Source organism: Paenibacillus sp. USDA918EY, from assembly GCF_009870825.1.
Classification (GTDB): domain Bacteria; phylum Bacillota; class Bacilli; order Paenibacillales; family Paenibacillaceae; genus Paenibacillus_AQ; species Paenibacillus_AQ albilobatus.
Genome location: NZ_WTWY01000004.1, coordinates 227,952 through 283,839 on the forward strand (window position 1 = coordinate 227,952; position 55,888 = coordinate 283,839).

At 52.9% G+C, this 55,888-nt stretch carries 67 protein-coding genes and 1 other annotated feature (2 of these 68 only partly in view); of the genes, 64 read left to right on the top strand and 3 right to left on the bottom strand.

All coding sequences use genetic code 11. From position 1 onward, the window contains the following. The 3 genes from ccsA to GQY55_RS11100 all read left to right on the top strand — a co-directional run. Positions 1–914, top strand: the 3' portion of a protein-coding gene (ccsA, locus tag GQY55_RS11090; protein WP_160041204.1) for a cytochrome c biogenesis protein CcsA. Its footprint begins 349 nt before the window's first position; the window shows 914 of its 1,263 coding nt (coding positions 350–1,263); its start codon lies off the left edge, out of view; the stop codon is at positions 912–914. 234 nt (positions 915–1,148) lie between these two features. Then, positions 1,149–1,865: a response regulator transcription factor gene (locus tag GQY55_RS11095; RefSeq protein ID WP_160041206.1), complete on the top strand. Its 717-nt coding sequence runs from the start codon at positions 1,149–1,151 to the stop codon at positions 1,863–1,865. Between the two features lies 1 nt (position 1,866). Continuing rightward, positions 1,867–3,309, top strand: coding sequence for a HAMP domain-containing sensor histidine kinase (locus tag GQY55_RS11100; RefSeq protein WP_160041208.1), 1,443 nt, complete (start codon positions 1,867–1,869; stop codon positions 3,307–3,309). 180 nt (positions 3,310–3,489) lie between these two features. Here the strand turns inward: GQY55_RS11100 and serA are convergent, their stop codons facing one another. Then, positions 3,490–5,082, bottom strand: a complete 1,593-nt coding sequence (serA, locus tag GQY55_RS11105; protein ID WP_160041210.1) for a phosphoglycerate dehydrogenase — start codon at positions 5,080–5,082, stop codon at positions 3,490–3,492. A 281-nt stretch (positions 5,083–5,363) separates the two neighbouring features. After that, positions 5,364–5,596 (bottom strand) — a binding site (T-box leader). A 254-nt stretch (positions 5,597–5,850) separates the two neighbouring features. Here serA and GQY55_RS11110 point away from each other — a divergent pair. Genes GQY55_RS11110 through GQY55_RS11120 form a run of 3 tightly spaced genes read left to right on the top strand, consistent with a single transcriptional unit; the run spans position 5,851 to position 7,738 of the window. Continuing rightward, positions 5,851–6,444, top strand: a complete 594-nt coding sequence (locus GQY55_RS11110) for a CPBP family intramembrane glutamic endopeptidase (protein ID WP_160041212.1) — start codon at positions 5,851–5,853, stop codon at positions 6,442–6,444. Then, positions 6,441–6,896: a hypothetical protein gene (locus GQY55_RS11115; RefSeq protein WP_160041214.1), complete on the top strand. Its 456-nt coding sequence runs from the start codon at positions 6,441–6,443 to the stop codon at positions 6,894–6,896. The genes GQY55_RS11110 and GQY55_RS11115 overlap by 4 nt, the downstream gene beginning before the upstream one ends. Beyond that, complete coding sequence (locus tag GQY55_RS11120; protein WP_212957778.1) at positions 6,893–7,738, top strand: metallophosphoesterase; 846 nt, start codon at positions 6,893–6,895, stop codon at positions 7,736–7,738. Before GQY55_RS11115 ends, GQY55_RS11120 begins: the two co-directional genes overlap by 4 nt. A 45-nt stretch (positions 7,739–7,783) precedes the next feature. On the opposite strand, the gene GQY55_RS11125 is transcribed toward GQY55_RS11120, so the two are convergent. Then, a complete protein-coding gene (locus GQY55_RS11125) occupies positions 7,784–8,719 on the bottom strand; it encodes a polysaccharide deacetylase family protein (protein WP_160041218.1) in 936 nt (311 codons plus the stop codon). A gap of 93 nt (positions 8,720–8,812) precedes the next feature. On the opposite strand from GQY55_RS11125, the gene GQY55_RS11130 reads away from it, so the two are divergent. The 25 genes from GQY55_RS11130 to GQY55_RS11240 all read left to right on the top strand — a co-directional run bounded on the left by GQY55_RS11130 (position 8,813) and on the right by GQY55_RS11240 (position 28,884). Continuing rightward, positions 8,813–9,106: a hypothetical protein gene (locus GQY55_RS11130; protein WP_160041220.1), complete on the top strand. Its 294-nt coding sequence runs from the start codon at positions 8,813–8,815 to the stop codon at positions 9,104–9,106. A gap of 188 nt (positions 9,107–9,294) precedes the next feature. After that, a complete protein-coding gene (locus GQY55_RS11135) occupies positions 9,295–9,909 on the top strand; it encodes a genetic competence negative regulator (RefSeq protein WP_160041222.1) in 615 nt (204 codons plus the stop codon). Positions 9,910–10,002: 93 nt separating this feature from the next. Beyond that, complete coding sequence (prsW, locus tag GQY55_RS11140; protein ID WP_160041224.1) at positions 10,003–10,698, top strand: glutamic-type intramembrane protease PrsW; 696 nt, start codon at positions 10,003–10,005, stop codon at positions 10,696–10,698. 72 nt (positions 10,699–10,770) lie between these two features. Beyond that, positions 10,771–10,920: a hypothetical protein gene (locus GQY55_RS31000; RefSeq protein ID WP_201452136.1), complete on the top strand. Its 150-nt coding sequence runs from the start codon at positions 10,771–10,773 to the stop codon at positions 10,918–10,920. Between the two features lie 165 nt (positions 10,921–11,085). Next, positions 11,086–12,450 carry a germination protein YpeB gene (gene ypeB / locus GQY55_RS11145; protein ID WP_160041226.1) on the top strand — a complete coding sequence of 455 codons (1,365 nt, stop codon included), beginning with the start codon at positions 11,086–11,088 and terminating at the stop codon, positions 12,448–12,450. Between the two features lie 138 nt (positions 12,451–12,588). Continuing rightward, positions 12,589–13,239 (top strand): flagellar brake protein, encoded by a 651-nt coding sequence (locus tag GQY55_RS11150; RefSeq protein WP_201452143.1) that lies wholly within the window; start codon positions 12,589–12,591, stop codon positions 13,237–13,239. Positions 13,240–13,324: 85 nt separating this feature from the next. Further along, a complete protein-coding gene (locus tag GQY55_RS11155; protein WP_160041228.1) occupies positions 13,325–13,546 on the top strand; it encodes a hypothetical protein in 222 nt (73 codons plus the stop codon). 204 nt (positions 13,547–13,750) lie between these two features. Then, positions 13,751–14,446 (top strand): (d)CMP kinase, encoded by a 696-nt coding sequence (gene cmk / locus GQY55_RS11160; RefSeq protein ID WP_160041230.1) that lies wholly within the window; start codon positions 13,751–13,753, stop codon positions 14,444–14,446. An 18-nt stretch (positions 14,447–14,464) separates the two neighbouring features. Continuing rightward, positions 14,465–15,055, top strand: coding sequence for a lysophospholipid acyltransferase family protein (locus GQY55_RS11165; RefSeq protein WP_160041232.1), 591 nt, complete (start codon positions 14,465–14,467; stop codon positions 15,053–15,055). 123 nt (positions 15,056–15,178) lie between these two features. Then, entirely contained in the window at positions 15,179–16,408 is a 1,230-nt protein-coding gene (gene rpsA / locus GQY55_RS11170) for a 30S ribosomal protein S1 (protein WP_160041234.1), read from the top strand. A 219-nt stretch (positions 16,409–16,627) separates the two neighbouring features. Then, the gene (gene der / locus GQY55_RS11175) at positions 16,628–17,950 is read left to right on the top strand and encodes a ribosome biogenesis GTPase Der (RefSeq protein ID WP_160041236.1); all 1,323 of its coding nucleotides are present in this window, start codon (positions 16,628–16,630) and stop codon (positions 17,948–17,950) included. 11 nt (positions 17,951–17,961) lie between these two features. Beyond that, positions 17,962–18,597 (top strand): glycerol-3-phosphate 1-O-acyltransferase PlsY, encoded by a 636-nt coding sequence (gene plsY / locus GQY55_RS11180; protein WP_160041238.1) that lies wholly within the window; start codon positions 17,962–17,964, stop codon positions 18,595–18,597. Beyond that, positions 18,587–19,627 (top strand): NAD(P)H-dependent glycerol-3-phosphate dehydrogenase, encoded by a 1,041-nt coding sequence (locus GQY55_RS11185; RefSeq protein ID WP_160041240.1) that lies wholly within the window; start codon positions 18,587–18,589, stop codon positions 19,625–19,627. The genes plsY and GQY55_RS11185 overlap by 11 nt, the downstream gene beginning before the upstream one ends. A gap of 65 nt (positions 19,628–19,692) precedes the next feature. Beyond that, positions 19,693–19,968, top strand: a complete 276-nt coding sequence (locus GQY55_RS11190) for a stage VI sporulation protein F (protein ID WP_036709992.1) — start codon at positions 19,693–19,695, stop codon at positions 19,966–19,968. Between the two features lie 166 nt (positions 19,969–20,134). Further along, the gene (locus GQY55_RS11195; protein ID WP_160041242.1) at positions 20,135–20,314 is read left to right on the top strand and encodes a DUF2768 family protein; all 180 of its coding nucleotides are present in this window, start codon (positions 20,135–20,137) and stop codon (positions 20,312–20,314) included. After that, positions 20,314–20,694, top strand: coding sequence for a 2Fe-2S iron-sulfur cluster-binding protein (locus tag GQY55_RS11200; RefSeq protein WP_306434045.1), 381 nt, complete (start codon positions 20,314–20,316; stop codon positions 20,692–20,694). The genes GQY55_RS11195 and GQY55_RS11200 overlap by 1 nt, the downstream gene beginning before the upstream one ends. Positions 20,695–20,721: 27 nt before the next feature. Next, on the top strand, positions 20,722–21,357 hold the full coding sequence (locus tag GQY55_RS11205) for a hypothetical protein (protein WP_160041244.1): 636 nt from the start codon (positions 20,722–20,724) through the stop codon (positions 21,355–21,357). Then, positions 21,347–21,703, top strand: coding sequence for a 2Fe-2S iron-sulfur cluster-binding protein (locus GQY55_RS11210; RefSeq protein WP_160041246.1), 357 nt, complete (start codon positions 21,347–21,349; stop codon positions 21,701–21,703). The genes GQY55_RS11205 and GQY55_RS11210 overlap by 11 nt, the downstream gene beginning before the upstream one ends. Before the next feature lie 45 nt (positions 21,704–21,748). After that, the gene (locus GQY55_RS11215) at positions 21,749–22,516 is read left to right on the top strand and encodes a hypothetical protein (RefSeq protein ID WP_236575545.1); all 768 of its coding nucleotides are present in this window, start codon (positions 21,749–21,751) and stop codon (positions 22,514–22,516) included. Positions 22,517–22,999: 483 nt separating this feature from the next. Further along, positions 23,000–24,478 (top strand): stage IV sporulation protein A, encoded by a 1,479-nt coding sequence (gene spoIVA / locus GQY55_RS11220; protein ID WP_160041250.1) that lies wholly within the window; start codon positions 23,000–23,002, stop codon positions 24,476–24,478. A 2-nt stretch (positions 24,479–24,480) separates the two neighbouring features. Continuing rightward, entirely contained in the window at positions 24,481–24,693 is a 213-nt protein-coding gene (locus GQY55_RS31315) for a hypothetical protein (protein ID WP_236575546.1), read from the top strand. Positions 24,694–24,789: 96 nt separating this feature from the next. Continuing rightward, on the top strand, positions 24,790–25,863 hold the full coding sequence (locus GQY55_RS11225) for a sugar ABC transporter substrate-binding protein (RefSeq protein WP_160041252.1): 1,074 nt from the start codon (positions 24,790–24,792) through the stop codon (positions 25,861–25,863). An 85-nt stretch (positions 25,864–25,948) separates the two neighbouring features. After that, entirely contained in the window at positions 25,949–27,466 is a 1,518-nt protein-coding gene (locus GQY55_RS11230; protein ID WP_160041254.1) for a sugar ABC transporter ATP-binding protein, read from the top strand. Further along, the gene (locus GQY55_RS11235; RefSeq protein WP_160041256.1) at positions 27,456–28,442 is read left to right on the top strand and encodes an ABC transporter permease; all 987 of its coding nucleotides are present in this window, start codon (positions 27,456–27,458) and stop codon (positions 28,440–28,442) included. Before GQY55_RS11230 ends, GQY55_RS11235 begins: the two co-directional genes overlap by 11 nt. Before the next feature lie 169 nt (positions 28,443–28,611). Continuing rightward, positions 28,612–28,884 carry an HU family DNA-binding protein gene (locus GQY55_RS11240; protein WP_160041258.1) on the top strand — a complete coding sequence of 91 codons (273 nt, stop codon included), beginning with the start codon at positions 28,612–28,614 and terminating at the stop codon, positions 28,882–28,884. A gap of 216 nt (positions 28,885–29,100) precedes the next feature. Here GQY55_RS11240 and GQY55_RS11245 read toward each other — a convergent pair whose 3' ends face one another. Next, a complete protein-coding gene (locus tag GQY55_RS11245) occupies positions 29,101–29,238 on the bottom strand; it encodes a hypothetical protein (protein ID WP_160041260.1) in 138 nt (45 codons plus the stop codon). Positions 29,239–29,348: 110 nt separating this feature from the next. Between GQY55_RS11245 and mtrB the strand changes: the two genes are divergently transcribed. The 33 genes from mtrB to GQY55_RS11410 form a co-directional block, all read left to right on the top strand. Then, entirely contained in the window at positions 29,349–29,573 is a 225-nt protein-coding gene (mtrB, locus tag GQY55_RS11250) for a trp RNA-binding attenuation protein MtrB (RefSeq protein WP_160041598.1), read from the top strand. Between the two features lie 102 nt (positions 29,574–29,675). Continuing rightward, positions 29,676–30,230, top strand: coding sequence for a hypothetical protein (locus GQY55_RS11255; RefSeq protein WP_160041262.1), 555 nt, complete (start codon positions 29,676–29,678; stop codon positions 30,228–30,230). 161 nt (positions 30,231–30,391) lie between these two features. Next, positions 30,392–31,258: a heptaprenyl diphosphate synthase component 1 gene (locus tag GQY55_RS11260; RefSeq protein ID WP_160041264.1), complete on the top strand. Its 867-nt coding sequence runs from the start codon at positions 30,392–30,394 to the stop codon at positions 31,256–31,258. 9 nt (positions 31,259–31,267) lie between these two features. Then, positions 31,268–32,014 carry a demethylmenaquinone methyltransferase gene (locus GQY55_RS11265; RefSeq protein WP_160041266.1) on the top strand — a complete coding sequence of 249 codons (747 nt, stop codon included), beginning with the start codon at positions 31,268–31,270 and terminating at the stop codon, positions 32,012–32,014. Continuing rightward, positions 32,007–32,879, top strand: coding sequence for a UbiA-like polyprenyltransferase (locus GQY55_RS11270; RefSeq protein WP_160041268.1), 873 nt, complete (start codon positions 32,007–32,009; stop codon positions 32,877–32,879). The genes GQY55_RS11265 and GQY55_RS11270 overlap by 8 nt, the downstream gene beginning before the upstream one ends. Next, complete coding sequence (locus tag GQY55_RS11275) at positions 32,879–33,517, top strand: UbiX family flavin prenyltransferase (protein ID WP_160041600.1); 639 nt, start codon at positions 32,879–32,881, stop codon at positions 33,515–33,517. The genes GQY55_RS11270 and GQY55_RS11275 overlap by 1 nt, the downstream gene beginning before the upstream one ends. Before the next feature lie 129 nt (positions 33,518–33,646). Beyond that, entirely contained in the window at positions 33,647–34,621 is a 975-nt protein-coding gene (locus GQY55_RS11280) for a polyprenyl synthetase family protein (RefSeq protein WP_160041270.1), read from the top strand. 120 nt (positions 34,622–34,741) lie between these two features. Next, positions 34,742–35,185 carry a nucleoside-diphosphate kinase gene (ndk, locus tag GQY55_RS11285; protein ID WP_160041272.1) on the top strand — a complete coding sequence of 148 codons (444 nt, stop codon included), beginning with the start codon at positions 34,742–34,744 and terminating at the stop codon, positions 35,183–35,185. Continuing rightward, a complete protein-coding gene (locus tag GQY55_RS11290; protein WP_373309185.1) occupies positions 35,176–36,012 on the top strand; it encodes a CheR family methyltransferase in 837 nt (278 codons plus the stop codon). Before ndk ends, GQY55_RS11290 begins: the two co-directional genes overlap by 10 nt. Positions 36,013–36,098: 86 nt before the next feature. Next, positions 36,099–36,281: a hypothetical protein gene (locus GQY55_RS11295; RefSeq protein WP_160041274.1), complete on the top strand. Its 183-nt coding sequence runs from the start codon at positions 36,099–36,101 to the stop codon at positions 36,279–36,281. 203 nt (positions 36,282–36,484) lie between these two features. Next, positions 36,485–36,811, top strand: coding sequence for an antibiotic biosynthesis monooxygenase family protein (locus GQY55_RS11300; RefSeq protein WP_160041276.1), 327 nt, complete (start codon positions 36,485–36,487; stop codon positions 36,809–36,811). A gap of 226 nt (positions 36,812–37,037) precedes the next feature. Continuing rightward, complete coding sequence (aroB, locus tag GQY55_RS11305; RefSeq protein WP_160041278.1) at positions 37,038–38,144, top strand: 3-dehydroquinate synthase; 1,107 nt, start codon at positions 37,038–37,040, stop codon at positions 38,142–38,144. Continuing rightward, complete coding sequence (gene aroH, locus GQY55_RS11310; protein ID WP_160041280.1) at positions 38,137–38,511, top strand: chorismate mutase; 375 nt, start codon at positions 38,137–38,139, stop codon at positions 38,509–38,511. The genes aroB and aroH overlap by 8 nt, the downstream gene beginning before the upstream one ends. 438 nt (positions 38,512–38,949) lie before the next feature. Continuing rightward, entirely contained in the window at positions 38,950–40,503 is a 1,554-nt protein-coding gene (trpE, locus tag GQY55_RS11315; RefSeq protein WP_160041282.1) for an anthranilate synthase component I, read from the top strand. 77 nt (positions 40,504–40,580) lie between these two features. After that, positions 40,581–41,621 (top strand): anthranilate phosphoribosyltransferase, encoded by a 1,041-nt coding sequence (trpD, locus tag GQY55_RS11320; RefSeq protein WP_160041284.1) that lies wholly within the window; start codon positions 40,581–40,583, stop codon positions 41,619–41,621. Further along, the gene (gene trpC / locus GQY55_RS11325; protein WP_160041286.1) at positions 41,611–42,435 is read left to right on the top strand and encodes an indole-3-glycerol phosphate synthase TrpC; all 825 of its coding nucleotides are present in this window, start codon (positions 41,611–41,613) and stop codon (positions 42,433–42,435) included. The genes trpD and trpC overlap by 11 nt, the downstream gene beginning before the upstream one ends. Continuing rightward, entirely contained in the window at positions 42,428–43,099 is a 672-nt protein-coding gene (locus GQY55_RS11330; RefSeq protein ID WP_160041288.1) for a phosphoribosylanthranilate isomerase, read from the top strand. The genes trpC and GQY55_RS11330 overlap by 8 nt, the downstream gene beginning before the upstream one ends. Beyond that, positions 43,096–44,292 (top strand): tryptophan synthase subunit beta, encoded by a 1,197-nt coding sequence (gene trpB / locus GQY55_RS11335; protein WP_160041290.1) that lies wholly within the window; start codon positions 43,096–43,098, stop codon positions 44,290–44,292. Before GQY55_RS11330 ends, trpB begins: the two co-directional genes overlap by 4 nt. Beyond that, complete coding sequence (gene trpA, locus GQY55_RS11340) at positions 44,289–45,095, top strand: tryptophan synthase subunit alpha (protein WP_160041292.1); 807 nt, start codon at positions 44,289–44,291, stop codon at positions 45,093–45,095. Before trpB ends, trpA begins: the two co-directional genes overlap by 4 nt. 25 nt (positions 45,096–45,120) lie before the next feature. Then, positions 45,121–46,221, top strand: coding sequence for a histidinol-phosphate transaminase (hisC, locus tag GQY55_RS11345; RefSeq protein WP_160041294.1), 1,101 nt, complete (start codon positions 45,121–45,123; stop codon positions 46,219–46,221). A gap of 25 nt (positions 46,222–46,246) precedes the next feature. Further along, positions 46,247–47,341 carry a prephenate dehydrogenase gene (locus GQY55_RS11350; RefSeq protein WP_160041296.1) on the top strand — a complete coding sequence of 365 codons (1,095 nt, stop codon included), beginning with the start codon at positions 46,247–46,249 and terminating at the stop codon, positions 47,339–47,341. 648 nt (positions 47,342–47,989) lie between these two features. Then, positions 47,990–48,583, top strand: a complete 594-nt coding sequence (locus tag GQY55_RS11355) for an RNA polymerase sigma factor (protein ID WP_160041298.1) — start codon at positions 47,990–47,992, stop codon at positions 48,581–48,583. Then, positions 48,580–49,176: an anti-sigma factor gene (locus tag GQY55_RS11360; RefSeq protein ID WP_160041300.1), complete on the top strand. Its 597-nt coding sequence runs from the start codon at positions 48,580–48,582 to the stop codon at positions 49,174–49,176. Before GQY55_RS11355 ends, GQY55_RS11360 begins: the two co-directional genes overlap by 4 nt. Positions 49,177–49,221: 45 nt before the next feature. Next, positions 49,222–49,809 (top strand): histidine phosphatase family protein, encoded by a 588-nt coding sequence (locus GQY55_RS11365; RefSeq protein ID WP_160041302.1) that lies wholly within the window; start codon positions 49,222–49,224, stop codon positions 49,807–49,809. 93 nt (positions 49,810–49,902) lie between these two features. Continuing rightward, complete coding sequence (locus tag GQY55_RS11370; RefSeq protein ID WP_160041304.1) at positions 49,903–51,036, top strand: hypothetical protein; 1,134 nt, start codon at positions 49,903–49,905, stop codon at positions 51,034–51,036. 43 nt (positions 51,037–51,079) lie between these two features. Beyond that, positions 51,080–51,586, top strand: a complete 507-nt coding sequence (locus GQY55_RS11375) for a gamma carbonic anhydrase family protein (RefSeq protein WP_160041306.1) — start codon at positions 51,080–51,082, stop codon at positions 51,584–51,586. A gap of 22 nt (positions 51,587–51,608) precedes the next feature. Further along, a complete protein-coding gene (locus tag GQY55_RS11380) occupies positions 51,609–51,788 on the top strand; it encodes an IDEAL domain-containing protein (protein ID WP_036710053.1) in 180 nt (59 codons plus the stop codon). 77 nt (positions 51,789–51,865) lie between these two features. Continuing rightward, on the top strand, positions 51,866–52,321 hold the full coding sequence (locus GQY55_RS11385) for a DUF2487 family protein (protein WP_236575547.1): 456 nt from the start codon (positions 51,866–51,868) through the stop codon (positions 52,319–52,321). Positions 52,322–52,505: 184 nt separating this feature from the next. Further along, entirely contained in the window at positions 52,506–53,048 is a 543-nt protein-coding gene (locus tag GQY55_RS11390; RefSeq protein WP_201452138.1) for a ubiquinol-cytochrome c reductase iron-sulfur subunit, read from the top strand. Positions 53,049–53,063: 15 nt separating this feature from the next. Continuing rightward, entirely contained in the window at positions 53,064–53,735 is a 672-nt protein-coding gene (gene qcrB, locus GQY55_RS11395; RefSeq protein ID WP_160041310.1) for a menaquinol-cytochrome c reductase cytochrome b subunit, read from the top strand. Positions 53,736–53,754: 19 nt separating this feature from the next. After that, positions 53,755–54,633 (top strand): menaquinol-cytochrome c reductase cytochrome b/c subunit, encoded by an 879-nt coding sequence (locus GQY55_RS31925; RefSeq protein WP_160041312.1) that lies wholly within the window; start codon positions 53,755–53,757, stop codon positions 54,631–54,633. 201 nt (positions 54,634–54,834) lie between these two features. After that, positions 54,835–55,467, top strand: a complete 633-nt coding sequence (locus GQY55_RS11405) for a DUF1405 domain-containing protein (protein ID WP_160041314.1) — start codon at positions 54,835–54,837, stop codon at positions 55,465–55,467. A gap of 53 nt (positions 55,468–55,520) precedes the next feature. Further along, positions 55,521–55,888, top strand: partial view of a sporulation protein YpjB gene (locus tag GQY55_RS11410; protein ID WP_160041316.1) — the beginning only. The gene runs 505 nt beyond the window's last position; the window shows 368 of its 873 coding nt (coding positions 1–368); the start codon lies at positions 55,521–55,523; the stop codon falls past the right edge of the window.

Consider the following 55,888-nt stretch of genomic DNA (forward strand, 5'->3'; position numbering starts at 1 on the left):
TCATCATAATGGCTTACGCGGCCGTCTTCCCGCAGGAAGTGCAGCCACTCATTCCGTCGCTGCAATCTTACTGGCTGAAAATTCACGTAACGCTGGCCGCGGCCGGCGAATCGTTTTTCGCCATCGGTTTTGCGGCGGGGTTCATGTATTTGATCCGTACCGTCGACTTCAAGGGCACGGAGAAAAAGGCCAAAAGGCAGCAGCGCTGGGTTGAGGTCGTTTTCTTTTCGGTAATTCTCGTTATTTCCTTTATTGCGACCGTGTTCATTTTCCGCTCGGCCGGCTATGAATCCGTGTTTACCCAAACGAAGGTAACCGGGCAGCCCGGGGCGGAGCAAACGGTCACGCAAACGGTGTCGTACAAGCTTCCGCCGATCGTGGGACCGTACCAAAGCAAAGTGGTCAGCTACGAACCGTTCCTCGGCATGAGCAAGCCGCTTTTTAACGCACCGTCGTGGATGAACGGGGTTAACGCCGGACGCAAATTCAATACGATCATTTGGACTTTCATCACGGGCATCATTTTGTACGCCGTATTGCGCCTGATCGCCCGCAAGCCTCTCGGCCGCGCCGCATCGCCGTTGATGGAAGGAATCGATCCCGACGATCTGGACGAAATCAGCTACCGGGCCATCGCCATCGGCTTCCCGATTTTTACGCTGGGGGCGCTCATTTTTGCGATGATCTGGGCCGAAATCGCCTGGGGCACGTTCTGGAGCTGGGACCCGAAAGAGGTATGGGCGCTGATCTGCTGGTTGTTCTACAGCGCATATTTGCACCTGAGATTGTCCCGCGGCTGGCAGGGCGGCAAGTCGGCATGGCTGTCGGTCATCGGCTTCCTAGTGGTCATGTTCACCCTGGTCGGCGTCAACCTCGTCATAGCGGGCTTGCACTCCTATGCGGGCGTTGATTGAGACGCTACATTAAAATACCGCAATTCAAGAAAATCCGTTTCCTCATTTGAAGTTGGATGTCGAAGCGGATTTTCGCTATAATTGTCTATACGAGGGTATGTATTTTCGCATAAATTGGGATGCTGCAAAATTCGATTTCAGCCGCTCTTGGATATGGTATATCCGTATATGGCTGCATTGGAAGCCGCGTTTTCGGATTTTTGCAAAATCCTTATCTTAAAGGGGTTGTTGTTGATGTCAGAGCATGGAAACCGGATATTGGTAGTGGACGATGAAGAGCGGATTCGCCGTCTGTTAAAGATGTATTTGGAGAAAGAAGGTTACGAGGTCGAGGAGGCTGAAGACGGGGAAACCGCGCTCCGGAAAGCCGCCAATCAGGATTACGGGCTGATTTTGCTCGATTTGATGCTTCCGGGGATGGACGGCATGGAGGTCTGCTCCCGCTTAAGACAGCTGAAATCGACGCCTGTTCTGATGCTGACGGCCAAAGGGGAAGAGATCAACCGCGTACAGGGTTTCGAGGTCGGCGCGGACGACTATGTGGTAAAACCGTTCAGCCCAAGAGAAGTGATCTATCGCGTTAAAGCGATTTTGAGACGCGCTTCGGCGACCGCTTATTTGTCCAAAGACAGCAATTCCAGCAACAACATCGTATTTCCGCACCTGGTTATCGAGCATGACGCGCATCGGGTGACGGCAAGCGGGCATGAGGTAAGCCTGACGCCGAAGGAATACGAGCTGCTCCATTATCTCGCAGTATCTCCCGATAAAGTGTTTTCGCGGGAAGAACTGCTGAAGGACGTGTGGAATTACGAGTTTTTCGGCGATTTGCGCACGGTGGACACGCATGTGAAACGGTTGAGAGAAAAGCTGAACAAGGTATCCCCGGAATCCGCCGCGATGATTACGACCGTATGGGGCGTCGGTTACAAGTTAGAGGTGCCGAAGTAACGTGAACTTCTGGACATCGCTGGTCGGAAAATTATGGGCGACGATCATTTGCCTCGTTGCCTGCATACTTATCATTTTAGCCTTGTTTCTGCTCCCGTACATCGATACGAATTTCTCAAACAATTCCGGAGATATCAAACGGCTGTTTACGTATACGGCGATCATCGGGTTTTCGATGACGACGTTTTTCGCTTTGTTTTTGCTTACGAAAATTACGCAGCCGATGCAAAAGCTGATCAGCGCGACGGAAGCGATCAGCAAGGGGGAATACAGCACCCGCCTCTCGATCGTGACCAGCGACGAAATCGGCAAGCTGGCCAACACGTTTAACCATATGGCTGCGGAGCTGGAAGACAACATCCGCAACCTGAACCAGGAAAAAGAACATTTGGCGAGCGTCCTGCGCAGCATGAGCGACGCCGTGATCACCATCGATACGTCGGGACGCATCATTTTGACGAATCCGCCGGCGCAAAAGCTCATCCCGAGATGGAGGGACATCGACTGGGACATGGAGCAGGCCGACGAACTCGGAGGCGATTCGGACGAAAAGGTGCCGAAGCCGCTGTTCGACCTGTTTGAGCGTATGCTGAAGGAAAGCGCGGATGTCAGCGCGGATTTGCACGTCAAGCAGGGAGTTTGGTCGGTGCATATGGCGCCGTTGTACGCGGACAACGACATCCGCGGGGCGGTGGCCGTTTTGCGGGACATTACGGAAAAGGTGAAACTTGAAAAAATGAGGCAGGATTTCGTCGCCAACGTATCCCATGAAATCCGGACGCCGCTTTCGATGATGCAGGGCTACAGCGAAGCGCTGCTCGACGGAATGGCTGCCTCGCCGGAGGAAAGCCAGGAGCTGATTCAGGTCATCCATGACGAATCGCTGCGGATGGGCCGGCTGGTGAAAGACCTGCTCGACCTGGCCAGAATGGAAGCGGGACATACCGACATTGAGCGCAGAAGAGTGGATGTCAACGAACTGCTGGAACGTGTCTACCGGAAGTTCTCCGTCCGGGCCAAAGAGAACGAAATCGAGTTGATTTACGATAGAAAAACGCCCGCTCTGGTGCTTGAAGCGGCCGATGAAGACAAACTCGAGCAGGTGCTCACGAATTTGCTCGACAATGCGTTCCGGCATACGCCGACGGGCAAACAGATCCGGATCGTTGCCGACAGGGCGGAAACGGGACCTGCATCCGAGCTGATCATCAAAATCGAAGATGAAGGGGCGGGAATACCGAGCGAGGATTTGCCTTACGTCTTCGAGCGTTTCTATAAGGCAGACAAAGCGAGGGTCCGGGGAACGTCCAACGGGACGGGGCTTGGCCTGGCGATCGTCAAAAGCATCGTGGACGCCCATGACGGAACGATCCGCGTTTCGAGCCAGGTCGGGGAAGGAACCGTATTCTCGATAAGGCTTCCTGTCGAAAACGAGACAGCTTGAGCAACAATGCAAGAAACACCTCAAACCGAGGTGTTTTTTGTTGAAGTTGCAAGATAAATCTTGTTCAACGTGGAACATAGGAAAAGCGCATGGCCTCATAGGCATGCGCTTTTGTTGCGTTTCGTGTTTGATTTTCATCATAGAAGTGCGAAAGTGCCCTGGCCGGGCATACTCCGGTCGTTACAGCGTAATTTCGATCGCGCTGTTTAAGCCCGGCAGTGTCGTCAGCTGCGTCAGCACGTCTTTTTGCACGGCTTTGTCGACGGTCAGAATCATGATCGCTTCGCCGCCGATAATTTTGCGGCCGACCTGCATCGATGCGATGTTGACGTCGTTTTGGCCGAGCAGGGTGCCGACGCTTCCGATCATGCCCGGTTTGTCGTGATGGGAGATGAGGATCTGATGGCCTTCAGGCGCCACGTCGACCGGGAATTTGTTGATTTGCACGATCCGTTCGCCATAACCGTTCAACAACGTGCCCGCCACCAGCGTTTCTTCGTCGTTTTGCGTCTTCAGCGTTACCGTAAGCAAGTTGGTGAACCCTTTGGATTTCGACGCTTGGGTGACGACGACGTTGATGTCGCGCGATTTGGCGAGATGCATGCCGTTGACGATATTGACGTTTTCGTCGCCGAGATGATGGGCAAGCACCCCTTTGACGATATAGCGGGTAAGCGGCAGCGTGTCGACGTCGGACAGGTCGCCGGCATAGTCAACATGAATTTCGTTTACGGCCTGGTTCGCCGATTGGGCCGCGAAGCTTCCGAGTTTTTCGCCGATCGCGAAATATGGCTGCAGGCGGCTCATGACGCTGGCGGCGACGGGCGGCATGTTGACCGCATTTTTAAACGGTTCGTTGCGAAGAATGTGGAGCACTTCTTCGGACACGTCGATCGCCACGTTTTCCTGAGCTTCCACGGTCGATGCTCCAAGATGAGGCGTCACGATGATTTTCGGATGGCTCAGGAACGGATGGTCCTTTTGCGGCGGTTCGCTTTCAAACACGTCGAACGCGGCGCCGGCGACGATGCCTTCGTCGATCGCTTCCACGAGGGCAAGCTCGTCGATGATGCCGCCGCGGGCGCAGTTGACGATGCGCATGCCTTTTTTCATCACTTCAAACTGCGGACGGGAAATCATGTGGCGGGTATCCGGCGTCAACGGCGTGTGTACCGTCATAAAATCCGCGTTGCGCACGATATCGTCGACGGATGCGAGCTTGACTTCCATTTTTTCCGCCCGCTCTTGGGTCAGGAACGGGTCAAACGCCAAAATGTTCATGCCGAACGCTTTGGCGCGTTTGGCGACTTCGCTGCCGATGCGGCCCATGCCGAGCACGCCCAGCGTTTTGTTGCGAAGCTCGACGCCCAGGAACGATTTGCGGTCCCAAACGCCGCCGATTGTTTTCGCGTAAGCTTGCGGAATGTGACGGGCAAGCGCCATCATCATCGCGAACGTGTGCTCGCAAGTGGTGATGGTGTTGCCGTCCGGTGCGTTGATGACGATGATGCCGCGTTTCGTCGCCGCTTCCAAATCGATGTTGTCTACCCCGACGCCGGCGCGGCCGACAACCTTCAGCTTGGAGCCCGCTTCCATAATTTTTTCCGTGACACGCGTTTGGCTGCGGACAAGCAGGGCGTCGTACTCTCCGATAATCGCTGCAAGCTCGTCTTCGCCAAGGCCCGTCTTTTTCTCTACTTGGACATCGGCCGCATCCATCAGCTGCTGAATGCCCAAATCGCTGATCGGATCCGATACTAACACTTTAAACATGGTTTCTTCCTCCTTTGATCTTTGCAAGCAAAAATAAAATATAAATGAAAGGGAGCATTCCGGGTTGAAATGCGATCCCGTAAAACCTGATGCATGTAAATCCAAGCTTGGCATCCGTAATCTAGTTCTTTGTCCATTGTTGTATTCCCAGGGCAACGCGGTACTGTGTAAAAGAACAGGTGTGCGGCGCGGCGCGAAATGAACCCGCATCGGAAGTTTGAAAACTACCGGATGCTGCCGGAAGCAACAAAAAAACTCTCAATCCGCACACTACTTGCGTAGCAAGGGACGAGAGTTGTTCGTGGTACCACCCTAATTCACCGCCGGTTTTGAAACGGCAGCCTCAGAGGCCATTCGTTGGCCGATTTGATAACGGAAATTACCCGGCCGCACCTACTGAAAAGTTCAATGCAGCTTCTCTGGAACGCTGAAGACGTCTTGCCCGCCACCGGTTTGCACCATCCACCGGCTCTCTGAAGGCTTTCAAGGGTCTTTTTTCCTTCATCGGTTTTGATTCGTTAATTTTTTTCATAATGTATCACAGCCCCGCAGCTGCTGTCAATAGGGATTCTTCGTGCTTCTTGAAACTTTCGCGCGAAATCTGATATGATTTTGATGGCGTTTCATGGCGTTTTTTCATAGATTATATCCATAGAACGGCAAAAACATCGCCTCATCATTTCCCGTTCAAGGAAAAATGCGATATGATAGAAAGAGTGAAGGGGACAAGCCTTTTCATCGCTAAAACAATAGACAGGCAGGCAAAACATGAAAAAATTCAAATTCCGTGCGCCTAAATTGAAACAGGCCACTCCCGATCAGCTGACCGACCGTCTGCTCCTGATCAACCTTTACCTCACCCAAGGGCTTACCTTCCTAACGGGAATCATATGGATATTATTTCAGAGGAGAAATCCGCTGGAATTATTTGTTCCGCATTCGGGCTCTTATTTCTGGGCGTGGGGCCTCGGTCTTGCGGCCGTCATGTTCCTGATCGATTTTGCCGTGTCCCGAATCACGCCGGAGGAAGTCATGGATGACGGCGGGATCAACAATTTGTTGTTCCGAAACCGCCCGGTGTGGCATATCGTATTCATAGCCGCCGTCGTGGCGGTATGCGAGGAACTGCTGTTCAGAGGGGCGATACAGCATTCGTTCGGCGCTTATTGGACCAGCATCCTGTTTGCGGTCATTCATGTCCGGTATTTGAGGCACTGGATTCCGACCGGCTGGGTGTTTTTGAGCAGCTACGGGCTTGGGTATATCTACATACAGTCCGGCACGCTGCTGGCCCCGATCGTATGCCATTTTGCCATCGACTGCATTTCCGGTTTGGTGATCCGATTTCGGAGGGAATCATGAGTACTGAATTAAGCAGAGTCAAAACGTATAATCATCGAAAAAAAAACGGCAAAAAAAAGCCCCCTGCGCCCGCTTCTGAAGAAAGCCGGCCCGTATCCGCCCAGCCGCGCAGGGGACGCGGGAAATCCGGATCGGCGACTTTAAGCAGGGTGAAAGCGAAAGACGAGCGAAACCATGCTCCCAAGCCGGAGGAGGAGACGCGGAGCGCTTCCTTCGAGCCTGCGGGAGCGTTCCGGTCCCGAACGGAAAAATATAAAACGGGACAGCATACGTCGAAGAGAACGGGCGAAGAAGAGGATTCGACCCCAAGCCGAACCGAAAGATACGCGTCGAGAAAAATTATGATCAGCAAATATTTTACGAACTCGTTATTTATCCTTTTTCTTGTACTTACGGCGTTTTTGGTCTATTGGGGAGTCAAGGGCGCGCCCCCGCTGGAGGAATTATGGTGACGGCGGCGCTTTTATGGTGCGCCGGCATCATTGCGGCATGCTGCGCACTGGTCTTCGCAAGGATGTCTTACGAAGCGAGGGTTCACGCGGTGACGCGCGCCGAGGTGACGCTGGAAAGGCTGCCGAAGGCTTTCGACGGATGCCGGATTTTTTTTATTTCGGACATTCATAAACGCAAGCTTTCGAAGTCGTTTTTGCGGGACATGCAGGGGAAAGCGGATTGGGTGATCCTTGGCGGCGACATTATGGAGAGGAATGTCCCTCTGGAGCGGGTTCGGGAGAATCTGGACATTCTTTCGCGGATCGGTCCGATGTACGCCGTTTATGGCAACCATGATCTGAAAGCGGACCCGGCCGGTTTGGCGGATGCCCTTAAAAAGGCGGGCGGCGTGCTGCTTCGTGACGACAACGTCCTGTTGGAAAAAAACGGGGCCCGGATATGTCTGACCGGCATCGATCAACCGCTGCAAAAACGCGACGGATATCCAAAACCGCCAGCCCTGCCGCCGGAAGCCCTTAATCTGTGCAGGATTCTTGTCGTGCATGATCCCGTCTGGATCCGGCATGTTTCCGAGAAACCCGCGGATCTCATTTTGGCAGGCCATACGCATGGCGGGCAAATCCGTTTCCCGTTTTTCGGGGCGCTTCGCCTGAACCGGTTTTACCGTAAGTACGATTGCGGCTGGTTTGCATGGTATCAACCGCGATCCGCCGTCCGGAAGCCGCAGATGCTCATCAGCCGCGGGTTCGGCAACCGAAGGGTGGCGCTGCGTTTATGCTGTCCGGCCGAAATGCATCTTATTCGGCTGAAAACGGCGGAGCCGGATACATCCGAAAGCTAAAAAAGGCGTTTCTTACCGATTGGATCGGCAGAAACGCCTTTTGTTTTATCTCATCTCAAGTTCGATGCCGCGCGGATCCACGAAGGAATATCCTTTGCTTTCCAGCCTCGTCAAAAGCTGATCCAGCGCTTCGGTCGTCCAAGGCAGCTCATGCATCAAAATGTTGCTGCCGGGGTGAAGCTGATCCATGACGTTTTGAATGACCTTTTGCGGATTGTCTTTCCCTTTCGATTTCATCGTCCAATCCAGCGATCCGTTGGACCAGGTCATGTACAGCAGGCCGTTTTCCTTTGCGATTTTTTTTCCGATGTCGCCGCCTTCGCCAAATGGGGGCCGGAAAAAGACGGGCGCCTCTCCGATCGTGTCCTTCACGATGGCCTGCACGTCCTCGATTTGCTGCCGTACCTTCGCTTCGGGCTCTTTACGCAGCGAAATGTGGTCCCAGCTGTGGTTGCCGATGATTTGGCCGCGGTCGTGGATCAGCTTGAGAAGCTCGGGATGTTCCTTGACCCGGTAGCCGTTTACGAAAAAAATCGCTTTGGCATGATGCTTGTCCAGCGTATCGATCAGGCTGTTGATCCATTCGGCTTTTTTGGGGCCGTCATCGAACGTAAGCAGCACGACGTTTTTTTCCGTCCCTTCATCGTTAGGAACGATGTTGTACGCTTTGTTCATATGGTATTTGATCGGAACTTCAGCCGCATCTCCATTGGCGGCCGGCTGGTCCTGACCGTTGCCGGATCCGTCGGCAGGGTCGGCGTTTTTCGCGTCGGATTTACCCGCGCCATCATTCCCCGTTTCGGCGGTTGTCGTCTCTTTTTCGTTCGTGTTTGTTTCCTTATCGCCCGCCGGCGCCTGTTTTCCGGCTTCCTGCTGCTGTACAGCGGGCTTCGCGTTTTCGGTGGCGGCTTCTTTATTCCCTCCGCATGCGCTGAGCAAAAGCGCGGTCAAAAGAAGCAGCGCAGCCGTTTTTCTTACCATTATTTCATCTCGCTTTCCTGTTTTTTTGCCGCATGAGCATGGCGTCATTCGCGAACACTAGACTTGATTTTATCACATAAGGAGGTTGTAATTGTGAATACTTCGTCATTTATCAGCGGCGTTTTGATCGGCGCCGCGGCAACTGCCCTCGTATCCAGAGGAAAAGGAACGCTTACTTCCGCCATCGCCCATAATGCGGGCAAAATGATGGACATCGGCTCGATCGGATCCATCGCCGGGAACAACCATGCATCCCAGTATTCGGACATCCATTCCAAAGGGGAAAGCATGAAGCAAATCAACGCATTCATCAACAGCAATCCCGACGTGAAAAGGGAAGTCGACGCGATTTTGAAGGAGACAAATACCGTCATTCCGGGCATGTAACAGCCTGAAAACTCATAAGAATCATTTTTGGGGCGCTACACGCTCAAAATGATTCTTTTTTTGTCCATTTTACAGCGTGCATTTTGAGTTATATAATGATAACATACTTACATAGAACTATTTTCAGCACACCATTATGAAGGACATCATAATTTGTTATAACATTGCTTACAGAGGAGGATCCTGTCATGAAAATAGAACGATTAAGCTCAGATAAGATACGGATTTTCCTCACGTTCGACGATTTGAGTGAGCGAGGAATTCAGAAGGAAGACATGTGGAAGGAACTTCCGAAAGTCCATGAGCTGTTCACAGAAATGATGGATCAAGCCTATAACGAACTCGGTTTTGACGCAACCGGACCGCTCGCCGTGGAAGTTTTTGCCCTTCCCGCTCAAGGCATGGTCGTCATCGTGACCCGTGGAAAATATGACCATCAGCATTATAGCCACTTAGGGGAAGATGAGCTTCCCGAAGAGGTTTACGAAATGGAAGTCACCTTGGAACAAAGCGACTCCATCGTATACGCTTTCGATGATTTTGAAGTGCTGATCGAGGCTGCGCATGTTCTCGGCGGTCAAATTACGGAGGAAGGCCGTCTTTATCATTATAGAGATCAATGGGTTTTGTTTATGGATCCGGAGCAGATCGATTCCGGCAAACATTCGTCGCTCATCGCCGTTTTGGCTGAATACGGGGAAGCCGCTTCCTATACCGAAGCGGTTCTCGATGAATACGGCAAGGTGGTCATGCCCGAGAAGGCGATCGCAACGATCCGCGAACATTTTAAAAGACAGGATTAACGGCTTGTCATCCCATGAGCATTGCTGCTTCATGGGATGAATTGCTTTTGGTTCAAGCAGCAGAATTTTACACAGCAAAAAGGGGGAAAGACGGTGCTTTGGTTTTCGATTATTGCTTCGGCGTTGGCGCCGGGTCTCGCCCTTTTGACGTATTTCTACCTGAAGGACAGATACGAGCAGGAGCCGCTTATGATGGTGATCAAGGTGTTCGTGCTCGGTTTTCTGATCGTTGTCCCTGTAATGATCATCCAGCGGGGAATGACAAACGGATTCGGCGGCAATCCGTATGTGGAATCGTTTATCATATCGTCTTTCGTCGAGGAATTTCTGAAATGGTTCGTGTTGTACCATATGATATATAACCATACCGAGTTTGACGAGCCGTACGACGGCATTGTATACGCGGTCGCGATCTCGCTCGGTTTTGCCACGGTCGAAAACGTCATGTACGCTTGGTACAGCCACGCTTCGATCGGAGCGATGTTCCTGCGGGCGCTGCTGCCGGTATCGGGGCATGCGATGTTCGGCGTGATGATGGGGTATTACCTCGGCCGGGCGCGTTTTTCCCAGGGTGCAAAAGCCAAACGTTTTCTCGTGTACTCCATGGTGATTCCGTGGTTCTGGCACGGCGTGTACGACCTGATCCTCGCCACCATGACCCAATACTGGATTTGGTTCATCGTTCCGCTTATGGCCTTTTTGTGGTACGGAGGCATGGGAAAGGTCACGCGGGCGAACAACCGCTCTCCGTTCCGTTTTCTCAAGCGGGAGGAAGAGGTTAATACGTAACGAAAATGGGCACACTTGATCCTAAAAGATTCCAACGCATGGAAATCTTATTCAGGATCGGGGGTGCTTTTTTTGCGCGTCAAAGTGACCATCGTATGCAAACAATGCGGGGAACGTTTCGTTCTGCGGGGCAAAAGGGATCGCGGGCGGATCGAAACGGGTTTTAAGCAATGCCTTTGCAACAATAAAAGCCATTTCGACATCGAAGAACTTCCGTTCTAATCCTTCGTCCAAAAATGGCTCGGCATGCTGCCAATTGATGCATAAGACTCCTTTCTTCTTGTCAAACTAACAGCAGCAACCAGAAGAGTGATCATAATCAGCCGTTTTCAATGCGGATCAGCTTGGTTTGATCGATTCAGCTGAAGAAAGGAGATTTGAGCAATAATGTACAAGCGGTTAAGCGCTGTTTTGTTTCCCATCGTAACCCTGCTGATGATCGGGGCGTTCGTGTGGGGGTATCAGGAGAACCAGGAAAAAAACTCGATTTTGATCAAAGCCGAAAACCAATACCAGCGCGCGTTCCACAATTTGTCCTACCACATGGACCGGCTTCACAGCGAGCTGGGGAACACGCTGGCGGTCAGCTCTTCCTCCAACGCGATGCACCGCAAGGGGCTGATCAATGTATGGAGGCTGACCAGCGAAGCCCAAAACGAGATCAACCAGCTTCCGCTGACGATGCTTCCGTTTAATAAAACCGAGGACTTCCTGTCCCGGATTTCCAATTTCTCCTACCAGACGTCCATGCGGAACCTCGAGAAGGAACCGCTCTCCAAGGAGGAGCTTCAACACTTGAAGGTGCTTTACAAAAATTCCGGCGACATCACGAAAGACCTTCAAAACGTGCAAAGCAAGGTCATTCAAAACCGGCTGCGCTGGATGGACGTGGAAAGCGCCATGGCCTCCGAAGAGAAGCAGATGGACAACACGATCATTGACGGTTTCAAAACCGTCGACAAGCGCGTCGGCGAATATCCGGAACTGAACTGGGGCCCTGCCGTATCCAGCATATACAGCAAACGCTCCGTCAAAATGCTTTCCGGCACGCCGGTATCGAAGGAAGACATCAAACGCAAGGCCGCGCAATTCGCGGACGCCGGCGCCGGCGCTTCCATCCAAGTGACGGAAAACGGCAAGGGAACGGATTGGGAATCCTATACCGCCACCGTGAAATCGAAAAACCATCCGTCCGTCGTGTCGATGGATTTCACGAAAAAAGGCGGGCTGCTGATCAGCTATCACGATAACCGTCAAATCGGACATAAAGCAGTCACCATGGAACAGGCCAAGGCGAATGCGGATCACTTCCTGAACAAAAAGGGGTATAAAAACATGGCCGCCGTAGCTGCGGACCAATACGGGAACATGGGCAACCTGACCTATGTCAGCCAGCAAGACGGCGTGCTCATTTATCCGGAAAAACTGACGGTTCGCGTCGGATTGGACAACGGCGAGGTGACCGGATTTCAGGCAAGCGATTACGTCTATGAACATAAAGACGGCAAACGGAATTTGCCGAAACCGAAAATGACCGTCGAGCAGGTCCGCAAAAAATTGAATCCGGAATTCAAGGAAACCTACAACCGGCTGGCCCTCATTAAAGACGATACGGCCCAAGAAGCGCTTTGCTACGAAATCGGCGGCAACATCAACGGATCCAGATACCGCATGTATCTGGACGCAAACGACGGCTCGGAAAAAATGGTGGAGGAGCTGAAATCTTCCGACCGCCAGGCGGCCGTCAGATAAAAACGACATTGTACCCAGCTTGCGAAGGGGGCCTTTTATGAAAAAAGGCTCCCTTTTTTATGATTTATGCCATACCTGCGACAAAAGACATGGTATAATCGGGTTATGCGGTTAATTTTGGAGCTGGCGGTGAACTTTTTGTATCCGAAAATCAGTGACGTATTGTATATTAGCGTAGATTCGGGGGACGAAAAAGAAACGGGGATTCAGTACAAATCGAGAATCGCCGATATCGATGAGGATTCGATGCTGATCGAGGTCCCGATCCAGGAAGGCAGCGGTCAGCTGAAAAAGCTGTTCGTCGGGGATGAACTTTCCATTTATTTTATGACGGAAGGCGGCGTCAAAAACTACTTCAATTCTTACGTAACCGGTTTCAAGCAGGACGTCATCCGTATGGTGCGAATCCGGAAGCCCGATCCCGATTCGATCGGCAAAATCCAGCGGCGCAGCTTTTTGCGGGTGAACGGCGAGCTTGAGGTCGCGGTCAAAACGGACAAACAATTGCGTTTCCTGGCGCGGACCGACGATGTCGGAGGGGGAGGGATTTCTTTTTACTGCGACGCGGAGCACCAGGTTGCGGAAGGGGAGAAAGTGTCCTGCTGGGTCGTCGTACCTTATAAAAACGCCAGCCTGGAACACGTGCCATTCGATGGGGAAATCGTCAGGATCAAGGCGCTCGAGAACGGCCGGAAAATCGTCATGGTCAAATTCACGGCGATCGCGGACATGGAGCGGCAGAAGCTGATCAAATATTGCTTTGAACGCCAGCTTGATTTCAGGCGGTAAGGATTTTAGCGGAACCGCAGACGAGGGCGCATAAAAGGAGGGACTTCCGGACAACGTAATAGGAAAAATCCGGGGGTGCTTCCATATGAACGAAAAAGAGCAGGTTAAGCAATATGTGCAGCTCTTCGAACGGCTGAGCGAACAAGCGGGAAAATGGACGAAAATTTTGCTCGTCTTTTTGATTGCCGCTCTGGTCTTTTTTCAAGCAGCCTTGCATATCCATTCGCTCCGGCCGTTGATTTCGCCGGTGGACCGGCTGGACGGGATTCCGATCAAAGAACGGAATGTCAAGGATTGGCATGAGTGAATCAATGGGTCTTTTTTGCATCGATGTAGGTTGTGTGGTATAATTTTCACAGCGCAGGCAATGCCTGCTTTTTTCTTGAAGTGATCGAAAGAAGCGTTTGCTTTATCCTTAGCCGCTTCCGTTCGCGGGAGAACGCCGCTCGCAAACGGCGTCCTCGCGGTAGTCACAATCTCTTATGCTTATGTATTGAGGAGGAATGCCCCTTTGAGTAGGCAGGGGACGGAGAACAACTTGAAGATCAATATCGCGATTGATGGACCTGCCGGGGCGGGAAAAAGCACGATTGCTCGTTTGGTGGCCAAAGAGCTGTCCTACATATATGTGGATACCGGCGCCATGTACCGGGCGGTGACCTGGCATATGCTCAAAGCCGGCATCAAGCCGGAATCTGCCGCTGAAGTGCTGCGTCACGCTCAAGCGATGGAGATTGAACTGATTCCGGGCGCCGACGGGCAAAAGGTGCTGGTGGACGGTCGGGATGTGACGCCGTATATCCGTTCTCTTGAGGTTAGCGGCATGGTGTCGCAATATGCGCAAATCGAAGGGCTCCGCAAGCATTTGGTAGCGCTGCAACAGCAGATGGCTGCCCGCAAGGGGGTCGTCATGGACGGCAGGGACATCGGCACGACGGTTCTGCCGAACGCGGAATTGAAAATTTTCATGACCGCCAGCGTGAAGGAACGTGCCCTCCGTCGCTTCAAAGAGTTGGGTGATGCGCAGGGCGTGACCCTGGAACAGCTTGAGAAGGATATTTCCGAACGCGATCGTTTGGATGCGGGACGCGAAATTTCGCCGCTGCGTTGCGCGGATGACGCCATCGTGCTGGATACGACGCATATGGACATCCCTCAGGTTGTCGACACGATCGTTTCCTATTGCAAAACGCATACGAACTCTTAAGAGTGGGGAGAAGGAAGCATGTTTTACGAGTTTTGCCGGGGAGTTCTGAACGTGATGTTCACCTTGGTTTACCGCCTCGAGGCGGTGGGGGAGGAAAACATCCCGAAGGAGGGCGGAGTGCTGCTCTGCTCAAACCATCTCACCGTTCTGGATCCGATAACGGTAGGCATCAAAGTCAAACGCCGGATCAAATTCATGGCCAAAGCGGAGCTGTTTAAAGTGCCCGTTCTCGGACCGGTCATTACGAAGCTGGGCGCTTTTCCCGTCAAACGCGGAGGCGTCAGCAAAGAATCGATCAAAAACTCCCTTACCATTTTGCGAAACGGCGAAGTGATGGGGATTTTTCCGGAAGGGACGCGCAACTCCGACAGCGGGGCGGCCAAAAAAGGAGCAGCGACTTTTGCCCTTCGAAGCGGAGCCGCGGTCGTGCCGGTCGCCATTATCGGCAATTACAAGTTTTTACGCAAAATGAAAGTGATATACGGTGTCCCTTTGGATTTGTCCGGTTTTAAGGAAATGGAATCCGGGGAAGCGGTGGAAGCCGTCACGGACAATATCATGTCCCGCATCCGCGAAATGCAGAAAACCGGGAAGCCGACGCTGAATTAGGCGCCTGTGAATGAAGGCAAGCACTTATTGGAAAGATATTTAACATATCTATCATGGAATGTTTTGAACTCTGCGTCAGCAGGTTTGAATAAATGGTTTTTTTGAATTGAGGAGGGTATTGACATGTCGGAAGAAACTAAAAATCAAGAAACTGAAGTAAACCAGGAGGAAATGGACCAAATCGTTTCCTTGAAAAAAGGGGACACCGTAAAAGGTTCGATCGTCAAGCTGGAAGATAACCAAGCTTATGTAAGCATTGGATATAAATACGACGGTGTGATCCCTATTCGCGAACTGTCTTCCGTTCATCTGGACAACGCATCGGACGCGGTTCAGATCGGGCAGGAGGTAGAATGCAAAGTGGTCAGCATCGACGACGAAAAAGAAAAGCTCGTTCTTTCCAAACGCGCGATCGACAGCGAAAACGCATGGGAAGAGCTCGAGAAGCATTTTGAAGCGCAAGACGCATTCGAAGTGACCGTTGCCGACGTCGTTAAAGGCGGCCTTGTCGCCGACGTGGGCGCACGCGGATTCATCCCGGCTTCCATGGTGGAGCGTCATTTCGTTGAAGACTTCAGCGATTACAAAGGACGCACGCTGCGCGTAAAAGTGAAAGAAATCGACCGCGAAAACAACAAGGTCATTCTTTCCCAGAAAGACGTGCTGGACGAAGAATTCGAAGCCAACAAACTCAAAGTGATGTCCGAACTTCAAGAAGGACAGGAGCTTGAGGGCACGGTACAGCGTTTGACCCAATTCGGCGCATTCGTTGACGTAGGCGGCGTGGATGGACTGGTTCACGTATCCGAAATGGCATGGAACCATGTCGACAAACCTTCCGACGTTGTGTCCGAAGGAGACAAAGTAAGAGTCAAAGTTCTGAAAGTAGATCCTGAAAAAGGAAAAATCAGCCTCAGCATGAAAGCCGCTCAGCCTGGTCCATGGGATACTGCAGCAGAAAAATTCCATATCGGCGACGTGGTGACGGGCGAAGTCAAACGTCTGGTGACCTTCGGTGCATTCGTTGAGCTTGCTCCAGGAGTCGAAGGACTTGTTCATATTTCCCAAATTTCTCATAAGCACATCGGAACTCCGCATGAAGTTCTGAAAGAAGGACAAGAAGTTCAAGTGAAAATTCTTGACATCAATACCGCTGAAAAACGCGTCAGCCTAAGCATCAAGGAAACGGAAGAAGCTCCGGCTCCTGCGCCTAAAGCGGACAGACCTGCAAAAAGCGGCGGCGGCAACCACAAGGATGAGCTTAAAGACAATCCTAACGTATCCCTGAGCAACCAAGGCCTCAGCATTACGCTTGGGGAACGTTTTGGAGACAAACTGAGCAAATTCAAGTGATTGTCTCGTCTCGAAAATGAAAAACGGCGAACCCTCATCGGGTTCGCTTTTTTTCTTTCCCCAAAGCCGCAAAAACGGATCCGGGGCGGCCATGCGGCGCATGGAATCCCGTTTCTACGGGAAAATAGGATTAATAAACGGATCCGCCCATGAAACGTTAGCCAAAATAAGTGTTTTTTGCTATGATGATTATCGTAAGTATTGACAGGAGGAGTGAATATGGCAAGACCCGTAGTAGCTATCGTTGGCAGGCCTAACGTTGGTAAATCAACCATTTTCAATCGATTGATCGGCGATCGGCTGGCCATCGTGGAAGATAAACCGGGGATTACCCGCGACCGGATTTATGGGGTATCCGAATGGAACAGCAAATCGTTTAGCGTCATCGATACCGGGGGCATCGAAATCGACGGCGACGACGTCATGCTGAAATCCATCCGCATGCAGGCCGAGCTTGCGATCGAGGAAGCGGATGTCATCGTGTTTATGTGCGACGCCAAAAGCGGCGTCACGCAATCCGACGAAGAGGTGGCCCAAATTCTGTTCCGTTCCGGGAAGCCGATCGTGCTTGCCGTGAACAAGGTGGACAACCTCAGCCGCCATGACGAAATTTACGAATTTTACAGCCTCGGGTTCGGCGACCCGATTGCGATTTCCGGAAGCCACGGGACCGGCATCGGCGATTTGCTGGATGCGATCGTTGAGATTTTGCCGGATCTCAGCGACGACGATTACGACGAAGATGTGATCCGTGTGGCGTTGATCGGACGCCCGAACGTGGGCAAATCCTCTCTCGTCAATGCCATCCTCGGCGAAGAGCGAGTCATCGTCAGCGATATTGCGGGCACGACAAGGGATGCCATCGATACGCCGTTCGAAAAGGACGGGCAGCGTTACGTCCTGATCGATACGGCGGGGATGCGCAAACGGGGCAAAGTGTATGAAACGACGGAAAAATACAGCGTCATGCGGGCGATGCGCGCCATCGAACGCGCCGACGTCGTCCTGGTCGTCATCAACGGCGACGAAGGCATCATCGATCAAGACAAGCATATTGCCGGCTATGCCTATGAAGCGGGCAAAGCATCCATTTTTGTCGTCAACAAATGGGACGTCGTCGATAAGGACGACAAAACGATGCACCAATTCGAGAAAAAGATCCGCGACCATTTTCTGTTTATGACCTATGCACCGATCGTGTTTTTGTCCGCAAAAACGAAATCGCGCCTGCATAAGCTGCTTCCGGTCGTGCAGCACGTGGCGGAACAGCATTCGCTTCGCGTTCAAACCCATTTGCTGAACGACGTCGTATCCGACGCGGTTGCGATCAATCCTCCTCCGACAGACAAAGGAAGGCGTCTGCGCATTAACTATGTCACCCAGGTAGCCGTCAAGCCGCCGACCATGGTTGTATTCGTAAATGATCCTGAACTGATGCACTTCTCCTATGAACGGTATTTGGAGAATAAAATTCGCAGCGCGTTCGATTTCGAGGGAACGCCGATCAGAATCTTTACGCGGCGCAAATCGGATGAAAGTTAGGGGAGAATAGATTGACATTACAGATCATAGCCATTGTACTGAGTTATTTGCTCGGCTCCGTCAGTTTTAGCGTCGTGCTGGCCAAATTGCTGAAAGGGATCGATATCCGTCAGCATGGGAGCGGAAATGCGGGCGCAACCAATACGCTGCGGATTTTGGGGAAAGGGCCGGCGATTGCCGTGCTGCTGCTTGACGTATTGAAAGGAATCGCTGCCGTATGGCTTGGCAGATGGATCGGGGGAGGCAATGAGTGGATTCCTGCCCTGTGCGGCCTCAGTGCTATCGTCGGTCATAACTGGCCGGTATATTTTCACTTCCGCGGAGGCAAAGGAATCGCCACCACGATCGGGGTCATGGCCACACTCAGCTTCTTCCCGGCGTTATGCGCCGGAATCATCGCGATTTTATTGATCGTCGTCACGCGTTACGTTTCCCTCGGTTCGCTCGTATTCGTGGCGCTTACACCTATTTCTCTATTGATCTTTGGTTTCATCTATGGTTTCAACTGGCCGATATTCTGGTCCAGTCTTGTCATTTGCTTGTTTGCCTTCTGGAGACACCGCAGCAATATCGTCAAGATCGCCCAAGGACGGGAAAACAAAATCGGCTCCGGAGGCTCCAAAGGGGGAAAGGGAATTGTCAAATAAGGTGGCCGTACTTGTGGCGGGAAGCTGGGGCACCGCCCTGGCCAGCGTCCTCGCGTGCAATCACCCGAACGTGGTGATCTGGAGCCGAAGCAGCGAGCAGGTACGGGAAATCAATGAAAAGCATATGAACAGCCGGTATTTGCCGGATGCCGTTTTGCCTGACAATCTGAAAGCAACGACAGATATGGAAGAAGCCGTAAAAGACGCGGGCGCGGTATTGATCGTCGCCCCATCCAAAGCGATGCGCGAGGTTGCGCGGTCTTTGAAGGCCTACTGGCAAAAGGACATGTTATGCATCCATGCGACGAAAGGTTTCGAAACCGAAACCTTGAAGCGGATGTCGACGGTCATAGCCGAAGAGCTCGGCATCGAAGAAGGCGACGTCGTCGTCCTCTCCGGCCCAAGCCACGCGGAGGAAGTCGTCCGCCGCTGCCCGACAACCGTCGTGGTTGCCTCCCTTAACCAAAAGGCCGCGGCGGCGGCGCAATATTTGTTCATGAACGCGGATTTCCGCGTCTATACGAACAGGGATATGCTTGGGGTCGAATTGGCCGGGGCGCTAAAAAACATTATCGCGCTTGGCGCGGGCATGTCCGACGGGTTAGGTTACGGCGATAACGCCAAAGCGGCGCTGCTTACCCGCGGCTTGGCGGAAATTACCCGAATCGGCGTCGAAATGGGCGCAAATCCGCTTACTTTTTCAGGGCTTGCCGGCGTCGGGGACCTTGTCGTTACCGCTACGAGCCGGCACAGCCGGAACTGGCGCGCGGGTTCGATGCTTGGTCAAGGGAAAAAGGTTGACGAAGTATTGGGTTCCATGGGCATGGTCGTGGAAGGAATACGCACAACCCAGGCGGCGCATACGATTTCCGCGAAATACGGCGTGCAGATGCCGATCGCGGAACAGCTGTACCAGGTGCTTTTTGAAAACAAGGATCCGCGCATAGCCGTCGAAGCGTTGATGGGACGGGATCCGAAAACGGAAATGGAAGCGATGAAGCTGGAAACTTGGGAGCAGTGGCATAGCTGATCTTTTCACCTTTCAAGGCCAATCCTCATATATATACGTTGAGGACTGTCGGAGGAGGGGAGAAGATGAGCAAAAATTTTCCTAAAGATGTGCTGAATGTCGTGAACAAAAAATCCGGCAAACGCATCTCGGAAAGTCAAGTCAAAAAACTAGCCAGTACCGTAAAACCATCCACGATGCAAAACGAGACCCAGCTCCGCCAACTGATCAAGCAAGTGTCCGCCATGGCCAACGTTCCGGTCAGCGAGGAAACGATTCAGGATATCGTGAGCGCGGTCAAGAAAAGCGGTATGAATCCGCAAAACATGGAATCGCTGATGAAATTGATGATGAAGAAATAACTTGGTTTTTCCAAAATCAAAGGGCTATAAGCCTTTGAAGCCTGGCGCTTCAAAGACTTTATGCTCTTTTTTTCAGATGTCGGTTTTGCGTAACCTTTTCGCTCAGGAAAGTGGACAAGTTTCATGCTATAATACGTCTATATACACAGAATGGAGAGTTTAGCCTATGGATCCGATGACAAAAATGTGGGTTTCCCTGATCGCCATCCTGGTCATGGGGTTGTCCGTGTTTTTAATTACGTTCGCCCGCACGAAAACAACGGGCGTTCTTCGCGGCGCGTTATCCTTTGTGGCGTTTATCGTGATGGTGGTCGGATTTCTCGGGGGAATGGCGGCGTTGATGTGATGAACCCGTTCCGTAAGCTTTTTGGCAAAAAAAAACCGGCTGCCGAAGCCGTTGAAACGATGGAACGGTCCGCGCCCGGGGAAGCCACCATGCTGCTGAAAGGAAGAACGATCGAAAAAACGGTCGTGCCCGAACCCGGAAAAACCATTTTGCAGCACGCGAAAGATCATGAAATCGATTGGCAGCACATGTGCCGCCGCGGAACTTGCGCACGCTGCAGATGCCAAGTCATTGAAGGCGCGGAGCTGTTGGAAGAGCCGACGGAAGCCGAGCTTCGCCGTCTCGACCCTGAAGAATTCGACGAAGGCTTCCGGCTCGGATGCCAGGCGGTCGTGAAGGAGCAGGGAAAAATCGTCGCGCGGAACAAAACCTATTTTTAGACGGATGGTTGGATAGGAGTGTGGGACATGCAGATTTCATCCGAACTAAAACATGCGCTGCAGCGGGTGTGCGACAGGCTTGGGCAAGCCGGGAATTGCTGGCTGGTCGGCGGGAGCTGCGGGCTTCTGCTTCAGGGAGTGCGTCTTGGCGCCATGCCTCGCGACGTCGATGTATATGCGGACGATGTCCATGTGAATGCGCTGCACGGCCTGATAAAAGATCTTGCCGTAGACGAGCCCGAAGTAAGCGAAACGGATACATATCATTCCACCCTCAGCCATTATAAGCTGGACGGTTACGTGATGGAACTGGTCGGCAGCTTTAAGGTTCGCGCGATGGGGAGCCGGTATGAGGTTTTGGTGGACAAGCTTCTGCTCAAGGAAGCGAGAATGGTTATGATTGGGGACGTTCGTGTCCCTTTGATGCCGCTTGGGCATGAACTGGTGTTTAACGTGCTCAGGGAAAGGCCGGACCGTTACGAGGCCATTGCGGCAGCGATGAGGACGGATCTAGGGGAGCATGTGCCGCTCCTGAAGCGCATATCCGAGACATGCCGTTTGTCGGAAGCCCATGCGGCTTTCATCGACGGCCTGCTTGGATTAAACGGGGAAGACCGTCTGTTTCGGAACAAGCGAGAGGAGCAGGGCGGGGATGAAACATGAAATCACGTTTCGGCCGTCAGGCAAAAAAGCGGAGGTAAGCCGCGGCACGACGGTGCTCGCCGCCTCCTTCCGGGCCGGCGTCCACATTCCGACGCGCTGCGGAGGCAAGATGGGCTGTCTCATGTGCAAGATCGAAGTGGACGAAGCGGCCAAGGCGCAGCTGTCGCCTCCGTCGGAGCAGGAACAGCGGAAGCTGGGTTCGCTTGTCCACCAAGGCGTACGGCTTGCCTGCCAATCGAAAATCGAAGGGACGGTTGCCGTTACGATACCTGAAGATAAGCTTAAGGCCGCGATCCGGAAACAGCTGGAGGCCGCCAGGCGGCAGGATCGGGACGACCTCTGGTGAAGACCGCCCGAACTTCATATTTATTTGATACAAAGGATGATGTATGTGACTCAGGCTTTTTTCGCAAGACGTTCCGGAGCTCTCCGGAAAGCCGCGGCGGCCGTGATGGCGGTTCTGCTTGCGGTCAGCTTGTCCGGATGTTTGTACCCGGACGAGAAGAAAAACGAAAACAGGGTATCTTACCGCGAAAGCGTGAAACGAATCCAGTCGGCCATTGAAGATTACCAAAAGGACAAAAGCCTTTTGCCGATCTTGAACGCGGATCAAGACACGCCGAAATACGAAAAATTCCGCATCGATCTCGATAAGCTGCAAAAAGAGGGTTACATCGACGAAATTCCGTCCACGGCATTCGAGAAAGGCGGCAGCGCCTACTTCCTCATCCAGGACGAGGAAACGAAACCGACGGTCAAAGTGATGGATTTGATCACGGTGCAAAAGGTGAACGACGTGCAGCGCCTCGTCAACCAATACAAGATGGCCCATGACGGGCAGCTCCCTGCCGGCGATGAAGTATACCCGGGGGTTCATGCGGTCGACCCTGCGCTGGCAGGCATGAAGGACATCGGCCTTAAAAGCGTGTACTCGGGACAGGACGTCAATTTCCTCCTGGATCAGGCAGGCACGGTATACGCCGACTATGCCTTCGATATCATGCAGCTGATCGATAAACAGGGCTTGAAGCCGTCGAAAGAGGAAGATTTGCGGGAAGAGCTGGTGAAAGCCTCGGAATACGTGCCCGTCAAATCGCTGCCTTACCGGTGGTCCGGCGACGCGCCGGTGGCGGTCGCGCCCGGATCTGCCGCCGAATAATCCCTACAGATTCATATAAGCCGTTCTTTCAAGCGATGCCGCTTGCAAAGGGCGGCTTTTGTTTTTAAGAGACGCTAAAAGGAGATCATCTGTACGTTTTAGCAAAAAAATTACATAGACGGACGACAAGGCGCATATAACTGAGAAGGATGGCGGGGCCGGCAAAGCTTTGGATCTATGGAATGGGCGAAAGGAGCGGCGCATCCGGCTTAAAAAGGGCTCCGGAAGCCTCTCTATAGGTTGAGAGATTTTGCAAAATACCCGTCATATTGTTTTTCATAGGTACATAATATGATACTAGTCCAAATGCCTAAAGCGAGTATCGCCGCTTTGCCGTTCCCATCCGATTCCGACCCCGGCGGCGGACTACTGACGACATTGTAAGGCTCCATTCCGTTGCAATGGCTCGAGGCTTCAGATGGAACACGAAGCGGGATGCTCTTAAGCATTTTTCCTTCGGAGTAAATGAGGAGGGGATCTCTTTTGGAAAAAGTGGACATTTTTAAAGACATTGCCGAACGCACCGGCGGGGATATTTACCTGGGTGTGGTCGGCGCGGTCCGGACAGGAAAATCGACGTTCATCAAGCGGTTCATGGAAACCATCGTGCTTCCGAACATCGCAAGCGAAGCCGACCGGGCCAGAGCCGTGGATGAGCTGCCGCAAAGCGCGGCCGGCAAAACGATCATGACGACCGAACCGAAGTTCGTGCCCAACAATGCGGTACAAATCAAGGTAACCGAGGGTCTGGAGGTTAATGTCCGTCTCGTGGACTGCGTTGGATACGCGGTGGAAGGGGCGAAAGGATACGAGGATGAAAACGGTCCGCGCATGATCTCCACCCCTTGGTTCGAGGAACCGATTCCGTTTCAGGAAGCCGCCGAGATCGGAACGCGCAAAGTCATTCAAGAGCATTCGACGCTGGGTGTCGTGGTCACGACCGACGGGACCATTGCCGAAATCCCCCGCAGTTCCTACGTGGAGGCCGAAGAACGCGTCATCGCCGAACTGAAGGAGGTAGGCAAGCCGTTTGTGCTTGTCATCAACTCGACCCGTCCGCGCAGCGAAGAAACGCTTCTGCTCAGAAACGAGCTGGCCGAAAAATACGACATTCCGGTCATGGCCCTCAGCGCCGCAACGATGACGGAAGACGACGTGACGAGCGTCATGCGCGAAGTGCTTTACGAATTCCCTGTTCATGAGGTCAACGTCAACCTCCCGAGCTGGGTGATGGTGCTTAACGAGAAACACTGGCTCCGGAGCAATTACGAAAATTCCGTCCGCGATACGGTCAAGGATATCCGCCGTCTGCGCGACGTGGATCGCGTCGTGACCCAGTTCATGGATTACGAGTTCATCCAGCGGGCGGCGCTCAGCGGGATGAACATGGGGCAGGGCGTGGCGGAAATCGACCTGTTCGCGCCGGACGAATTGTACGACCAAATCCTGATGGAAGTGGTCGGCGTCGAAATCCGCGGCAAGGACCATCTGCTGCAGCTGATGCAGGAGTTCTCCCATGCCAAACGCGAATACGACCGTTTTGCGGAAGCGCTTGAAATGGTGAAGACGACCGGCTACGGCATCGCTGCGCCTTCCCTCGCGGAAATGTCCTTGGATGAGCCGGAGCTTATCCGCCAAGGAACGAGGTTCGGCGTCCGCTTGAAGGCAACGGCGCCTTCGATTCACATGATCCGGGTAGACGTCGAGTCCGAATTCTCCCCGATCATCGGCACCGAAAAGCAAAGCGAGGAGCTTGTCCGCTACCTCATTCAGGATTTCGAAAACGATCCGATCAAAATTTGGGATTCCGACATCTTCGGGCGTTCCCTGCACTCGATCGTACGGGAAGGCATCCAGGGCAAAATCGCCATGATGCCGGACAATGCGAGATACAAGCTGCAGGAAACGCTCGGCAGAATCATCAACGAAGGATCGGGTGGTCTGATTGCCATCATCCTATAACGATGCATACGAAAAAACGAAAAAGCCTGCAGGCGGAACGATCCGCCTGCGGGCTTTTTTCGATGGAAAACACTTTATGCGCAGCTTTTTCACGATCTCTATTCGGCGTACGCAAGCAACTTGGACAACCTTTCGGCCAGAGTCTGGTTAATATCGATTTTAGCGCTGCACCTGGGAAAGAAAACGGCATAAAGTCGAATTTTGCAAAAAAATGACGCAAATAACTAAAAACCTATTTACATACTTGGAATTAGGCCTTATATTAGTGTATAACATTTTCACATTGCACAGAGTTGAAGGGGGAAGAATCCATGCGATTCGGTAAAAAAAGAAAAGCGGCGCTGCTCTCATTATTCTTGGTTTTGGCGATGCTGACAAGCGCCTGCGGACAAAAAAACGCGTCTTCGGTCGGCGGCGAAGCGGACGCCGCAGGCTCCGGCGGCAAACCGCTGGCGGGCAAGCGGGTGGCGTTGATCATGGAATTTAATACCGGCACGTTTTCGCAGCAATACGTGCAGGGCGTCACCGAGGAAGTCGAAAAATTCGGCGGAAAATTGACGAAATTTGTCGCGAATAACGACAAGGCCAAGATGGCTTCCTTGCTTGATTCCGCCATTACCCAGCGCTTTGATTTGATTTTGACGGACCACGGCGACCAGCTTCTGCAGCCGGGCGTTCAAAAGGCCGTGTCCCAAAACATTCCCGTGGTCGTATTCGATGCCGACGTGCATGTGGCAGGCGCCACGACATTGTCCCAGGACGACCAGAAAATGGCCGAGCTGACGCTGGAACAAATGAAAAAAGACATCGGAGGCAAAGGCAATATCGTGAAGGTTTGGGTTGCGGGTTTTGCCCCGATGGAACGCCGTCAGGTGGCCTACGGCAAATTCATGAAAGAAAATCCGGACATCAAGGAAATTGCGACGTTCGGAACGGCCCAAAATCCGGCGCTTGATACGCAAACGCAAATGGAAGCCATCCTGAAACAGTATCCGAAAGGCCAGATTTCGGCCGTGTGGACGGCATGGGACGAGTTCGCCAAAGGCGCGGCCCGGGCGATTCAACAAGCCGGACGCGACGAAATCAAAGTATACGGCATCGATATGAGCGACGAGGATCTGCAAATGATCCAGGATCCGAAAAATCCTTGGGTGGCTTCGGCCGCGGTCGATCCGAAAGACATCGGACGCATCCAGGTGAGATACGGTTACCAAAAGCTGCACGGCGACAAAACGGAGGATGCCGTGGTGCTGCAGCCGGTATACGTCTCCCGGGACGCGCTGCCTAAAGAGCAAATTTCGACGACGGAGCTTTCCAAGTACGTAAAGGGCTGGGGCGAAAGCAAACAGGGCCTTGCGGACTGGATGGAGGAATACGGCAAGTAATGCCCGGGTGTAAGCCCGGCATCATGCCTAAAAGGCCGTGCGATAGGCACGGTCTTTTCAATCTTTTACGAAGGTGGGGCCGCTAATGACAGCTTCATACCAATTGGAAATGAAAGGGATCACCAAGCGATTCGGCGGCGTGCCTGCCTTGTCGGCGGTGGATTTTACGGTAAGGGGCGGTGAAATCCATGCGCTTCTCGGCGCGAACGGCGCGGGAAAAAGCACGCTGATGAAAATCCTCTCCGGAGCTTATCGCGCGGACGGAGGACAAATCGAGGCGGATGGAGAGGCGCTCCGGATCAACTCCCCCGCCGACGCGAAAAAAAGCGGGATACACTGCGTCTATCAGGAGGTGGACTCGGCCTTGGTCCCGCAGCTGACGGTCGCGGAAAACGTGATGCTGGACGCGCTTGCCTCCAAGGATTCATCCCTTTGGATCCGGACGCGGGAGCGCGCAAAGCAGGCGAAAAGCGTTCTGTCCCGCCTTGGGGCGGACATCGATGTGAACCGCAAGGTGGCCGAGCTCAGCTTGGCGCAAAAGCAGATCGTGCTGTTGGCGCGGATCGTTGCCCAGAAGGCGAAAGCGATCATATTCGACGAACCGACGGCCCCGCTCAGCGACAGCGAGTGCAAGGCGCTTTTTAAAATCATGCATGAACTGAAATACAGCGGCGTGGCGTGCATCTTCATTACGCATCGGCTGCCCGAGGTGCTGGAACATGCCGACCGGGTGACGATCATGAGGGACGGGAAGAAGGTGCACTCCGGTCCGACGGACGAAATCAGCGGCGAAGGCATCATTAACCATATGCTCGGCAAGACGTTCGAGGAGTTTCCGAAGCGTAAAACCGACATTGGCGGGCTTTTGCTCAAAGCGGAGGGGATCCGCAGAGGGTATAAAGTCCGAGGAGCGGATTTGGAGGTTCGCAGCGGCGAGGTCCTTGCGGTGGTCGGCCTTGTCGGCGCGGGCAAAACGGAGCTCGCCCGGATTTTGGGAGGCGCGGACAAGCATGAGGAAGGAACGATCGGGCTGCGCGGGAAAAAGCTTGCGTTTCGGCAGCCTGCAGACGCCATCCGGGAAGGCATCGTGCTGGTGCCGGAAGAAAGGCGCAAGCAGGGCATATTCATTCACCAATCCGTCGACTTGAACCTTACGCTGCCGGTTTTGGATCAGGTAAGCCGCCTCGGCTTCATTTCACGCAAAAAGGAAAAGCGGCTAAGCTCGGAAATCTCGCGGTCGCTTGGCGTTAAAGCCGCTTCGGGCGATCAGCTTGCCCTGCATTTAAGCGGCGGCAACCAGCAGAAGCTGGCCATCGGAAAATGGCTGGAGAGCGGCGCCGAAGTGTTTATTTTCGACGAGCCGACCAAAGGCGTGGATATCGGGGCGAAAAGCGACATTTTCCGCATCATCGGCGATCTTGCGGCGGCGGGAAAAGGCATTATTTATTTTACATGCGAATTGGCGGAAGGGCTCGGGATCGGCGACCGGATCGCGGTCATGGCGGACGGCGCGGTCAGCAAGGTGTTCAAGCGCGGGGAAGCGACGCAGGCCCAGCTCCTGTATTACGCCAGCGGAGGCTTGGAGGTAAACGATGAAGGATAAACTATTGCATTACGCGTTCCGGTACGGGGCGGTTGTCGTCATTATCGGGGTCATTGGGTTTTTTTCGTTCCGGCTCCCTTATTTCTTTACGTACGGGAACTTAAGCGATATTTTGGGTTCGATCACGATCGTGACGTTTGTCGCCATCGGCGTTACCCTTTCGCTTGTCGTCGACGGCTTCGACCTGTCGGTCGGCTCAACCGTGTCCCTGACGACCGTGGGGGCGGCTTCGCTGATGATTTGGTACCAGCAGCCGGTTTATGTCGTCATTATCGTGTCGCTGCTTGCAGGGGCGCTTATCGGCCTGTTGAACGCCTTTCTCATCGTCAAGCTGCGTATTCCGGATCTGCTGGCGACCCTGGCTGTCATGTACATCGTCGGCGGCATCCACAAAACCTACGCGCAGGGCTACAACATTTACAACCATATGGAGTTTCCCGACGGCACCAAGGCTCCCGGCGAAATGAGCGCCGCATTTTTGCAGCTGGGGCAGGGAAAATGGTTTGGCATCCCGATCTCGGCCGTTCTGCTCATCATCGCGGTCGCCGCGGTCCATATTTTTCTGACGCGAACAAAATACGGCAGGCAAATGTACGTCACCGGCGGCAACGAGGAGGCTGCGCGCCTGTCCGGAATCAAGGTGAAAAAGGTACGCACGCTGGCCTACGTCGCTTCGGGCATTTTTGCGGCCATCGGCGGCATTTTGTACGCCTCCCGGGTCGGCTCGGGCCAGATCGATGCGGGTTCGCCGCTGTTGATGGAGTCGGTTGCGGCCGTTTTTGTCGGCTTCTCCGTCTTCGGGGCGGGAAAACCGAACGTGATCGGAACGTTTATCGGCTCCGTGCTGATCGGCGTGCTCGTCAACGGCCTGACGATGATGAACATGCAATATTTTACGCACGACATCATCAAAGGAACGGTGCTGGTGCTCGCGCTGGCCGTTACTTTTTACGTTTTGAACCGATCCAAAGCTTAAAACTCTTGAAATTATAATGGCGCTGTATTACTATAAGTTTGTCCGCGCCTGCGGCTGTACTGGCTTTACGGCGATTCTATCTGTAAAAGAAGCAGATGAACGTATATTTTGCTGCAAAACGGAAAGAGTGAGTAACAACCGATTCAGACCTTTGGGGAGGTGAATAACAATGAATAAATCCGAGCTGATTTCCCAAGTAGCCGAAACTGCGGAATTGTCCAAAAAGGATGCGACGAAAGCCGTTGACGCGGTATTCGAAGCTATTTCACAAGCTCTGCAAAACGGAGACAAAGTCCAACTCGTTGGATTTGGAAACTTTGAAGTTCGCGAGCGTTCCGCCCGTAAAGGACGCAACCCGCAAACCGGTGAAGAAATCGAAATCCCTTCGAGCAAAATTCCTGCTTTCAAACCAGGCAAAGCGCTCAAAGACGGAATCAAATAAGATTTCTACATATTTCCAATAAGCTGGTGAGAAAAAGACCGTGATAACCTGCCAGCCTGCATCGATCTTGATCGGGAGCGGGCGGCGGGACCTGCAAAGCCTTTCGGTATACCCGATTTGACGCGCAGGCGTTCACGGCCTTTTCTTTTCTCTCCCGGCGGGAGATTTGGCATTTTTCGAATAATCGGAAGGGGCTTTGGTCAGGGCTTTTTCCCGTTACTTGGCGGGCGGCTGCTCCTGATCGGCGTAATCGATGAGAATGACGGGATAACCTGCAGCTTGGCTGAGCTGGCGCTCGTATTCCCGAAGCTGCAAAACCGCTTCTTCATCGAGAGGCGCCGGTTCGTAATTCATCGTTAACACACTCCTTATATAATATATGCCTTATTAGCATTCCCACGACGGGACCGGAAGTAACCGTCCAAGAGACCGGATCAGATGATGATGGAAGGAGGAACGACATGATGGAAAACGCGAACAACAACGATTACATCGTCGTGAAGGCGAAGGAAAACGGAGTGCAGGTCATCGGATTGACCCGCGGGCACGATACCAAATTTCATCATACGGAAAAGCTCGATAAAGGCGAGGTGCTGATCGCCCAGTTTACGGACCATACGTCTGCCATGAAAATCCGCGGCAAAGCGGAGGTGCAAACGAAGCACGGAATCATCGAAAGCGACAGCTAAATTGCAGGCCATGCCTGCTTTTTTTCGTTGGCGCCCGGGTAGGTATGGAGTCCTGCGATGAAGCTTAAACTATAGGTACCAACAAGCGAGGAGGACTACCAGATGACCCGTTATATCCTGCCGTGCGCCGCGCTTCTCTTTGCTTTGGGAACGGCGCCGTCTTATGGCCAGCCAAACCATCAACAACCGATCCTGCCGGCTTGCCCCAAACAGGTGATGCCCGTCGTATTGCATGAACCCGGATGGGAGCTGAGCGACGAAAATATCGTCGATATGCTGCATTCGCTTCCGCTGACGCTGACCATCCGCCGGGTGGAATGGCATGCGCCCGCCATGTCCATCGATTTGACGGTTCCGGCTCCGAATACGTCGCGGACGGAAATGTACAAAAACATCGCCGAGATCCTGTCTTTTTGCTTTTCGGGAACGAGCAACGTCCAGCAGGTCAAGCTCAGGCTGATGGCCGAAGATCCGTGGCTGGATACGCGCCATTTGCTGCTGGCGGCGGACGCGAAACGGCATATCTGGGATTCGGCGCTGTACCGCGAGCTCCGGCTGACGGGGGAAGCCCCTTTACCCGATTACATAAAAAGCAAATTGCACGTCATCGAAACGTTGTTATGGAAAGACCGGTTCGACTTCCCCCATCAAGGGTAATTCATCATTATTGAATTTTTCGCCCGACAAACCTAAAATGGGGATGGTTCACCCGTGCGTGGCGAAAAAACATGTGATATAATAGAAAAGATTGTGAACAAATGATCTTGTTCGTCGGATTAGTAAGTGATTCAAAGATAAAAAAGGCTCGGAGGCTGACGATGAAACCGTACCGCGTACCCCAACTAGCAAAGAAATATGTCGAATACGACATGATCCAAAAACATACGGAGCTGCCGCCTTTTCCTGACGCTCGCGTTCAGCTGTTATACATTTTCCTGAACCAGGGGACCAGCAGCGTTGGCATGCACAGCGAGCTTTTTTCGCTGGTAACCTCCCTCGTTCAATTAGGTATAGATACGCATGAAACGATTGATACGCAAAAGGACAAACCGGTGGAAGGTTTTATGCGCTCCCGCCAGCTGAAAGTTCTCGCCGGGGATTATTTCAGCAGCCGGTTTTATCATCTGTTGTCCCAAAAAGGGCAAATCGATGCAGTTTCGCGGCTCAGCCAAGCCATTTGCGACGTGAACGTGCTGAAAATGAACTTGTACGGAAAAATGAAGAGCCTGTTATTGTCGGCAGAAGAATATTTGCGGCATGCGGTGCAGCTGAATATGCAGCTGTTTCTTTCTTTTACTCCCCTGCTGGAAGAGTCCCTGCACGACTTGTGGAACTCGCTTTTGCGGAAGATCAGCGAATGCGAAACCGTCGCGCGGGAAATCGAACGGAGCGGCGGGGAGCCATACCTCTACAGCTATTCGTACTGGCATATCCTCGATATCGCCAACGATGAGGATCGAATGGCGCTGAAAGAACGTAATATCGACAACAAAGATTGGAAAAAGCTGATGCTGAAATATAAAGCGGCGGAACATATGGCCGAAAAGCTGCGCCAAGCGGTAGGCGGCGTCCAGGCCATTTTGAAAAACGTCAAAAGCGACGGCCGCTTCCGCGATGTCGGACAGGTTCTGGAGCCTTTCCAGCGTCAGCTTCACACTTCCGGATCGGCTGTCGGAGAAGGGTAGGTTGCTTGAATGAATATCAATACTTCAGAGCCCCAAACGAATGCGAACGACCAATACGACCATGTGCAGTCCGTATTCGAAAGCATCGCTCCAAAATACGACATCATGAACGACATTTTAAGTTTCCGCAGGCATAAGGCCTGGCGTAAATTTACGATGAAGAAGATGGCGATGAAACCGGGCGACACGGCGATCGACCTGTGCTGCGGAACCTGCGACTGGACGCTCAGCATGGCTGAAGCAAGCGGAACCGGACAGGTGATCGGGCTGGATTTCAGTCCGAACATGCTGAAGGTTGGGGAGAGCAAGGTCAAAGCCAAGCATTTGGAGAACCAGATCACATTGGTTCAGGGGAATGCGATGGATTTGCCGTTTGAGGATAACCGGTTTGATTACGCGACGATCGGCTTCGGGCTGCGCAACGTGCCTGACCTGGTGAAGGTCCTTCAGGAGATGAAGCGCGTCGTCAAACCCGGCGGCATGGTCGTTTGCCTGGAATTGTCCAAGCCGACCTGGCAGCCGTTCAAAGGCCTTTATTATTTTTATTTTCAACAAATATTGCCTAACCTGGGCAAACTTTTTGCCAAAAGATACGAGCAGTACAAGTGGCTGCCGGACTCGCTTGCCCTGTTTCCCGGAAGGGAGGAGCTGGCGTCAATATTCCGGGAGGTCGGTTTACAACATGTCAAGGCCTATCCCCTGACTGGCGGCATCGCGGCACTACATATTGGGATTAAGGAGAATCGGCATGTTTAAGAAAATCGGCGTTTTTTTGGAAATGATCAAAATTGAACATACATTGTTCGCGCTTCCGTTTGCTTTTATGGGAGCCATATTGGGATCGGTGGTCGTGAGCGGGCATCTGCCCTCCTGGGCGCAAATCGGCTGGATCCTGATGGCCATGTTCGGCGCCAGAAGCGCGGCGTTTGGCCTCAACCGGATGATCGACCAGGTCATCGACAAAAAAAATCCCCGCACCGCAGGCCGGGCCATTCCGGCAGGTCTTCTCAAGACGGCGGAAGTTATCGTTTTCACGATCGTATGCTTTTTCTTGTTGTTCTGGGCGGCGATTGAATTGTCTCCGCTTGCCGTAAAGCTGCTTCCTATCGCGGTCTTTTTCCTTGTATTTTATTCTTACACGAAGCGCTTTACCTGGCTTTGCCACGTGATACTCGGATTTACGATCGCCCTGGCTCCGCTTGGAGGTTGGGTGGCTGTCACGAACAGCATCGATTGGAAGGCGTTGCTGCTTTACGTTTCCGTCGCTTTTTGGACGGCGGGCTTTGACGTGATCTACGCCATTCAGGACATGGAATTCGACCGGAAAGAAGGGCTGTTTTCCATTCCCGCCCGCTTCGGGCTTCATAAGTCGCTGAAGATCGCCAGATATTTTCATATGGTGACGGCCGTAGGCTTTATCATCCTTTTCTTTGTGACGGATTTGAGTTGGTGGTATTTTGCGGGCATGGTAATTTCATATATGATCTTATTCTATGAACATTACATTTTGTCGCCAAATGATATGAGCAAGCTGCAAACCTCCTTTTTCACCATGAACAGCGTGCTCAGTATCGTTGTTTTTGTCTTTACGCTGATTGATTTGGTGGTGCAGTTCCATTGATGGACGCAAAAGGAGAAAAAACAGGCTGGGTTGTCGGCATCACGGGGGCGAGCGGTTCCGTTTACGGCGTGCGCTTGACCGAAGTGCTTTTGGAGCAAGGTTATCCGGTCCATCTGGTCGTTTCCAATGCCGGCTGGCGGGTACTCGGCGAAGAGCTCGGGTGGAACGCGGCAAGGCGGGAGCAGGCGCTGGTGGATCAATTCGGCGGGCTGCCCGGGAAGCTGACGTATCATCCGATCGCGGACATCGGCGCAACCATTGCCAGCGGCTCTTACCAGGTGGAGGGAATGGTCATTGTTCCGTGCTCCATGGGCACGCTGTCCTCGGTGGCAAGCGGCGCATCCGACAATTTGATGACGAGAGCGGCGGACGTGATGCTGAAGGAAGGACGGCCGCTCGTGCTCGTTCCGCGCGAAACGCCGCTGCATGCGATCCACCTTGAAAATATGCTGAAGCTTGCCCGGCTGGGAGTGAAAATGATCCCGGCTATGCCGGCTTTTTATTTTCATCCCGAAACGATCGGGGACCTCGTCGACTTTCAGGTAGGCAAAATATTGGACAGCCTGCGGATCGAACACCGGTTGTTCACCCGCTGGGACGGCGGGCAAGCCGCGGCGAAAAAGACAGATGGCCGCTGACCGAGTGTCATCCGGGATTGATCTGTGCTATGATGAACTAAAACTGTTGCTGTACCAAAACATAAACTCGAATTCTGCTGCTGCAAAAAGGGAAATGCGGATTGAGAATACGCTGACACGGGTGAAAGAATGAAAAGATTAGACATATTCGGCTTACTGAAAAAAGACATGAACTATATTGAAAAAGAGCTTTTTCACAGCATCGAAGGAGAGCATGAGCTCCTGAACGAAACATCGATGCATCTGCTCAAGGCGGGCGGCAAACGCTTGCGTCCCGTTTTCGTGCTGATGGGAGGCAAATTCGGCAACTACGATTTGGAAAAGCTCAAAAATGTGGCGGTTCCGCTCGAGCTGATCCATATGGCCTCCCTCGTGCATGACGACGTAATCGACGACGCGGATACCCGCCGCGGGGAATTGACGGTCAAGTCCAAATGGGACAACCGGATCGCGATGTACACCGGCGACTATATTTATGCCCGGGCCCTTATGATTGCAGCGAAGCTGGAAAAACCGCAAATCCATCAAATCCTGTCCAAAGCGATGGTGGAAATGTCCATTGGCGAAATGGAACAAATCCGCGATTTCTTTAACACCGACCAAAGCGTACGCCGCTATCTTTTGCGTATTCGCCGCAAAACAGCCCTTTTAATCGCGATCAGCTGCCAGCTCGGAGCCGTTGCTTCCGACGCGGACGCCAAATCGTCCAATTTGCTGTACCGTTACGGCTACAATGTCGGCATGGCTTTTCAAATCCAGGATGACCTGCTCGATTTGTGCGGGACGGAAAAGCAAATCGGCAAACCGCCGGGAAGCGACATGAGACAAGGAAACATTACGCTGCCGGTTATTTATGCGCTTCAGGATGAAGAAATCCGGGAACCGCTGCTCAGGGAAATCGGATACATCCGCGAACGCAACGGGGAATGCGACGTGACCGGAGCGATTCAACTGATCAAAGCCAGCAGCGGCATATCCCGGGCCGAGGCGCTGGCGGACCGTTACATAAAAAAAGCGCTTGATGCCCTCGAGCGCCTGCCGGAAAATCGGACAAAGAAAAATTTGAAGGACATCGCCCACTTCGTGACTAAACGTTCTTATTGACGCGGCCAAGCCCGTCTCTTCCGGCGCCGATATGACGAAATTAATATCCGTCCGATTTTATATATTATAAGATTGCCATAATTAGCCTTACGACTTGAGTCAAAATAGGAGAGTGAGTTTATGGAACGAACTTTTTTAATGGTCAAGCCTGATGGAGTGCAACGTGGTTTAATCGGCAAAATCATCGCAAGACTGGAAGACAAAGGGTTCAAAATGATTGCCGGCAAGCTGGTGCAGGTATCGGAGGAGCAGGCCAAACGGCATTACGCCGAGCATGAAGGCAAAGATTTTTACGACAACCTGGTGCGTTTCATTACTTCCGGCCCGGTATTCGCCATGGTATGGGAAGGCGATGACATTATCGCCTTGTCGCGCATCCTGATGGGAAAAACAAACGTCAAGGAAGCGCAGCCCGGCACCATCCGCGGCGACTACGCTTCGCATACCCCGCATAATCTGATTCACGGCTCGGATTCGCCGGAAAGCAGCGCGCGCGAAATCGCGAATTTTTTCGAAGCGCATGAACTGGTGAAATACGACAAGACCATCTCGCCGTGGACATAAAGCAGACATTTTCGCCATCCGGAGGGGAGTCGGCCGGAACGTCCCTGCCGGACCAGGACTATTTGGCGTTTATCGAAAACGTGAAGCGAAGCACGGGCATCGATCTGTCGGAATATAAAGAAGCTCAAATGAAACGGCGCCTGACCACGCTCCGCCAGAAAAACGGGTACCAGAGTTTTGCCGCTTTCTTCGAGGCGATTTCGAAGGACAAGTCCTTATTTTATGAGTTTTTGGACCGGATGACGATCAACGTTTCCGAATTTTGGCGCAATCCGAACCGCTGGGAGGTTTTGCGGGATATTATACTCCCTGAGCTTGCAAGCGGAAACAAACGGGGGCTTCGCGTTTGGAGCGCGGCCTGCTCCACGGGGGAAGAGCCGTACACGATCGCCATGATTCTTGACGGCAAAGGCCTCTTGGCCGAAACGAAGCTGGTAGCGACGGACATCGACGAAGGCGCTTTGGCGAAAGCGAAGCAGGGACTGTATATGGAACGTTCCCTCAAGGATGTTCCGCAGGACGTTGCCGCCCGCTATTTTACGCAGGAAGGAGCCCTTTTCAGGTTCAGCGAGCAGCTGAAGGGAAGCATCGAATTCCGAAAGCAAAACTTGCTCCTTGACCCGTTCGAAAAAGGGCATGACCTGATCGTTTGCCGGAATGTCATGATCTATTTTACGGAAGAGGCCAAAACGAAACTGTACCATAAATTTGCGGAGGCGCTCCGGCCGGGCGGGTATTTGTTCGTCGGCAGCACGGAACAGATCTTTTCGCCGGGACAATACGGGCTGGAGCCGACCGAAACGTTTTTTTACCAGAAGAAGGATTAAAACGCGCTCGGACAGGTATAATTAAGGCTGCATGAAACGATACTATGGATGAAAGTGATCTCACTCAAGCGGAGGTTCGTTTCAGCATGGACAAACGGCAGGTTATTACCGCGTACCGGCGCGGCTTTATCACGATTCAAGAATGCGGGCAAATTCTGGGCATTGAAGATATCCGACTTAGCCGGATGGTGCGGGATTCCGTGGAAAGCCTGGAGGACGGACCCAAGCCCGTCGGCAGACTCACCGCAAACAGCAGCAGGGCTGAATGAAAGCCGACCCTTGTTATTTAAGGGCCGGTGTTTTTTTTATTTCAGGCGCAAAGGATCTCTCGGGAATCTCCCGCCGCCATTAACGGGCGGCCCGCAGCGCCCGGACCATCTCATCCGGGTTCGATTTTTTACGAAAAAAACAGTTCGCTTATGATAAAATCTTTTTTTAAAAGGGATTGTCATGGCGTAAGGAGGAACAGAACATGGGTAGAATCGCAAAAACGCCGACGCCCCCGTATTATGCCGTCATTTTTGCTTCGGAGCGGACCGAAGAAGATCGGGGTTATGGAAAGATGGCGGATAAAATGGTTGAATTGGCATCCCGGCAGGACGGTTTTCTTGGTATGGAAAACGCTAATGACGAGGGACTCGGTATTATGGTTTCCTACTGGGATTCACTGGAGGCGATCCAGCGGTGGAAGGAAAATGCCGGGCATCAGGCCGCGCAAGAGCGGGGCAAATCCGGTTGGTACCAAAGCTTCGCCCTTCGGGTAAGCAAGGTGGAAAGCGACCGGTATTTCGAAATATGAGCGGGCTAGAACGAAGCCTTTTTTGAATCAACGCGTGACAGGGGCTACCGATCAATATTATAATGGGCAAAGATATCATCGGGTTTTAGCCGTTTACCGCTTAAAAGTAACAAGGGGACTCGTGAGCATTACTTTACGTAGGGGACTCGCCGTCCCCCGCTTACGGTCATGTTCAAAAGTCTTCCCGCAATTTTAAAATCGATTTTAAAAGTGGAGTGTTATGCATATGAGAACGGTACATGTGGATTTGGGAGAACGTTCGTATCCGATTTATATCGGCTCCGGCCTGCTGCCGCAGGCGGGGGCTTATCTGATCAAACACGGCTTATCGGCAAAAAGCCCGCACCTGATCGTCACCGACGACAAGGTTGCCCCGCATCATCTTGACGTGCTGAAATCATCGCTTGAGGAAGCGGGGTTCCGCCTGGTCGTTTCCGTCGTCAAATCCGGCGAAGGCTCGAAATCGCTGCAGGTGTTTGAAGAAGTCATGACTTCGGCCATCCAGGGCGGACTCGACCGCAACTCTTCGGTCATCGCCCTGGGCGGAGGCGTTGTCGGGGATTTGGCAGGCTTCGTGGCCGCCACCTATATGCGCGGCATCGCCTTCATTCAAATGCCGACGACAATTCTGGCGCATGACAGCAGCGTCGGCGGCAAAGTGGCCGTCAACCATCCGTTGGCGAAAAACATGATCGGGGCGTTCCATCAGCCTGAGTTCGTATTATACGACCTGAATACGCTGATGACGCTGCCTCCGCGCGAGGTTTCCGCCGGTTTGGCCGAAATGGTGAAACACGGCCTCATTCGGGATGCGGCATTTGCCTATTGGTGCAAAGACCATGCGGCGGATTTGCTTGCATTGGATCTGGACGCGCTTGGCTACGGTCTTGAACGCGGGGTCGCCATCAAGGCGGACGTGGTATCCCAAGACGAGCGCGAAGGCGGACTGCGGGCGATTTTGAACCTTGGACATACGATCGGCCACGCCATCGAAGCGGTTGCCGGTTACGGCGAATTTTTGCACGGCGAGGCGATTTCGATCGGCATGGCCGGCTCGGCGCTTTTGGCCGAAGCGCTTGGACGCGGCGGAGAATTACATAAGGAAACGACGGCCATGCTGAAAGCGTTGAACCTGCCGGTCGTTTTGCCGGATCATCTGAGCGAGGACGATTTGATGGCGGCGATGATGCATGACAAAAAGTTCAAGGAAAACACGATGGTGTTTATCGTGCCGGATGCCATCGGCGCGGTCAGCATCGTAAAGGATATTCCGCAGCAACTGGTCAGAGATATTCTGAAGCAGCTTAGAAAAGGAGGAGAAACCCATGTATAACAGAGGCATAAGAGGGGCAACAACCGTCCAGCGCAACGACGAACGCGAAATTCTCGACGAGACCGTCGTGCTGATGCGGGAAATCGTCGAGCGGAATCAGATCGATCCGGAGGATATTTGCAGCGTGTGGATTACGCTGACCCAGGATTTGGACGCCGCTTTCCCGGCAAAAGCGATTCGGGAGCTTGAAGGCTGGGAAATGGTGCCCTTGATGTGCTCCGTGGAGGTCCCGGTCAAAGGAAGCCTTCCGCGCTGCATCCGCCTGATGGTTCAGGTCAATACCGAAAAGAGCCAAAAGGAAATCAGGCATGTATATTTGAACGATGCCCAAAAGCTGCGCCCTGACCTCGCGGCTCCCAAGTCCTAACTTTTTTTGGGAATGCGCTTGTCAGGACAACGTTCATCCTGTATAGTTTATTACAAGGTTCAAACCGAAATCGCATGGATGCGATTTTTGCCAGATTGAACCGGAATGGAGATTCCGGTTAATCGTGAGACGAGTAGAGTTTAGATGAGCTGAGTTGAGTATAGAAGAGCCGAGACGTTATATAATAACCGCGATATTCGTTACGTTTGCGGGTTTTGTTTTGCACCTTCGTCATAGATCCCTGCTTTGATCTTATGCATGCAGGCAGGATACGACAAGGCCGCAAAGCGCGGAGCCCAAATGCGGCGGACGACTCTTTCCTTATACTTAATGAACGTCAAACCTCTACTTCGGTAGAGGTTTTTTGTTGTTTGCAGCAAAAGGCTCGAATCGCAACAATCACCGTAATTCCCGAAAAAAGAAGGAGGGACCAAGTTTATGATGAACCCGGGCGTTGAGCAGGTCTTGAAGCTTTCCCGCGAGTACAATCTGATTCCGGTCGTGAAACGGCTGCTCGCCGATATGGAAACCCCGATCCGGATTTTTCAAAGGTACGCCGGCCGCGAATGCGCGTTTTTGCTAGAAAGCGTGGAGGGCGGCAGCAGATGGGCGCGGTATTCGTTTATCGGAACCGATCCGTTTATGATGATTTACGGCAAAAAAGGCGAAGTCGTGCTGGAACGCGACGGCCGCAAAGAAGCGGTCAAAGGGAAGCCGGTGGAGGAGCTGAAGCTGCTGCTCCGTCGGTACCGCAGCCCCAAACACGAGGATTTGCCGCCGTTTACGGGCGGGGCGATCGGATTTTTCGGATATGACCTGCTGCAGTATTACGAGAAACTGCCGGCGCATGCGGTGGATGATCTCGGCATGGACGATATCCGGTTTATGTTCTGCGATTCGGTGATCGTATTCGACCATATCAAGCAGCAAATTTTGCTTGTCGGCAACGTGCATGTCGGCGTAGACGATACGGACGAAGATATCCGCCGCAAATACGCGGAGCTCGATTTCAAGCTGGACCGGATCGCGGAGCAGCTTCAAAGCCAGGGACCGCGGGAAAACGTCAACGGGCGTCCGATCCCGGCAGATATCGGGCTTGGCGACATCAAGTCGAACATGACGAAGGAACAGTACATGGCGAACGTGGAGCGCGCCCAGGAGTACATTCGGGCGGGAGACATTTTTCAGGTCGTGCTGTCGCAGCGTTTTCATATCGAGACGGAAGTTTCTCCGCTCCATGTGTACCGGGTGCTGCGGACGATGAACCCTTCGCCGTATATGTATTACCTGAAAATGCATGAGGAAATTATCGTCGGAACTTCGCCGGAAGCCTTGGTCAAGGTGGACGGCGACAGAGTGGAGACGAGGCCGATTGCAGGCACGCGTCCCAGAGGGGACGACGAGCTTGAAGACGAGCGGCTGGCGAGGGAATTGCTGGCCGACGAAAAGGAACGCGCCGAACATCTGATGCTTGTCGACTTGGGGCGCAACGACTTGGGGCGCGTCTCCAAATTCGGCACCGTCAAATGCGACATGTTCATGGAGATCGAACGGTATTCGCATGTCATGCACATGGTTTCGAACGTATCAGGCACGCTGCGCGACGATAAAGACTTCTTTGACGCCTTTCTGTCTTGCCTGCCGGCCGGAACCGTATCCGGGGCGCCGAAGCTGCGGGCGATGGAGATCATTGCCGAGCTGGAGCGGGAAGCGAGAGGAGCCTATGCGGGCGCGATCGGATACCTCGGATTTAATGCCAACATGGACTCCTGCATCACGATCCGGACGATCATTTTCCGGAAGGGAAAGGCATACGTACAGGCAGGCGCGGGGATCGTTTGGGATTCGGTGCCGGAGAAGGAATACGAGGAAACGGTCAACAAAGCGAAAGCGCTGCTGAAATCGATCCGCATTGCCGAAGCGATGTTTCCGCCGGCCGCGGAGCAGGAGACGGAACGGCTGAACCAGGACTATTTTTACAGCTCGCTTTGAGCTGAATGAAAAGCGGCGACCATGAAGCGGGCGACGACGCGGATCGAAATAAAAGGACCAAAAGGAGGAGAAAAGGTATGAGTACGGGCGGATTTATCCCCACATGCTTAAACCGGTTGATCGAAGGGCGTGATTTGACGCGCGAAGAGGCCAGGCAGCTGATGACGTTCATCATGGAAGGCGGCGTGACGCAGTCGCAGATCGGCGCGGTATTGATGGCGCTGCGGATCAAAGGCGAAACGGTGGATGAGATTACGGGTTTCGCGGAAGCGATGCGGAACGTGGCCAGCACGGTCAAAGCGGACAACGAAAAACTGCTTGACACCTGCGGAACCGGCGGATCCGGCATTCATAAATTCAACATTTCGACGGCTTCGGCCATTATTTCTTCCGCGGCCTCCGTGCGGGTAGCCAAACACGGAAACCGCTCGGCATCCGGCCGCGCCGGCAGCGCGGACGTTCTCGAGGCGCTCGGGGTCAACATTCATCTCAGCAGCGAGCAGGCCAAACGCTGCCTCGACGAAATCGGCATTTGCTTTTTGTTCGCGCAGCTGTACCATCCGTCGATGAAACATGCGGCAGGACCGCGCAAGGAGCTGGGCGTGCGGACCGTGTTCAACATGCTGGGACCGCTGACGAATCCGGCGGGCGCAGACCGGCAGCTGCTCGGCATCTATGACCGGAACCGGACGCAAACGATTGCGGAAGTGCTGCGAGAGCTTGGCTCCAAACGGGCGCTCGTCGTCACCAGCCATGACGGGCTGGACGAAATCAGCATTTCGGCGCCGACGCAGGTGTCGGAGCTGCGCGACGGCGTCGTTCGGACCTACCATATCCATCCTCACGACCTCGGACTCGACGTGCATCCGCTGGAGTCCGTCCTGGGGGGCGACGCGCTCCAAAACGCCAAAATCGTGGAATCGGTCCTGCAGGGCGAACGAAGCCCGTACAGGGACGTCGTGTTGGCCAATGCGGGAGCGTGCATCTATGTGGCCGGGCTCGCAGGCAGCATGGCGGAGGGCGTTCATGCCGCCGCCAAAGCGATCGACAACGGAAGCGCCTATGCCAAATTACAGCAATTGATTCAAATGACGGGAGAGCTGAGTTATGTATCTTGATCGTATTGTTGTTACGAAACGGGAAGAGACGGCCGAACTGGCCGAACGTTTTTCGATAGATCAGGCGCTTGAAACCATTGAAAACATGCCTGCGACCAAAGGTTTTGCGCGGGCGCTGACCTTGGCTCGGAAACGGGATATGGGGCTGATCGCGGAAGTCAAAAAAGCATCCCCGTCCAAAGGGCTGATCCGTCCCGACTTCGATCCGGTCGAAATCGCGCGCGCTTATGAGGAAGCGGGGGCGGACTGCTTGTCGGTGCTGACCGACGAAACGTATTTTCAGGGGAAGGGAGAATATTTGCAGGCGGTTCGCAAGGCCGTAAATCTGCCCCTTCTCCGGAAGGACTTTATTATCGACGAACGCCAAATTTATGAGGCGAGGCTGCTTGGAGCAGACGCGATCCTGCTGATCGCAGCCATATTGACTCCTGAGCAAATCGCTTCCTACATGAAAACGGCTGCTTCAATCGGGCTCGATTCGCTGATCGAGGTGCACAGCCTGGACGAAATGCAGCGGGTGCTGGAGCTGGACCTGGCCGAAGGGGCTTTGATCGGCATCAACAACCGGAATCTGCATACGTTCGAAACATCTTTGTCCGCAACCGAAACGCTAAGCAAGTTGGTGCCCGCAGGCGTGCCCGTCATCAGCGAAAGCGGCATTTCCGGCGTGGAGGACATGGATTATTTAAGAAAAACCGGGGCGGCGGGCGTGCTGATCGGCGAATATTTCATGCGGCAAAAGGATATAAGGTCGGCCGTTCGCCATCTCATGGGGCCTATTGCAAAGGAAGGCGGCGCATATCGTCATGGGTAAAACGAAAGTAAAAATTTGTGGACTTCAAAGCGTTGAAGTGCTAAAATCTATAAATAATCTCCCGATAGATTATATCGGTTTCGTATTTGCCAAAAGCCGGCGGCAAGTCTCCCCGATCGCGGCTGCCTCGCTGGCAGGCGCCGCCAGAAACGGCGCGAGCTCCGCCAGCCCGCGCATCGTCGGCGTATTCGTCAATCCGGACATGGGACAGCTTGAAGAAGTCATGACCCATGTCAAGCTCGACGTCATTCAGCTTCACGGCCAGGAGAGCCCAAGTTTTTGCCGGGATGCCAAGGAACGTTTTCAAGCGGAACTGTTCAAAGTCGTTTCCGTCGGTACGCAGCATCGCCCGGACGGGGACCCTGTTCGCTTCGAAGATTACGCAGGGGCGATCGACGGCCTGCTGCTTGATACGTTTGAACCCCAATACGGCGGCGGCTCGGGCACGACGTTTGCCTGGGACAAAATCCCCGCGTACCGGGAGTGGACCCGGGAGCAGGGAATTCCGCTGTTCGTTGCGGGAGGGCTGAACGTTTCCAACGTCGCCGGTTTAATCCGGGATTACACGCCGGACGGCGTGGACGTATCCAGCGGCGTGGAAACGAACGGCACGAAAGATCTCGAAAAAATCGCAGCTTTTGTGGAAAGGGTGAAGCAGGCATGACATCATTGCCGGATCAAAATGGACGTTTTGGCGAATTCGGAGGCCGGTTCGTTCCGGAAACGCTGATGAACGCTCTGATCGAACTAGAAGAATCGTATAAGCGTTTTTCGCAGGATCCTTCCTTTCAGGAGGAGCTGGCTTATTTGTTGAAGCAGTACTCGGGAAGAGAGACGCCTCTTTATTATGCGGAGCGCCTGAGCAACCATCTGGGCAAAGCCAAAATCTATCTGAAACGCGAGGATTTGAACCATACGGGGGCGCATAAAATCAACAACGCGCTGGCGCAGGGCGTATTGGCAAAACGAATGGGCAAAAATAAAGTGATCGCCGAAACCGGAGCGGGCCAGCACGGGGTCGCGACGGCGACCGTCGCCGCGCTTCTCGGCATGGAATGCAAGGTGTTTATGGGCGAGGAAGACACCAAACGCCAGGCGTTAAACGTATTCCGGATGCAGCTGCTAGGGGCCGAGGTCGTCCCGGTCACGTCGGGCTCGCGGACGTTGAAGGATGCGGGCAACGAGGCGCTGCGCTATTGGGTCAGCAACGTGGACGACACCTTTTACATTTTGGGTTCGGCCGTGGGCCCGCACCCGTATCCGATGATGGTGCGCAACTTCCAGCGGATCATCGGGGACGAGACGCGCCGCCAAATTTTGGAAGCCGAAGGACGTTTGCCGGATCATATCGTCGCGGCTATCGGCGGCGGCAGCAATGCGATCGGCATGTTTTATCCGTTCATCGAAGACAAGGACGTGGCCCTGATCGGCGTCGAGGCGGCGGGCAAAGGCGTGGAGACGGCGTTCCACGCGGCGACAATGAGCAAAGGAACCAAAGGGGTATTCCAAGGTTCGATGAGTTATTTGCTTCAGGACGAGTTCGGACAGGTGCAGGAGGCATTTTCGATCTCGGCAGGGCTTGATTATCCGGGCGTCGGACCGGAACATTCCTACCTGAAGGAAATCGAACGGGCACAATACGTGCCGGTTACGGACCAGGAGGCGCTGGATGCGCTGCAGCTGCTCTGCCGGACCGAAGGGATCATTCCGGCGCTGGAATCCGCGCATGCGATCGCGCAGGTCGTCAAGATGGCGCCAAACCTCGGCAGCGACGACATCGTCGTCGTTTGTTTGTCGGGACGCGGGGATAAAGACGTGGAATCCATCATGGCATACACGGGAGGGAAGCGGGCATGAACCTGATCGACCAAACCTTTTCCAGATTAAAGGAACAAGGGCAAACGGCCCTGATTCCCTTCTTGACCATCGGGGACCCCGATGTGGAGACTTCGGTGCGGATCATCGCCGAATTGGAAGCGGCCGGCGCGGATATCGTGGAGTTGGGCGTTCCGTATTCCGATCCTCTCGCCGACGGACCTGTCATCCAGCGTGCTTCGCAGCGGGCCTTGAAGCACCAGGTGAACATCGCCGCATGCATGGACGCGGCCGTCCAAGCGCGTGCCGCCGGGGTCAAGCTTCCTTTCATCCTGTTTACGTATTATAATCCGGTGCTGCAGTTCGGCCTCGACCGGTTTTTTGACGAAGTGAAAAGGCACGATATCAGCGGCCTGATCATTCCGGATCTGCCGGTGGAGGAATCGGCGGAATTGATCCGGCAAGCGGAAGCCGCGGAAATTCATGTCATTCCGCTTGTGGCGCCAACCTCGAAGGAAAGAATCAAGAGCATCGTGGCGGATGCCAAAGGTTTTGTTTATTGCGTTTCTTCGCTGGGCGTGACGGGCGAACGTTCCAGCTTTTACGAAGGCGTGGAAGAGTTTATCGGCCAGGTCAGAGAATATACGGATACTCCCGTTGCGATCGGTTTCGGGATTTCAAGCCGGGAGCAAGCCGAAAGGTTTTCCCGAATCTGCGACGGCGTCGTCGTAGGCAGCGCGATCGTCCGGACCATCGAAGACACGATACCGCTTCTGCAAAATGCGGACACCCGCCAAGATGGCCTCTTGCAAATACGCAAGTTTGTGTCACAATTAAAAGCATAAAACTTGCAGAAAGTGAGTGGTTATTGTGAGACCTAAATCTCAAATTGGAAACCTCCCCGTCTACCAGCCGGGAAAACCGATCGAAGACGTAAAGCGGGAGCTCGGACTGGACGAGGTCATCAAGCTGGCTTCCAACGAAAACCCGTACGGCTCTTCGCCGAAGGCGAAGGAAGCCATCGTGGCCGAGCTTGAGCATATCAGCCTGTATCCCGACGGAGGCGCGGTGGAATTGACTTCCAATCTCGCGGAATTTCTCGGCGTGAACCCGGGCCAAATCATTTTCGGCTGCGGTTCCGACGAAATCATCGCTTTGATCGCCCGCGCGTTTTTCGTGCCGGGGGATGAGACGATCATGGCCGACCAGACCTTCTCCGTATATAAAAGCAATGCGGACATCGAAGGGGCGGTATGCATCGAAGTGCCGCTCGTTAACGGAAAACATGATTTGGATGCGATGCTCGCAAAAGTCAACGAACGGACGAAAATCATCTGGGTCTGCAACCCGAACAACCCGACCGGCACGCTCCTGTCCGAGCAGGAAGTGACGGCTTTCCTGAATAAAGTGCCCGCTCACGTCATGGTGGTACTGGACGAAGCTTATAGCGAATACGTTACGGATCCTTCGTATCCGAACGGCATTCGCTATATCGACAAACATCCAAACGTCGTCGTCCTGCGGACGTTCTCCAAAATTTACGGATTGGCATCGCTGCGGATCGGCTACGGCATCGCTAATTCCGAGGTGATCCGTCTGATCAATCAGGTGCGCGAACCGTTTAACACGACCCGCGTAGCGCAGGCTGCCGCGAAAGCCGCTCTGAAAGACCAGGAATACATCGCCAAATGCCGCGAGGCGAACCGGGCAGGCATCGAACAGCTGCAGGCCGAATTCGACCGTCTCGGCCTCGAATATTTCCCTGCGCACGGGAACTTCATTATGGTGGATGTGCGCAAGCCGGCGGGAGAAATCTTCGAAGCGCTGCTCCGCAAGGGCGTCATCATCCGGGCCGGCCACAGCAAATACCCGACCCATATTCGGGTAAGCGTAGGTACTCCGGATCAAAATAAAGCATTTATTCATGCCCTTGAGCAAGTATTAAACGTAGAAAAGGCTCATGTGCAATAGGATGCGAACAATGAAGTGAGGTACCATGACGACGAAAATCGCTATTTTCGGAGTGGGACTGATCGGCGGATCCCTGGCTCTTTGCTTTAAAGGCAAGCCGGGGATTACCGTCGTGGGTCATGCCCATCGTCCCGCATCCGTGGACAAATATATCAGTCGTGGCGTTGTCGACCAAGCCACGCTTTCGATCGAGGAAGCGGCACTGGATGCCGACTTTATTTTTTTGTGCGTGCCCGTCGGCAAACTGGACGAGTATTTGACGAAACTCAGCACGCTGCCTTTGAAAAAGGGCTGCATCATCACCGACGTCGGCAGCACGAAGGCCAGCATCGCCGCCACGGCCGCCAAGCTGTCGCTCGGGGAGGCCTATTTCATCGGCGGTCACCCGATGGCCGGATCGGAACGTTCCGGAGTCGAAGCGGCAACGCCGCTTTTGTTCGAAAACGCGTATTACGTGTTGACGCCGCCGCCCGGCTTGCCTGAAGAGGCCTATCATTCCCTCGTGCAGCTGTTAGCCTATACGCGCGCTCAAATCGTGAAGGTTGATCCTGCTCTGCACGACCGCATCGTAGGGGCGATCAGCCACCTGCCGCATATTATCGCGGTTGCCCTTGTCAACCAGGTATGCGACTACAACCAGGACAACGCCTTGTACCGGAGATTGGCGGCCGGCGGATTCCGGGACATTACCCGGATCGCGTCGAGCGATCCGATCATATGGCGGGATATTTTGCTGAACAACCGCGACGTCATGCTGCAAATGCTGACGGATTGGAACGAGGAGATTTCGACGTTCGTCCGGATGCTGCAGGAGGAAGACGGGGAAGGCATCATGCAGGCTTTCGCCAAAGCCAATGATTTCCGCAGCGAGCTTCCGGAGCGCCGCAAAGGCATGATCGCTTCGACGTTCGACCTGTATATCGACGTTCCCGACCATCCGGGCATCATCGGCAAAATCACGACCGTGCTCGGCGAAAACCGCATCAACCTCAGCAACATCCAAATTATCGAGAGCAGGGAAGATGTGCCCGGCATCATGAGGCTGTCCTTCCGCCAGGAAACGGATCTGGAGCGGGCCAAAGAACTGCTGGATAACATGGACTACAGCATATCGCTGTAGTTCGTGTTTTCTTTTTTTATCCTGCCCTGGTGTGAACGACCGCGGATGCCTGATTTGGCGCGGTTTTTTTGTCCATCCGCGTTGTTGAAAATCAAGTCCGAATAAAGGGTTGACAAAATGAAAACGTATACATATAATAAAAGTACAGTATGGTTTCTCTCCACTCCTATCCAAATAAATTGTTGTTCCCAGGTGAACAACGGACCGCGAATATTTCGCGGTCTTTTTTTTGTTTTTCGGTAACTTAAAACTTGTCCGACGTGTTATTTATAATAAGCGATTTTTCGCCGCAAAGAATTTGTTGATGCCTGAACGCATTTTGTTTCGAAAAAAAATGAATTTTCTAGTAACCTTTTAAGAGTTTGTTCCGTCTAAGAGAATATGGACTGTTTTTTTTTCGGCAGCTTTCTTGCTTTGGCGCGAAAAAACGGGCGATTTGCGCACGGCTCGACTGACGGTTATACTTGAATGTGCTACAATGAGAGAGATAGTTTTGTAGAATCGTTGGGGAATTTGCCAATACATACGTTTGGATGACACGGATTGCCAACATAAATAATCGACCGCAACTTTTCAGATCCTGTTCGGTACTTATATACGACTGAATCGAACGGGGAGGTTTTGTACGGGCGAGGAGGTTACATAAAAATGACGGATTCCCAGATGATTAGGGAAATCAAGAAGGGCAACGTGGAGCTCTTTTCTGAATTAATGCGCCGTTATCAACGGAAAATTTTGGCTTTTGTTTATCATATGCTGAAAAGCTCCCACATGGAGCTCATGGCGGAGGACTTATGCTCCGAGACATTCTATAAGGCTTTTCGCAGCCTGCACTCCTTCCGGGAAGTGGATGCGTCATTCTCTACCTGGTTGTACACGATTGCACGGAATACCGTGCTCAGCGAGCTGAGAAAACAAAAAGGCGCCCATGTTCCTTTGGAGGAAAGCGGGGTGACGCCCGTTGCGCCGGCCGAGATTGCTCCGGAACAAGCCATTTTGCGCAATGAGAAGGTGGAGCTTGTACGCGAGGCCATCAACAATTTGCCGGAGAAACAGCGGTCTGCCTTGATCCTTCGGGAATATGACCAGCTCGACTACCAGGAAATAGCCGATATATTAGGACAAAGCGTCAGTTCGGTCAAATCCTTGCTGTTCAGAGCCCGATCCAGCGTGAAAGTGCAGCTGGAACCGTATTTTTATGAGCATCATTATGAACAATACGAAGGGATGAAAAGCAGATGACTTGCGATGAGGCTCAAGAGTTATTCGGGCTGATATCGGATTTGAATGAAAACGACCCCCAATGGCGGGAACTCGAAATGCACATCACGACTTGCAGCGATTGTGCGGCGGAGTTCGATGTTTGGATGGAAAGCCGAAGCTATATTTTGGAATTGCAGGAAGAAGCCTCGGAAGAAAAAGCGGAGGAGATCAACCGGAACGTCATGGACCGGATTTACCGGGAATCCCCATGGCTCATTCCGGATCAGGGCAAGCCGTTCGACGTGCCTGCGTCGACCAGGAAGCGTTTGTCGATATGGATTGCGGGTTTCGTGATGGTTTTTCTGTGCAGCTTTCTCTATTTCGTGCTGATGGATAAACCTGATGCGAAGGAAAGCGCCGAATCGGCGACCGGCATATTGCCGACGGGGATTGCCGGAAGCGCGGAACTTAGCCATGTCAGTTACAACATCCCGGCAACGAACAGCGGCATCATCGAACCGTTTGTCGTGAGTATGGGGCCGACCCACCCGCAGTATTGGATGATTTTATCGGTGCTTGGGGTTGCGATGGCTTTGCTTTCGCTGCGGCGCCTCAGCCATATGCGCAAGTAACGTTTTTCACTTTAGGAAATAAGGCGGCGGAAGGCGGGATGAATCATGATGATCGGTCTGATCAGGCATGGCCTGACGGATTGGAACATGTTGGGCAAAATTCAAGGACGAAGCGACATCCCGCTAAACGACGAAGGGAGAAGACAAGCGGATCTCCTTGCCGAAAGATTGTTAAGAGAACCGTACGCTTGGGATTTCTTGATCAGCAGCAAGCTGTCCCGCGCGGAAGAAACCGGCAGGATCATCGCGTCCAGGCTGAACATTCCGATGCTTGCACCCGACGTCCGATTGAACGAGCGGTCCTACGGAGAGGTCGAGGGACTGACTTTGGAAGAGCGCGAAAGCAAGTGGGGGCATGACTGGAACAGCAGGGAGCTTGGGCAGGAAAAGGATGAGGAGATCACGGCGCGCGCCCTTGCTTTTATGGAGGACATGGGGAAAACGTATCCCGGCAAAAACATGCTGGTTGTCTCCCATGGCGGATTTCTTGCCCAGTTATACCGCGCGCTTTACAAGGACCGGTTTACGGAGCGGATCGGCAATCTGTCATTGACGATTTTGGAGAAAAAGGATCTGGAATGGGTCCCTCTCCTTTATAATTGCACGCGTCATCTCCTTGACGCCAAAAAATAATCCGGACTTTGGTTCGGGTTATTTTTTTTGCTTCCGCCGAATAAAAATTGTAATAATTCCCATAATGGTAGTAAAACGGCGAGGCGATCAGAGATGAATTTAGCGGATATGCTGACATATGCGGACATCGGCCAGCTGACGACCATTGCGGAGCATTACGAATGCGAGTGCAAGCGGAATTCCAAACATGAACTGATCCAGAGCATTTTGGTTATGCTAAACCGTAGGGAATTTATCGAGCACCAGGTCAGCAGCAGCTCGGCAAAAGATTTGCGTTTTCTCAACACCCTCTTGTTTGACGGCCGGAGTTCCTACAGCCTGGAAGAGCTGCAAGCGATCATTGGGCAGTCCGCTTTTGATGCGGAGGTTGAGGACAAGCATAAAGCGGAAAGTCCCAGGGAAGCCATCGCAAGGTATAAACGGAGCGGATGGCTGTTCAACGGAATGACCCAAAGCACGAGATTTCTGTTCCAAATGCCGAATGACCTGAAGGATAGGTTTCGTCAAGAGCTCGGCGCCATGCTTCGCAAACGGGTGCTCCGAGCCGGGGAACCGGAAGTTTATCGGGAGGAGCAGCATCTGTATGCAGAAGATCTGCTGCTGTTTTTACGGTATGTTCGCGATCAGGACATCGAGCTTAATCAGGAGTCCGTGATGTATCGTCGCCAACAGCAGCAAGTGATGGACATGCTGCATGTCAACGAGCCGCTGGTCGCAAAAGGCGGATGGCGTTTCGGATATGGCAGATCATTCAGCTCTTACCCAAGCCGGTTTGCTTTGCTGTACGATTTTGCATACTACAACGAGTACATTGCCGAAGACGTGGGGCGGCTTTTCCTGACTCCGAAAGGAACGGAAATGATAGAAGGCGGTATGAAAGAGAGCATGGTGCAAATGTTCCGTTTCTGGTTAAGGCTATATAAACGAGCCATCCCTAACCTGACGTCATTGGTATACTGGATGAGCGAATGCGCCAAGGATTGGGTCACCGTGTCATCGCTGCATCAGGCGATCGGCTGGTTGATCAAACCTTATTACTACGACTCCGCGGAATCGATTCTCAATGAACGCATCATGAAAATGATGCTCCATTTAGGGCTGCTGCGGATCGGAGAAAGCGGCGAGCACGGCCCCGTCGTACAAATGACGGCCTGGGGGCTCCGGATCGCCGGCAAGAGCTCCGTTTTGGGCGAAGGAAAACTTCATTCGTCCATTGACAAGAGCTGAGAAAAGTTGTTAAAATCACTCCCAAAGTTAGGAGTGATGAGAAATGTTATTGCGTTACGGTCAGCATATGCCGAAGCTTCACCCTTCCGTATACGTCGCCGAAGGGGCGAAAATTATCGGGAACGTTCAGATCGGAGCGGACTCGAGCGTTTGGTACAATGCCGTGCTTCGGGGCGACATGGCGCCAATCGTGATTGGTAAGCGGTGCAACATTCAAGACGGAACCGTCGGGCACGTGAATACGGATGAGCCGCTGATCGTGGCTGACGACGTATCCGTTGGACATTCCGCCATCATTCACGGGTGCACGATAGGTAAAGGTACATTAATCGGCATGGGGGCCATTGTCCTGAACGGAGCCGAAATTGGAGAATATGCTTTAATAGGTGCAGGCAGTATCGTTACTGAAAACAAAAAAATCCCGCCCTATACGCTTTCCCTGGGTTCTCCCGCAAGAGTAGTCCGCGAATTGACGGATGCGGATTTGCAGCGAATGTACCGCACAACCCAAAATTACGTGGAGAAGGGGAAGGAGTATAGGATGTTCTAGACAATGTTTGGAGGTGCATCCTATGGATAAAATGAAAGCTACGTATGAAGTCATGTTGGGGCTGGCTGCCGAAATGGTATGGGACGAAGCGCTGCGCAAACACCGGAGCGAGGAGCTTTACCGCGAAATCGACCGCGCGCTTGCCACCGGAGACGAATCGGCTTTCCGCAATCTAACGGATGAACTGAGGTTGCTGAATTAAGCGAAAATAGAAGGCAGTCAGCGGATAAGCTGGCTGCATTTCTTTTTTTCTTCTGTCGAGGCATAATATGAAATATAATGGAGAAAAATGATGGAAGGGTGAAATCGATGAAATTCAGCGAAGTGGACGAGTCGTCATGGCAGGAGCTTCAGCCGTATTTTGACACTTGTCTCATTCCCTACACCGGATTAACCGGAAACGAAAACCCGATCGAGGCCACGGCGGCGCTGGAGCGGCTGCGGGATTTCTTGGACCTGGTCGAGATTCCGTTTAAGGGGAGAATGATTACATATCCTGCGTTCCAATACGGATTGCAGCAGGAACTGTCGCTTTTGAATGAAATTTGCCGAAACGTGAAAAAAGCCGGGTTTAAGCATGTGGTTGTAATGTCGGCGGACTGCAGCCTCCCCGAAAAGGATCTTCCGGATGCCGATTTGATCCTGGCGCGGCCGGCCATGCAAGCGGAGAATGGCAAGGAATTGGCTGGGATTGTGCAGGGCGAAATTCATAAATTATGGAACTCCGGAACCTAAGAAGTAATTGTGACAGAAATTCAACAATTTATTTGGTTAATTCTTCAACTATAGAATAAAAAGATCTGGATATTCTTGACGGTCTTATAAGGCTAATATATTATTATTATGTCCTAGTAAGTCGTGTGATGATAATCATTGAAAGCACTTAAAGAATTGGTTGACAAAGGGGGTTGAAGACATTATGAGCAACCAAAATGACCACCATGAACCATCTGAGAAACCACCCGGGCGTAAAGAAATGTCCCGTCGACAATTTCTTGCTTATACTTTAGGTGGTGCAACCGCATTTATGGCTATGGGGCCTGTGCTCCCGATGGTGCGGTTTGCAGTTGATCCGATTCTGCATAAAAAAGGTGAAGGCGAATTCATTAAGGTCGTGGAAGAAAGCAAAATTACAGACGAGCCTCAGGAATTCTCTTTTGAACTCCAGCAGCAGGATGGATGGTATGCGAGCAAGGCAACATTGACGGCTTGGATCCGTAAGGATGAAAAAGGGAAAATCTATGCGTTGTCCCCGATCTGTAAACACCTTGGCTGTACGGTCGGCTGGAACAATGATAAAAATTTCCCTGACGAGTATCACTGCCCATGCCATGGCGCACGTTACAACAAACTCGGCAAGAACTTGGCTGTAGCCCCTAAACCGCTCGATACGTACAAATTGAAATTGCAGGACGGTTGGGTGTATTTGGGACAGGTTGAGCCAAATACTGAAGTGAAATAGGAGGCGTAGATTCGGATGTTTAAGAATGTCTACAACTGGATTGACGAACGTCTTGATGTCACGCCGATTTGGAGAGACGTTGCTGACCACGAAGTGCCTGAGCATGTTAACCCGGCGCATCATTTCTCCGCTTTCGTGTACTGCTTTGGCGGATTGACGTTTTTTATCACGGTCATCCAGATTCTGTCGGGGATGTTCCTGACGATGTATTACGTACCGGACATCATTAACGCATACAACAGCGTTGAATACCTGCAAACGCAAGTGGCGTTCGGCCAAATCGTGCGCGGTATGCACCACTGGGGCGCAAGCCTTGTCATCGTCATGATGTTCTTACATACTATGCGCGTGTTCTTCACGGGCTCTTACAAAGCGCCGCGTGAAATGAACTGGGTCGTTGGTATGCTTCTCTTCTTTGTTATGTTGGGTCTGGGCCTCACAGGCTACCTGCTCCCTTGGGATAACAAAGCTTACTTCGCAACGAAGGTTACGTTGGAAATCGCGAATTCCGTTCCTTGGCTTGGGCCAATCATCAAGGAATTCCTGCAGGGCGGAACGATCGTCGGCGCGCAAACGCTCACACGATTCTTTGCACTGCACGTATTTTTCCTCCCGGCCGTATTGCTCGTACTGATGGTGGGACACTTCATTATGATCCGCAGACAGGGCATTTCCGGTCCACTATAATAAGAAGGGAGGAATATCGATGGCACACGGGAAAAATTCAAAAGAAAAAGTTGTGTACGTAGGAGACTCCCGCGTCAAAAAAGGCGCAGGGTTTATCACTCCTCCGGATTACACCGCGTATCCAGGCAAATCGGAAGCGTTCATCCCTAACTTTCTGTTGAAAGAATGGATGGTCGGCGTTGTCGTGCTCGTAGGATTTTTGGTGCTAACCATCGCTGAACCTGCACCATTATGGTTCCCGGCGAATCCGAGCGCTTCGATCATTCCGATGCCGGACTGGTACTTCCTGTTCCTGTATCAGTACCTGAAGATGCCTTATGCATCCGGTGATTACATCGTGCTTGGTACGATCGGCGTAACGGGCGTTGCCTTCGGTTCGCTGCTGCTCGCTCCGTTCATTGATACGGGCAAGGAGCGCCGCTTCTATCGGAGACCGATCGCTTCGTCGCTGATGATTCTTTCTTTGATTGCATGCGTGTATTTGACGAACAGTGCATGGCATCATTACAAAATGGAAATGGCTGAATCCGGCCAAGTGCCTGAAAACATTCAGCGCGAAGAAAAAGCTGCCGAGAACAAAGCCAAAGGCCTTCCGACGACAAGCGGCAACCAACAGAAAGAAATTGCGATTGTCGATAAAGAAAACCCGGCGATGGAATCCTTCAAGAAAGCGGGCTGTATCTCTTGCCACGCTGCCGATTTGAAGGGTGCCAGCGGACCATCGCTTCGTGGTGTAGGCGACAAACATGATAAAGCGGCGATCATGAAAATTATCAAAGAAGGTTACGAAGGAAGAATGCCGGCGCAGTATGACAATGCGATCGCGGCAGGCCTGACGGACAAAGACATAGATAATTTGGCCGATTGGCTTTCCAAACAAAAGGCCGAAGCTAAATAAGCCGAATATACTTACGAAAAACCTGATCGTGAAAGCGGTCAGGTTTTTTTAAAGGGCGGCGTATCGTTCATGAATGGCATGATTGAACATACAAAAAGGTCCTTTTATTCAGTCATTGTATACTAAACTATTTTAGCGGAAGGGATCATTTGTAACCCCACGGCGATTACAATGATCGCATGCCGCCAGGAGGGACGGCAGGTGTCCATTTCGTTTTTCTGGAGCCGCGCATTTTTGACCAACCGGGTTATTTTGTGGCTCCTGTTTTGGTGCAATTTGATCGGAACGGTTTACGGATATATGTGGTACGGCGACCAAATCGAATATACGCTCGCGCACAACGCGGTCTGGCAGGTGATATTCGTCCCGGACAGCCCGACGGCAAGTCTCTTTTTTACGATCGCCGTGTTGTTTCTTTTATATCCGCCGCAGTCGGCATTTTTCAAAGGATTCAGCCGGTTGATGGAATCGCTGGCCGTCGTCACCTCCGTCAAATACGGGGTATGGGCGGTGAGCATCATCTTTGCCGGAGCCGCGCAAGGCGACCATTTGGTATGGCAGGATTGGATGCTGGTCGCATCGCATCTGGTCATGGCGATCGAAGCTTTGCTGTTTGTGCGCTTTTTCCGCTTCGGGGCGATCATGCTGATTCCGGCTGCGGCGTGGACGTTTCTCAACGACTTCGTGGATTACACGTTTGGCGTATACCCGTGGCTTCCCGACGTGCTGCGCGACGATCTTGAAGGCGTGCAAAATTTCACGCTGGGCCTCACCCTGTTCAGCGTCCTGCTGGCCTGGCTTGTGCTCCGGTTGAGCAAACGCAATTCCGCATAGCTTGTTCTATGTCCATCCCTTCTGCCATACATTTACGGTAGGAGGGATGTCCTATGTTGCGGAGTTTACCGTTCAATCGCAAATATCGATGGTTTATCATATGGCTCGCAGCCTTGATCCTGTCCATGCAGGCTGCGGCCCCGCAGGCTTTTGCGGCCGACCGTCTAATGACCGAAAGGCCTGAAGATGCCGCCAAGCAGGCGGCAGCGTTAAGCCGGAAGGCGGATGAGCTTTACCAGCACGTCCTTGCGGGCGACATCAATCAGACGAAGGCCAAGCTGCAGGAGATCAACGTCATTTTCGAATCCTCCCCATTGCAAAAGCTGACCACCGTCGAAGGCATGCACGCCCTGTCGGAGAGCATCATCGAAATGAAGGAAGCTATTGCGCGGGTGCAGATCGATAAGGATCAATGGTTTAC

What these genes read in the sequence shown, in the direction of transcription:
- GQY55_RS11115 (WP_160041214.1), top strand. Translation starts at nt 6,441, where the DNA reads ATGAGTACTGAATTAAGCAGAGTCAAAACGTATAATCATCGAAAAAAA.
- GQY55_RS31315 (WP_236575546.1), top strand. Translation starts at nt 24,481, where the DNA reads ATGCATACGAAAAAACGAAAAAGCCTGCAGGCGGAACGATCCGCCTGC.
- GQY55_RS11125 (WP_160041218.1), bottom strand. Translation starts at nt 8,719, where the DNA reads ATGGTAAGAAAAACGGCTGCGCTGCTTCTTTTGACCGCGCTTTTGCTC.
- GQY55_RS11210 (WP_160041246.1), top strand. Translation starts at nt 21,347, where the DNA reads ATGAAACATGAAATCACGTTTCGGCCGTCAGGCAAAAAAGCGGAGGTA.
- GQY55_RS11280 (WP_160041270.1), top strand. Translation starts at nt 33,647, where the DNA reads ATGAAAAGATTAGACATATTCGGCTTACTGAAAAAAGACATGAACTAT.
- GQY55_RS11295 (WP_160041274.1), top strand. Translation starts at nt 36,099, where the DNA reads ATGGACAAACGGCAGGTTATTACCGCGTACCGGCGCGGCTTTATCACG.
- GQY55_RS11155 (WP_160041228.1), top strand. Translation starts at nt 13,325, where the DNA reads ATGAACGAAAAAGAGCAGGTTAAGCAATATGTGCAGCTCTTCGAACGG.
- GQY55_RS11230 (WP_160041254.1), top strand. Translation starts at nt 25,949, where the DNA reads ATGACAGCTTCATACCAATTGGAAATGAAAGGGATCACCAAGCGATTC.
- GQY55_RS11355 (WP_160041298.1), top strand. Translation starts at nt 47,990, where the DNA reads ATGACGGATTCCCAGATGATTAGGGAAATCAAGAAGGGCAACGTGGAG.
- serA (WP_160041210.1), bottom strand. Translation starts at nt 5,082, where the DNA reads ATGTTTAAAGTGTTAGTATCGGATCCGATCAGCGATTTGGGCATTCAG.
- GQY55_RS11275 (WP_160041600.1), top strand. Translation starts at nt 32,879, where the DNA reads ATGGACGCAAAAGGAGAAAAAACAGGCTGGGTTGTCGGCATCACGGGG.
- ypeB (WP_160041226.1), top strand. Translation starts at nt 11,086, where the DNA reads ATGTACAAGCGGTTAAGCGCTGTTTTGTTTCCCATCGTAACCCTGCTG.
- GQY55_RS11260 (WP_160041264.1), top strand. Translation starts at nt 30,392, where the DNA reads ATGAAACCGTACCGCGTACCCCAACTAGCAAAGAAATATGTCGAATAC.
- trpB (WP_160041290.1), top strand. Translation starts at nt 43,096, where the DNA reads ATGACATCATTGCCGGATCAAAATGGACGTTTTGGCGAATTCGGAGGC.
- trpD (WP_160041284.1), top strand. Translation starts at nt 40,581, where the DNA reads ATGAGTACGGGCGGATTTATCCCCACATGCTTAAACCGGTTGATCGAA.
- GQY55_RS11270 (WP_160041268.1), top strand. Translation starts at nt 32,007, where the DNA reads ATGTTTAAGAAAATCGGCGTTTTTTTGGAAATGATCAAAATTGAACAT.
- GQY55_RS11330 (WP_160041288.1), top strand. Translation starts at nt 42,428, where the DNA reads ATGGGTAAAACGAAAGTAAAAATTTGTGGACTTCAAAGCGTTGAAGTG.
- GQY55_RS11380 (WP_036710053.1), top strand. Translation starts at nt 51,609, where the DNA reads ATGGATAAAATGAAAGCTACGTATGAAGTCATGTTGGGGCTGGCTGCC.
- GQY55_RS11375 (WP_160041306.1), top strand. Translation starts at nt 51,080, where the DNA reads ATGTTATTGCGTTACGGTCAGCATATGCCGAAGCTTCACCCTTCCGTA.
- GQY55_RS11165 (WP_160041232.1), top strand. Translation starts at nt 14,465, where the DNA reads ATGTTTTACGAGTTTTGCCGGGGAGTTCTGAACGTGATGTTCACCTTG.
- trpE (WP_160041282.1), top strand. Translation starts at nt 38,950, where the DNA reads ATGATGAACCCGGGCGTTGAGCAGGTCTTGAAGCTTTCCCGCGAGTAC.
- mtrB (WP_160041598.1), top strand. Translation starts at nt 29,349, where the DNA reads ATGGAAAACGCGAACAACAACGATTACATCGTCGTGAAGGCGAAGGAA.
- rpsA (WP_160041234.1), top strand. Translation starts at nt 15,179, where the DNA reads ATGTCGGAAGAAACTAAAAATCAAGAAACTGAAGTAAACCAGGAGGAA.
- trpA (WP_160041292.1), top strand. Translation starts at nt 44,289, where the DNA reads ATGAACCTGATCGACCAAACCTTTTCCAGATTAAAGGAACAAGGGCAA.
- trpC (WP_160041286.1), top strand. Translation starts at nt 41,611, where the DNA reads ATGTATCTTGATCGTATTGTTGTTACGAAACGGGAAGAGACGGCCGAA.
- GQY55_RS11135 (WP_160041222.1), top strand. Translation starts at nt 9,295, where the DNA reads ATGAAAATAGAACGATTAAGCTCAGATAAGATACGGATTTTCCTCACG.
- GQY55_RS11205 (WP_160041244.1), top strand. Translation starts at nt 20,722, where the DNA reads ATGCAGATTTCATCCGAACTAAAACATGCGCTGCAGCGGGTGTGCGAC.
- GQY55_RS11265 (WP_160041266.1), top strand. Translation starts at nt 31,268, where the DNA reads ATGAATATCAATACTTCAGAGCCCCAAACGAATGCGAACGACCAATAC.
- GQY55_RS11235 (WP_160041256.1), top strand. Translation starts at nt 27,456, where the DNA reads ATGAAGGATAAACTATTGCATTACGCGTTCCGGTACGGGGCGGTTGTC.
- GQY55_RS11385 (WP_236575547.1), top strand. Translation starts at nt 51,866, where the DNA reads ATGGAGAAAAATGATGGAAGGGTGAAATCGATGAAATTCAGCGAAGTG.
- GQY55_RS11245 (WP_160041260.1), bottom strand. Translation starts at nt 29,238, where the DNA reads ATGAATTACGAACCGGCGCCTCTCGATGAAGAAGCGGTTTTGCAGCTT.
- GQY55_RS11240 (WP_160041258.1), top strand. Translation starts at nt 28,612, where the DNA reads ATGAATAAATCCGAGCTGATTTCCCAAGTAGCCGAAACTGCGGAATTG.
- GQY55_RS11095 (WP_160041206.1), top strand. Translation starts at nt 1,149, where the DNA reads ATGTCAGAGCATGGAAACCGGATATTGGTAGTGGACGATGAAGAGCGG.
- GQY55_RS11360 (WP_160041300.1), top strand. Translation starts at nt 48,580, where the DNA reads ATGACTTGCGATGAGGCTCAAGAGTTATTCGGGCTGATATCGGATTTG.
- GQY55_RS11110 (WP_160041212.1), top strand. Translation starts at nt 5,851, where the DNA reads ATGAAAAAATTCAAATTCCGTGCGCCTAAATTGAAACAGGCCACTCCC.
- GQY55_RS11390 (WP_201452138.1), top strand. Translation starts at nt 52,506, where the DNA reads ATGAGCAACCAAAATGACCACCATGAACCATCTGAGAAACCACCCGGG.
- GQY55_RS11350 (WP_160041296.1), top strand. Translation starts at nt 46,247, where the DNA reads ATGACGACGAAAATCGCTATTTTCGGAGTGGGACTGATCGGCGGATCC.
- GQY55_RS11365 (WP_160041302.1), top strand. Translation starts at nt 49,222, where the DNA reads ATGATGATCGGTCTGATCAGGCATGGCCTGACGGATTGGAACATGTTG.
- ndk (WP_160041272.1), top strand. Translation starts at nt 34,742, where the DNA reads ATGGAACGAACTTTTTTAATGGTCAAGCCTGATGGAGTGCAACGTGGT.
- GQY55_RS11225 (WP_160041252.1), top strand. Translation starts at nt 24,790, where the DNA reads ATGCGATTCGGTAAAAAAAGAAAAGCGGCGCTGCTCTCATTATTCTTG.
- qcrB (WP_160041310.1), top strand. Translation starts at nt 53,064, where the DNA reads ATGTTTAAGAATGTCTACAACTGGATTGACGAACGTCTTGATGTCACG.
- GQY55_RS11370 (WP_160041304.1), top strand. Translation starts at nt 49,903, where the DNA reads ATGAATTTAGCGGATATGCTGACATATGCGGACATCGGCCAGCTGACG.
- aroH (WP_160041280.1), top strand. Translation starts at nt 38,137, where the DNA reads ATGTATAACAGAGGCATAAGAGGGGCAACAACCGTCCAGCGCAACGAC.
- GQY55_RS11200 (WP_306434045.1), top strand. Translation starts at nt 20,314, where the DNA reads ATGAACCCGTTCCGTAAGCTTTTTGGCAAAAAAAAACCGGCTGCCGAA.
- aroB (WP_160041278.1), top strand. Translation starts at nt 37,038, where the DNA reads ATGAGAACGGTACATGTGGATTTGGGAGAACGTTCGTATCCGATTTAT.
- GQY55_RS11190 (WP_036709992.1), top strand. Translation starts at nt 19,693, where the DNA reads ATGAGCAAAAATTTTCCTAAAGATGTGCTGAATGTCGTGAACAAAAAA.
- GQY55_RS31925 (WP_160041312.1), top strand. Translation starts at nt 53,755, where the DNA reads ATGGCACACGGGAAAAATTCAAAAGAAAAAGTTGTGTACGTAGGAGAC.
- GQY55_RS11195 (WP_160041242.1), top strand. Translation starts at nt 20,135, where the DNA reads ATGGATCCGATGACAAAAATGTGGGTTTCCCTGATCGCCATCCTGGTC.
- GQY55_RS11255 (WP_160041262.1), top strand. Translation starts at nt 29,676, where the DNA reads ATGACCCGTTATATCCTGCCGTGCGCCGCGCTTCTCTTTGCTTTGGGA.
- GQY55_RS11300 (WP_160041276.1), top strand. Translation starts at nt 36,485, where the DNA reads ATGGGTAGAATCGCAAAAACGCCGACGCCCCCGTATTATGCCGTCATT.
- der (WP_160041236.1), top strand. Translation starts at nt 16,628, where the DNA reads ATGGCAAGACCCGTAGTAGCTATCGTTGGCAGGCCTAACGTTGGTAAA.